This is a genomic window from Scytonema hofmannii PCC 7110 (assembly GCF_000346485.2).
Taxonomy (GTDB): domain Bacteria; phylum Cyanobacteriota; class Cyanobacteriia; order Cyanobacteriales; family Nostocaceae; genus Scytonema; species Scytonema hofmannii.
Genome location: NZ_KQ976354.1, coordinates 5,108,799 through 5,166,469 on the forward strand (window position 1 = coordinate 5,108,799; position 57,671 = coordinate 5,166,469).

The following is a 57,671-nucleotide window of genomic DNA, read 5'->3' on the forward strand; positions in this document are numbered from 1 at the left end:
TGCTAGCAACACCTCACCGTTATCTAATTCCATTTGACCGCTAATGACCGGGCTAAGAGCAGATCCTGCAATCTCTAACTTACCGCCCACTCCTCCTTGATACAGCCCTTTCAAATTGACTGCTAACTGTTGCAAACTAACTGTAAGGGGATTTTCCAGTTTTTCTGCGCTGGAAATGGGAATTTGTCCTTTGGCTTCGATGGCACCTTTATTATTGTACTGACCTTGAAGATTTTCCACAATAACACGGTCAAAATCAAAATTCACCTTTCCGATAACATCTGTAATCTTCCCTGGTAAAGATTGGGATGAAAAGATACCTTTACTGACAGTTGCAATTCCATTGAGAGTAGGCTTCTGTAACGTTCCCCGCACTTTGAGGTCAATTTCTCCCTCACCGCTTTCATATGAGATCTGGCTGTTTAATAGATTTAAGATTGCCAATCCTTCATTTTTTACTTTCACATCCAAACTAATTATATTGCTATCCGGTGCTTTGGTTGCAAAAGGTAATTTGTAAGGTATGCTACCACTAATATTCACTGGCTGCTCATGACTAGAAACTGCCACAATGCTGCCAAAATCTAAACGACCGTTGTTATAGCTAAAACTTGCATTTGCTGAATCAACTCCTTTTTGATTGAGAGTTCCTTCATTAATTTCCAATTCCCCTTTGGCTTGTGGATTGTTAATGCTACCTGCTAAAGCTGCTGTTGCGTTGAGATTACCTGTTAAACCAACTGGTAATTTCACAAAATTATTTAAAACTTGTATGGGGAAATTTGTAACCCGTAATTGACCGGATTGTTCTTTCCCGCCAATATTACCTGTGAAAGCAATGAGCCTATTTTGAGATTCTAGCCGCAAAGGAAGGAATGTCAAAACCCCATTTTCAAATTTACCTTGAGCGATGACCTGTTCGGCTTTATAATAACGCTCTGGTTCGTTTCCTCTTCCCCAAGCAAAGTTTTGACCGTTTAAATTAAAGTTTGCATATAACCCGTTTGCGGTTGCTGTATCAACGCTCACTTCACCGCTAAAAGTTCCATTTAAATCTGCTAAGTCTGGTATGGGAGAAGCATCGCGCCGTTTTTGTTGTTGCTGTGATAGCAAATAATCAATTTCCGCCAAGCGCTGCATTTGCGTTATTAATGGCTTGTTAGGTATACCAACTGGTTTAATGCTGCCTAAGTCTGCGGCTTTACCATAAGTTGGTTCTACCATACCACCTTGGACATCTTGTAATTCATATAACTGGAGTACAGCCAGAACATCCTGAATGTCACCTTTGGTAACATTTAGCTTACCTTGTATTTGAGGACCTTTGGCAGTTTGAGCAAAAGTACCTGCTAGGGCATAACGACTCGCACCTTTAGCAAATTCACTGTTTGTAATGTTTGCTTTGCCATCACTGTAGCGGAATTGTGTACTGAGACGATCGCCTACAATTCGTCCAAATTTAGGTTTCTCAATGGTAATATTCCCTAAAGTGGCAAATGTCTTTTGATTGAACTCAGCACTTCCAGTTAACAATCCTGCGATCGCACCCGTTCCCAAACGCGTACTAGGGGGAGGTGCTATATTTAGTATTTGTAATGGGAAATTTTCCACCTTCATTGCCAAAACATCCCCTCTCGATTGACCGAATGCCAAAGCGTCTTGCCAACGCACATCAAAGGTAGAGACGCGCCATGGTGCGTCTTGGGTTTTACCATTACCCACTGCTCCTGCATTCAAAGCTATGCGATCGCGTTTCCCTGCTATATTCAAATTAAAACCCTGTCCCTGTACCAACTGAATATTTCCAGTTAACACAGATTCAAAAGATATCTGATTGACCGCTAAATCTCGCAACCTCAATTGCCCTTGGATATCTGGAACTGGCAATTGACCTGTAATTCTTCCTCCAAAATCAGCTTTACCTGCTAAAGTTGCAGGATTGGGAAGAGATAAGGGTAACTTTTGCAGATTGACATTTTGGGCTTGGACATTAAGATTTAAACCCGTAATTTCCGGTACTCCAGCTCTATTTGTTGTGGCAAAAATGTAACCAGTGGCATTTAAATCGGGCGAAGTGGCTTTCTCAACGATCGCTTGTTTTCCATCCCAACCAACAGATGCTGTCAGGGGTTGCTCGATCGCAGAAATTCCTTGAGAAAACTGCACTTCACCTACAGCACGGACAGATGCTATGTCAAAAGCCCCCACCTTACCTGCCACTTGCATTTTTGCACCAAACTGACCGCGTAAATCCGGTGAAAATCGAGTTAATTCTACACCAGTTGCCTCCACCACAGCTTGGTAGTTACCATTACCTACGCGAATATTAGAAGCTGAGATCGCACCACCTGCAACATTCAGTTTTGCTTGACCCGTAGCTCGAATTGCTTGTAATTGCGTAGATTCCAAAGAACCAGCAACATTAAACTGACCTGTTAAATTTCCGTGAAACGGCGGAGGAAGCTGTGCCATTCGCTGCAAAGGTATATTTTGAGCTTGAAGTTGTGCTTGATAGCGACCGTTAGCCACTTGAATATTTGAAGCTGTGACTGTCCCTCTGCCAAAATTAACCTTTGCCTGACCGATAGCTTGAATAGCTTGCGGGCTAAATGACTCAATACCACCCGCCACATTAAACAAACCTGTCATCCTGCCTTGAAACTGCGGGGGTAACTGCGGTACTAATCGCTGCAACGCTACATCATTTGCTTGGAGTTGTGCTCTGTACCGACCGTTAGCGAGTTGAATATTGTTAGCAGTCACCGTACCATCTGCTATTTTAACCCGTGCTTGACCAACTGCTTGAAAGGCTTGTGGTTGGAATGATTCCACAGAACCTGCGACATTAAATTGACCAGTTAATCTTCCCCAATATTCTTTGGGGAGTTGTGCGACTTCCTGCAATGCTACGTCATTAGCTTGGAGTTGCATTTGATACACGCCGTTAGCCACCTGGATGTTGGAAGCTGTGACTGTACCATTCCCAATTCCTATGCGTCCTTCCCCACTGGCGCGGAAAGTTTTGAGGTTAAAATCATTTGTATTACCCGATACTTGTACTTTACCCGCCAAAGGCCCCGTTAAAGCTGGGGGTATCTGAGTTTTTAACAAACGTCCCAATCTTAGATCGTTGGCAACGAGTTGTGCAGAAAAGTTTTGCTCGTTAAATTGGAGGTGAGAAACTGCAACTGTACCGCCTGCAATATGAACTCTGGCATTCTCAGGACGAATTGAGGCAATTTGAAATGGGGCTGAGGTTCCCGACAGAATGAGACGACCATTAAATCGCGCATCATTAAGAGATATATTTTGGACTTGCTGGGGATTGACAAAATGTTGAATTTGAAGTTTAGATGCATCAGCGACTGCTTGCCATTGCTGTTCGTTCCAAGTTCCATACGCCCGTACTGTACCGCCCGCAACACGAAGCGCAACATTGCGGAATGAAACAGTTTTATTCGGTGCGACGGTGAGTTCACCCGTTGCGGGGTAGGTGGCTTGGGGTGCTTGCCATTGCGCTGACGTTTGAATTGTCTCAGGAGTGCCTGTTAATTTGCCGACAGCTGCAACTTTGCCGATGTGAATGGGAGGTTTTGTGCCGTAGAGAAATGCGATCGCATCGCCTGCAACATTTTTTGCCTTAAAATTAAAGTTAAGTTGAGTCAGTTGAGGATTTGCATTCAGTTGAATCTTGCCGTTCCCCGTAATGTCACCACCGACTATGGCTTTCCCTTGAATATTTTTAAAAGTCATAACCGAGGCAACAGGAGAAAACTCAAACTGTGCGCCAACGCTATCAAAATCTACTTTGTCAATTCTGGCAGGTTTGATGCTAGCAACTGTACCTATAAGAATAGGTTTCTCAGTTGTTCCAATAACTTGTAAATCAGCTTTCACTTCCCCAAGGGTAGGAAAGGGCAGTTGTATGTTAAGAGTTTCTTGGGCTTGGGCAATGTTAACTGCATCGACACGTGCTGCTAATTGAAAACCTGTTTCGGTATCAAGGAAACCGCTAGCAATGAGGGGGATTTTACCATAATTAGTTGCCACATTGTCTAAGTGAATTCGGCTACCATCAAATCGCAAGTTCCCTTGAGAATTGATAAATGGTTGTGGCATTTTGGGAACTTGAAGCGTTATACCTTGTGCGGTAGCCGTTCCATATACCCACGGGCTTTGCGGTTGTCCTGGCTGTTGTTTTAGTAGCAGCTTGGGAATCTTTAAGTCAGCCTGAACTCTACCATCCAGTAAAAAGATTGGCAGTTTAATCAAACGAGTGACTTCTGTGGCGCTCAAGTCTCCTTTCAAATGTAAGTTGGTTTCAAACGCCAAAGTCTTCGGACGAGTTTCTCCCTGAAGGGATATGTTACCGCCGGTCTTTGGAACTCCATTGACATCATATTTTATCAGCTCGTTCTTTTCTAAGAACTGAGCAGTGCCATTGAGTTCAGAAAATTCTACTGGGGATTTTGAATTTTGGATTTTGGATTTTGGATTTTGGATTGAGGGTTGGGGGGATGAAGGGGAGGAGGAGGAGAAGGTGGGGGTGTTGGGAATTGTTTCTGGTGTTGGGATTTGTGGAAGATTGGGTGATGCTGAGACGCTAGAGGATATACTTCCCCCCCGCTCCCTTTCTCCCTCTGCCTCTCTCCTCATGGGTGTTAGGACTAACCGAGCATTGCGAACCCGCAGTTTATCTAAATCGGTTTTAATTGGTCCTTCTTTACCTGGAGGTGCAATGGTGGTAGTAATCCAGTTCCCTTGTTCATCCTGTTCTATGTAAATATCAGGATTAACTAGGGTAACATCTAGCTTGAGGTGTCGGTTCAACAGTAACCCCAAGGGGTCAAAACTGACTTCGACTGCTTCAACAGTGGCTTTATCCCGATCTGTCGGTGTTGCTGGTAGTGCTGAAGCACCAAACTTAACTCCACTCAGAGAAAATTCTTTGACATCGCCCAATTCTACGGGACGGTTGAGTGTAGTAGTCAGGCTTGTTTCCGCTAGTGGTACTAACTCTGTACGAATAAAATTCCACAGTCGCCATGCGCCGCCTGCAAATCCAATCAGCAGAAATCCACCCAAGGCAATACCACCTCTACTAAAAAGGAGGAGCCAAGTAGCTTTTTTGATACGGTTTTTGGTACGGTTTGGTTTTGAGGGATGTTCTGGATTACAAGCGTTCGTCATGTCGTTTCACTATTGACTTACCGAATGTATCTGCTACAGTCAAAAATGACAATCAACTGGCAGAATCATGGCTATGCCTACTCAAGGATAACCGGCGATACCCAATACGGAACTAGCAATCGTACTTAACAATGAATAATTAAAGTATGCTTACCCTTGAAAATAGGGAGTGGGGAAGGTGGGGCCCCCTCTGGGGATAAGGGGTAATGGGGAGTAGGGAGTGGGGAAGAGAGATTTTCATAAAGAGCGTTGTGGGCGATTACTTCCGGTAGGCTATATAGGTTTGCACATAAGATGAAATTTTGAGAACGAAGGAATAGTACTTTCAGGCACAGTTTTTGCACAGAAGTTAACTAAAAAGTCCCAACTAATGATTAATTAGTTGGGACATTAATTAGCAGAGACGAAACATGAAATTATTCTAGTGATGCGGTAGATGCAATTAAGCCCGTTTATACTTGGCTAAAAATGGGTTCAAATGTTTGTAACGCTTGTGCTTTGTTAACCAATAAGAGCAAACTTCATTGACAAGTTCTATTTCTCCATGAGTTAATTCTTTATCCGATTTTCCCGAAGCTAAAATTTTAGCAACAATAGCTGCTTTATCGTATTCAACACCCCGTTTGAATAACTCAGAGTAGTATATTGCCTCCTTCTCTTCAACCGTCGTGTGAAATTTTCCTTGCATTAGTTAAAGCATCCAAGAGAAATAGAAACAGTTATTAATACTAAAATGTGTAAATTTTGAGTGTGATTGCAGCTACCTTAAGGAAGATAAACGTTTCACTCTTTAGGTAGATGTGTTATGCCAATTAGTCCTTTAAACGCGTGATTATCTCAAAAGTTTTTGTTTTTATCTATATGATAGTTGACAGTTAAAAAACTGGATTAATATCGGGTAAAGCCTCTTTAGTATTCGGGAACAAAAGTTAATGTTTTAAGGGTCAAAAGTCTCGAAAAAACCACAATTCTAGTGATTTTCAACGGGAAGATTACTTGATAATTCTCTAGGATCTAACTAAATGTTTTTTTTCCTTATAAATTGATAAAAGACTTGATATTTAAGAATCAGTAACAGATTATAGAAATGGGATCGGAAAAGATATTCATCAAATCCCAAAGACAAATAACCAACGCTTGGAGTCAATTTCAACATGGCTAAGATTACAATTTCTCAACTGCATACTGCCTCTGTTCAAGAGTTAACAAATGCTGAGCTTGATGCAACAAAAGGTGGACTAACATTAGGACTAACCCCTAACCTTAATCTGACAAACACTGCTGTCGCTGGTCAAGCTAGCACCAGTGGTTCTACCAATACTGTGGGAACTGACTTCCTACAAAGCTTAATCGCGTTGGTTGCGTAAGTGTTTTGAATTCAAGTTCATCCGTGAAGCTATAACCTGTTTCACGGGTTAAAATGTATTTCCAATAAGCTTTAGGGAACTATAGATTCAGCCTGGAATAACTTTCGGGCTGAATTTTATTATAGGGTTAGTCTATAAACAATTCTTAAAACAAAGCTTGCTCCCCTAGGCTCAATATCAATCCGCAAAGGTAGACTGATATTGAGTCGATAGTTTTCACTACAATTACGAACGGGGCTGAAGGGATGACATCAGTTGAATGTGTTTTTTACTTGGAGGATGAGAACATTTTTGAGACACAATTGTTTTCATTGTTTACCTAAAAAAACCGACTTTTTCAAGTTAATGCTTCTTGGCATCAATAGTTTATTTAGTTATACGTTAGATAGAGAGAAAAACCGCTTTTAATACTCAAAAAAAATTATTTTGAGTGAAATTACAACTACTAAAAGAAAGATAAACGTTTCACTCCTTAGATAGATGCTTTCTAAAAATAAGATCTAGACAGTAGTTGACCCCACATCAGTCGTAGACTGTAACATAGGGGTCTAACACGTTCAAACGCAGCCATTAACCTTGTGACTTCTGCCTCCCGTCCGTACAGCTTTTGCCCAATCAAAAATTGCCCAGATTTATCCCTTCTTCCCGGTATAAAGTTTTCAATCTTTCCAGTCGCCTGAAGTTGAAACAAACACTCCTCTAAATCTGCTTTCAGTCCCCAAGCGCTTTGATACCGATCCTCAGCTGTTTTCGCTAACAATTTCAAAACAATCGCAATCATCGCCTCTGGCACTTCTTCTAAGACGCGACATACAGTTTCTTGACAGGGGGAAGAATGTTTGACACAAAAGTATGCATATTTTTGCAAGATGTTACGAACACCAACGACTTAACAGTTCTTAATTGACATGACTTGACTATACGGAACTAAACTATGATGGGATTCAAGATACAAAATTAAAAGACTAGACCCATGCCTGTTTTTGTACTACTGTTTAACGCCAGAACGGAAAATGAGGGGATTCACACAATTCAAGTGGGCGGGCGCAATAAAGTTCTGATGTTTGAGTCGGAAGACGACGCCACACGCTTTGCCCTCATGTTGGAAGCTCAGGATTTTCTGACACCTACGGTAGAGGAAATTGATTCAGAGGAAGTAGAAGAATTTTGTGCCAGCGCAAACTATGATTGGGAAATCATCCCAAGTGACAGCAATAGTTTGATCGTTCCTCCAGAAGTGAATGTTGATGAAACCGATTGGAATCCAGAATCAAAACAGGATGCAAGTGAGGGAACTTTGGATCGCACTCAAGATTCCGAGGACAACTCAGAATTGCCTCAGTCGGAACTAGATAGTATTCGTCGCAAACTAGAAGGATTATTGTAGTTAGTTGGTGGTTAGTTGTTAGTGGTTAGTGGTTGATAGTTAACAACTAACAATTAACAACTAACAACTAACAACTAACAACTAACAATTAACAACTAACAATTAACAAAATGACAAATTTACAGGAACGTGGGCATCTTTTAACCGAGCAAATCAATCCTGATAGTCTTAACTTAGACCAGCTCAGTGCTTTGGAATTCGTAGAATTGTTTAATCGTGAAGATGCAAAGGCAGTAGCTGCGGTAGCTGCAGCTAAAAATCAGTTGGCTGAAGCGATTGAACTCTGTGCAGAACGAATGCGTCATGGAGGACGTCTGTTTTACATTGGTGCAGGAACAAGTGGTAGATTGGGGGTGTTGGATGCCGCAGAATGTCCGCCTACATTTTGTACCTCTCCGGAAATGGTACAGGGTATTATTGCTGGTGGTGCAGGCGCACTTGTCCGCAGTTCTGAAGATTTAGAAGATCGCGCCCAAGATGGAGAAACTGCGATCGCTCAACGTCAGATTACGCAACTTGATATTGTAGTTGGTATCACGGCAGGCGGAACAACGCCTTTTGTCTACGGTGCATTAAGTGCAGCCCGTCAAAGGGGTGCTAAAACTATATTTATAGCCTGTGTTCCTAAGGAGCAAGTGAGCGGTGATGCCGATATTGATATTCGCCTTTTGACAGGACCAGAGGTACTGGCGGGTTCAACTCGTCTAAAAGCGGGGACGGCGACAAAACTGGCTTTAAATATCCTTTCTACAGGGATTATGGTTAAGTTGGGCAAAGTTTATGGCAATCGCATGGTAGATGTGGCGGTGACGAATCAAAAGCTACGCGATCGCGCTTTGCGAATCTTACAAGACCTAACTGGCTTAAGTCGAGATGCAGCAGGTTTTTTGTTAGAACGCAGTGGTAAATGGGTCAAGTTAGCACTTTTGATGCATTGGACTGGGTTGGAACAAGAGGAAGGTTTAAAGCTTTTATCAGAACACCAAGGTAATCTCAGAGCAGCTGTTGCAAGCTACAAACAGTAACCAGTGACCAGTGACCAGTGACCAGTGACCACTAACAACTAACCACTAACCACTAACGGTATAAATCAGAATTTATACTGATTTAATTTAGTTTTTCAAGCTATATGATAGTTAATTAAGGATAAACATATTTTACGTTTGATTTATAGCAATCCTACCTGTCTCAGAAAAGATTAACAGAGTTGAGAGCCTGAATAAAGTTTTTTTCTACTGACTCACTTCTGTGCAGGTAAATTTCTGTTGTTCTCTTAATAGACTGATATTTCTACGTTCATTTAGGATTGCGATCGCGATGTAAAATCAGTAACGCCTATTCAAATAGGGTTGCCATTTTGCAGAAATTTATAAAAATGCATCTCTACAACTGACTTAACAACTAGTTAAAAGTTTAACAAGGCTGAATTTTAAATACAGGGAAAAAGCATGAACCATTCGGAAGTAATTGAGCAGAACAATCTGCTGAATGAATTTATTACATCTTCTCAGTTACAACACAGTGGTAAATTGGAAATAAAAAGTTCTCAAGGAAATATATGGAGCTTTTATTACCGACTGGGGCGGATAGTATGGGCAACCGGTGGAACTCATCCATGGCGGCGCTGGCGCAGACATATGGTTCAACACTGCCCAGAAATAGATTGTGATAAGATGCGGTTTCGCGTGGAAGACACATTAGTTGAGCACTGGGATTATAATCTTTTAGTAATCTTGTATCAAAGACAGCAATTAAAACGGGAACAAATTAAAGTGATTGTGGACAGCACAATCTCTGAACTTTTATTTGACGTAGTACAGCAGATAAATGTTTTTGCTACTGGAAATTCTAATACTTGCAACTCCGTACTTCGTAGAGAACGCAATCAAGAAGTTATCTTAGAAACACCTCTTAGCTTCACAAGTGCCGATTTATCTTTGAAGCAGGTAGAAGACTCTTGGAAAATGTGGTCGGATGCTGGCTTAGTAAATATTTTCCCAGATTTTGCACCAGTACTGCGTAAACCAGATCGACTTCAACAACAAGTCAGTCCATCTGTCTACAAAAACTTTGTGACTCTGCTGAACGGTAAATATTCCTTGCGCGATTTAGCCGTCAAAATGAATCACAATCCTTTGTCAGTTGCTCGTTCTTTGCTTCCTTACATTCAAAAAGAAATTGTTGAATTGGTGGAAGTCCCAGATCTACCTTTAATGACAGAAATTAAAAATAATTCTACCTCTAACAAATTTGTCGAATCGACGGCTCCACTTGTAGCTTGTGTAGATGATAGTCTCCAAGTTTGCCAAATGCTAGAGAAAATAATAACCTCTAACGGACTCAGATTTCTTAAGATTCAAGATTCAGTACAAGCATTACCAACTATTATTCAGCATAAGCCAGACCTAATCTTTTTAGATCTAGTTATGCCAGTTGTTAGTGGTTATGAGCTATGCGCCCAGTTGCGACGAATTTCTACCTTTGCTGACACACCAGTCATTATCATAACGGGGAGTGATGGTTTTATAGACAGAGTGCGGGCTAAGGTGGTTAACTCCACACACTTTATCACTAAACCCATAGCTGCTGATAAAGTCATGAGTGTGATACATAAGTATTTAAAAATTCCCAGAACCTCTAGTAAAAGCCAATCTAACTTACAGAAATTACCATTGACTGGTTCGTAACTCGTACTTCTTTTCAATTTCTCAAAGTAATAATAATTCTTGAAGATGTTATGAAGTTCAGAAGAGTAGTATTTATCACTTAGTCAAACCGTATTGGTTAGAAATCCAGGTTTTTTCAAAACGGTGTTTCTATGTATTCCGTTTTTGATAGTCATCTATTTAGTAAAATTAAAGATAATAATAAAAAGCTCTAAAAGAGCAGAAACTACTGAAATTTAGAGTTCAGAGCTTTTACGGATTTATTTCTTGCTAAGAAAAGTTTATGATCCTTCACAGACTCTAATAAAAACTTTTATTTTGAATTATGGTGACTTTTGGAAAAGGAACGTTTTAGCAGATATTTGTAGTTCGCTATATACAAAAATCTACAACAATAGGGGAGCAGCCCAATTTGGAAAAAACACGTTTGCGATTGAAATCGCGACTATACAGGCGCTCGTCCGCAAGACAAGGACTTCTGATTAAGTCCACGCAGGTGGACGAGCGTTTGTGTAGCCCCAGAATTCTATTCTTGCAGGCTTTTGGCAAATTCGGGAGCCTCCCCAACAATAGGGATAGTTACCCCGATGAATTTGGCAAAATGATATGTATTTATTAGATTTTTTCTTAAAAACAACTAGTCAATTCAATCTTGAAAATTTCAATGTACTAATCAAAGGAATCAACGATGAACAAGCCAGAGCTATTAGTATCTAACACGTTACTGTTACTGAGTGAATTTAAAGCTTGTACGCAGTTACAATTTAATGGCAAATTAGATATCAGAAATACTGAAGGACAGACTTGGACGTTCTTCTATCAATTAGGAAGAATTGTTTGGGCAACAGGAGGGCTTCATCCCTTACGGCGATGGTACAGGCAAATGGCTAGATACTGTCCTGACTTAAATATACAAAAAATACAATTACTCCTGGAGGATATATCAAAAGATGACTGGGATTATCGCCTCTTAGGAAACTTATATAAGACAGAAAAAATCCAGCGCGAACAAATCAAAACAATCGTTGAGAATACAATTGCAGAACTATTGTTTGACGCAATTCAACAAGCAAATTTTGCTTCTGTAAGTTGTGAACGCAACCCAGCAACTGTTCTGGAAGCGCTTTTTAGTTCCACGGGTGTAGACATATCTATGAAGCTTATGCAAGACTCGTGGCAAACTTGGTTAGAAACAGGTTTGGAGATGATATCTCCTAACTTAGCACCGATACTAAAAAAACCAGAGCAACTCCAGTATCAAGTGAGTGCATCTATCTACAAAAACTTTATCACTTTATTAAACGGAAAATCTACTTTGCGAGATTTAGCAGTAAAAATGAAGCAAAGTGTGCTACCTCTGACTCGTTCATTATTTCCTTACATTCAAAAAGGAATGATTGAACTGATACAAGTCCCCGATTTACCTTTACAAGTTAGTGGAAATAAAAACAAATTAACTGTCCCATCAATCAAATCAACTGCTCCCTTAATAGCCTGCGTTGATGATAGCCCTCAAGTTTGTCAAATGCTAGAGGGAATTCTGCTTTCTCATGGGCTAAGGTGTGTAAAAATTGAAGATTCTGTACAAGCTCTACCAATTCTTATTCAAAGCAAACCAGAACTTATCTTTTTAGATTTGGTTATGCCGGTGGCAAATGGTTATGAAATTTGCGGACAGTTGCGGCGAATTTCTATTTTTGCTGACACACCTGTCATTATTTTAACAAGTAGTGATGGTGTTTTTGATAGGGTTCGTGCTAAGGTAGCAGGCTGCACTGATTTTATTACCAAACCTATTGTTGCTAATAAGGTCATAGCCATAGCACAGAAATATTTACAGACACCATCATTTAATAATTAGTACATATTAATTTATGTAAGTCTACGTATTTTTGCTGAACCTACTTGAGAAAGGATCAACCAATATAGAATAACAGTGTAAACATTTCTATCTCATTTCATCGCTCAAGTTATGTTCAATTCCATTTTGTCTTTTAGAGAACTCTAGTAGTAATTGTTATGGCTACCGTTTTAGTTGTTGAAGATGCCTTAACTGATATGCAACTTCTCACTGTTTACTTACAATATGCAGGTTATTCTGTAGTAAGTGCTACAAATAGTGATGAAGTCCAGGAAAAGATAGAAAAGAATCAACCTGATGTCATTTTTCTTGACGTAATTTTACCTGGTAAAAGTGGTTTTGAAATTTGTCGAGAATTGAAAACCAATCCCAATACTAGTAAAATTCCAGTCGTCATGTGTTCGACTAAAAACACTGATGTTGATAAAATGTGGGGTTCTATGCTAGGAGCTGATGCTTATATCTGTAAACCTATTAATCAGGAAGATTTGTTAAAAACGCTGATGCAATTCAAATAAAAAAGGACTGTCATTGGTCATTTCTAATGATTATAAATTTTTTGCTCTTCGATTTTTATACTAAGTTATACTAAGAATGAGGCAAGTAGCTTTGGAAACACAGCAAAAGTTTTTAAGTTTTTATTTGGGTCTAAAGGATACAGCTGTTATTCCTTTACAACACATTATCGAAGTCTTTCAAATTTCATTAATGGAAATATGCGCGGTTCCTCAAATGCCTGGTTGTGTTTTAGGGACATATAACTGGCGAGGTGAGATGCTGTGGGTAGTCGATCTTGAGGAGATGCTGGGTTACACACCAGTTTCTAATGATATAAACTTATTTTCAAAACTTATGGCAATTGTTCTGCAATGTGAGGGAAAGTCTTTAGGGCTTTTGGTGCGCCAGCTTATGGATATTGAATTATTAGATCCAACCCAGATAAAATATCCAGAGTCTCAAATTTTTTCTTCAGATATTTCTCCTTTTATCAAAGGATATTTTATTAATTACTTAGAAGATATGATTATTTCTTTAGATGCATCAGCAATTCTGCACCATTCAATTTGGAAAAACTACAATTGAGTTTTCCTTGTAACAAGTTAATTCTACAAAGACTGAGGTTTAAAATATGACTACTTTATATCAATTTAATCAAGAATCAGAACAATTAGATCATCAATTAGAAGAGAATAAAAATAATCATTCACCTGGTGAAACAATAGTATTAAATATAGTTTCTGAGCAATTAAAACTGTGGCGAAAGCAAATACAGGAAATTAGAGTCCAAATGCGCCAAACATTGGATGTCGATGTCCTAGCTAAGGTGACTGTGAAAGAAGTTAGAGAGAAATTGAGTAGCGATCGCGTTCTGATTTATCGCTTTCATTCTCTGGAAACTGGTGTTGTTATAGAAGAAGCAATATTAACAGGTTGGACACCAATATTGGCAGAAAACCTACCATCCATACTTTTTGGTATAAATCCAAATCAAGATTCTTTAGAACCTGTTGTCATAGATGATATTAACCAGATTGACCTTACCCCATATCAGAAACAACTACTGGAGAAATTTCAAATCAAAGCGAGTTTGAGCGTACCAATTATTTTAGAGGGTAAAATTTGGGGTTTGTTAGTAGCTAACTCTTGTGCAACAGCCCATCAATGGCAAGAAGTAGAAATTGGGTTACTCTCTCAAATCTCAACAGAATTTAGTTACAGACTCCAGCAGATTGAATCGCAAAAACAACAACAACAACAAACACAAGCAAGAATTGCTGTAGCCAAAGTCATCGACAAGGTATTGCGGGTATCGGCTATTGAAAAGGTTTTCCAAACCACAACTCAAGAAGTCCGTCAATTGTTGCGATGCGATCGCGTCGGAGTTTACCGTTTCAATCCGGACTGGAGTGGTGAATTTGTAGCAGAATCTGTAGGAAGCGGCTGGGTGAGACTTGTCGGACCAGATATCAAAACAATCTGGGAAGATAGCCACTTGCAAGATACACAAGGTGGTCGCTATGCCAAAGGCGAAAGCTTTGCCGTGAATGACATACATAAAGCAGGGCATTTTCCCTGCCATATTGAGATTTTAGAGCAGTTTGAAGTTAAAGCGTACATGATAGTTCCAGTGTTCTCTGGGGCAAAATTGTGGGGATTGCTGGCGGCGTATCAAAATTCTGCACCTCGTGAATGGCAACCCTGGGAAGTCACTTTTTTAACTCAGATTGGGATGCAATTTGGTGTAGCAGTCACACAAGCAGAATATCTCGAACAAGTACGCGTGAAATCCGAACAGCTCTCTCAGATTGCTGAACAAGAAAAAGCGTTAACTAAGATTGTCAACCGTATCCGACAAGCCTCAAATGTAGATAATATCTTCAAAACCACCACCCAAGAAGTTCGCCAATTACTGCGATGCGATCGCGTCGCAGTTTATCGTTTTAATCCTGACTGGAGTGGCGAGTTTATTACAGAGTCTGTAGGGATCGGTTGGACAAGACTAGTAGCACCTGGTAATAACACTGTTTGGGAAGATACCCACTTACAACAAACCCAGGGAAGTGGTTTTGCCAAAGGGGAAACTTTTGCCATAAATGACGTTTATAAAGCAAAGCACTCTGCATGCTACCTTGAAATGTTGGAGCAGATAGAAACCAAAGCTTACATTGTTGCTCCCATCTTTTCTGGAGCCAAATTATGGGGTTTACTAGCAGCTTATCAAAACTCATCTCCTCGCGATTGGGAAGAATCAGAAGTGAGCTTGATAGCAAACATTGGCGATCAGTTAGGGATAGCCCTACAACAAGCGGAATATTTGCAACAACTACAGATACAGTCGGTGAAACTTGCAGAAGCAGCAGAACGGGAAAAAGCAGCCAAGGAGTTACTGCAACAAGAAGCCATCCAGCTTTTAACAGCAGTCAGACCCGCCCTGACAGGGGACTTGACAGTACGCGCACCGATGACAGAAGACACCCTCGGTACAATAGCCGATGCTTACAACAATACCCTGCAAGCCCTACGGCAAATTGTCATTCAGTTGCAAAACGCAGCCCAACAAGTCGTCGAAACTTCCGGTAGTAGCAACAATGCTTTGGGAGGATTAACAAATTTAGCACAGCAGCAATCAGAAGAAATTACGGTGGCGTTAAGCGAATTACAACAGATGCTAAACTCCACCCAAGCCGTCGCTGGAAGTGCTGAATTGGTCAATATTGCAGTGCAAAGAGCTAACCAGACAGTAGAGTCAGGCGATCGCGCAATGAACTTGACTGTAGAAGCCATTCAAGCAATTCGAGAAACTGTAGCTCAAACCAGTAAAAAGATTAAACGACTCAGTGAATCCTCGCAAAAAATCTCCAAAGTTGTAAATTTGATTAGTAATTTTGCGACCCAAACCAACGTCTTAGCATTAAATGCTGCGATCGAAGCCACCCGTGCGGGTGAATACGGTAAAGGCTTTGCAGTCGTAGCAGATGAAGTCCGTTCATTGTCACGCCAGTCAGCAGCAGCAACTATAGAAATTGAGAAATTAGTTCAAGAAATTCAAGCAGAAACTGGTGAAGTTGCAGTCGCGATGGAAACAGGTATTCAACAAGTCTTAGAAGGGACAAGTTTAGTCAACGAAACCCGACACAATCTCAATGCAATTGTTACAGCTACTACAGAAATTAGCCAGCTTCTACAAAGAATTACAGAAGCTACGCAAACACAAATAGCACAATCTGTTTCAGTTACAACATCCATGAAAGATGTTGCTGAAATTTCCAACAAAACTTTTGCTGAATCCAAAGAAATTGCAACCGTTTTCCAACAGTTATCAAAAATGGCCCAAGAGTTATTAACGACTGCAAGCAAATTTAAAGTCAATTAAATTTTGGATTTTGGATTTTGGATTTTGGATTGTTGGGATTAATCGATTTTGGATTTTGAATTTTGGATTGTTGGGATTAATCGATTTTGGATTTTGGATTTTGGATTTTGGATTTTGGATTGTTAGGATTTTAGGATATGAATGAGCATGAGTTTAAACGGAGAACTTTTCAGATAGCATTAAAAGCTATCCAATTGGTAGAAACGATCCCTCAAAACCGAACAGGGGAAGTTATTGGAAAACAACTCATTCGGTCAGCAACATCAGTGGGAGCAAACTATCGCTCAGCTTGTCGAGGTAAATCCACTGCTGATGTGATCGCTAAACTCAGCATAGTGGAAGAGGAGGCGGATGAAACTATTTATTGGTTAGATCTAATTGTTGAATCTGGCTTACTATCATTAGAAAAAGTGACAAAATTGAAGTCAGAAACTAATGAGATTTTAGCGATGACTGTTGCTTCCATTAAAACGTTACGTATAAAAAACCAGACTCAAAACTCTAAACCACCAATCTAAAATCTCAAATCCTAACAATCCCAAATCTAAAATCCTAAATCCCAAATCCTAAATCCAAAATCAATACTGCTCGGATAAGCCGGAACAGAAACCCGGTTTCTCTCTTGAAACCGGGTTTCTCACAGCGCGAACAACTCTTAACCGAGTAGTATTAAATCCCAAATCCTAAATCCCAAATCCTAAATCCCAAATCCTAAATCCCAAATCCCAACAATCCCAAATCCTAAATCTCAAATCCTAAATCCTAAATCCCAAATCCCAACAATCCCAAATCTAAAATCTCAAATCCTAAATCCTAAATCCCAAATCCCAACAATCCCAAATCTAAAATCTCAAATCCAAAATCCAAAATCCAAAATCCAAAATCCAAAATCCAAAATCCAAAATATGCTTACCGATTCTTTCATTCGCGAACAAAGCTACGCGTACTTCCTAAGTGAAGTTCCAGAACTCCTACAAACTATTGAGCAAGAGCTTTTCAGCTTACCGCAAGATTATAGCATTGCTAAAGTACACAACTTAATGCGGGCTGCCCATACAATTAAAGGAGGAGCCGCTATTGTTGAGTTAGAAACTATTAACAAAATTTCTCATTCTTTAGAAGATGTTGTTAGATGTCTTTATAACTCAGAGGTAGTCATTGATGCTGAATTACAAACACTGCTTCTACAAGCTTATGAATGCCTTCGTCTTCCTATAACTGCAGAAATATCAGGTAGCAGTATTAATGATGAGGAAGTTCTTCAACGAGCAACTTCAGTATTTGCACAGTTACATGACAAGTTGGGTGATGCTCTAGATGTTGACAATCATATTCCCACTTCTGTAGAATTGGGATTTGATATTGTACAATCTATATTTGAAACAGGAGTGCAACAACGCCTAGAAAGCATTGCTCAAGCTATTCAAGATTTACAAAATACGGATGAGCTAGCTGATTTTTTACGTTCTCAAGCTGAAGTTTTTCTGGGCTTGGCAGAATCTTTAAATTTATCTGGGTTTGGAGAAATCGCTCAAACAACTCTGGCTGCACTAGAAGCAAATCCAACTTATACGCTTGAAATTGCGGAACTTGCCCTGGCAGATTTTCAAAAGGGACAACAGGCAATTTTGGCAGGCGATCGCACTGATAGCGAGCCTCCTTCTGTAGCTTTACAGAAACTCTCGCAACCCTTAATTAAAGGTTTTGATGCCCTCTTATTACCCCAAGAAAAGGAACCACATACAGATATAGCACATGAGTTAACTGTAGATACAATAGAAGATTTATCTGTTGATTCACCTACCACCAGCATATCATTAAGAAGTGAAATTACTAAATTATATAAATTTTTAATTAAAGCTGGTAACACTAACAATAAATCTTTAACAACTACAGAAGCTAAGCGTTATTTAAAAGTTATCCGCTACATTTTGGGCTGGTTTAATCATCAATTCAAAGTGCCTTATCAAGAACTTAGTTTAGTTCTACTTGTTCCTAACCTACAGACAGAAAATTCTATAGAGGAACTGGAAAACTGGTTATCTCAATGGTTTGAATTTTTAACCGATACAGAGGATAGCTATAGCCTCTGTCTCTACCGCCAAGGCATTACCTTAAAAATTATTTTTGCAGTTGCTAAATTTCAATATAAAACATCCAATAGCGATCTTCCAGTTCTTCAAGCACTCAAAAATAAAATTCTTCAGGTAGCAAAAGAATATAAAAACTATCCTCCTATTACAGAACAAGAGAAAAATTGGTTAGATAGACCAAAATTGCAGAGGCTTTTAGAAATTCAAAAGATATATCCTACATTAGTTCAAGCCCATGACTCTCTAATAGAGACAATATGGGGAGAAGAGGTTGTGAGCACTTCAAGTAGAGAGGAGAGCAGTGATGAATCAGCAGAACTTCCTAACTCATTAGTAATTAGAGAATCAGCAACAATAGATAGCGCCGAGACAGTGGCTGAATTTGTTCCTTCTGATTCTAACTTAAAAACTGACAAGCAACTTGATGCAAAAATTCAACCGTCACAGAATTCTCGACCAAATTCATTTATTAGAGTTAATGTAGAGAGTTTAAATACACTTAATTATCAAGCAGGAGAATTACTAATTTGTCAAAAACGGCGGAATCTGTACGATGAACAGCTTGGAGAAATTCTTGAGCAACTATTTCATCAACTCCAAAGACATCAAAAGACTTTAACCCAGCTACGCGAATTACCACTTCAAGTACAAAATTTTGCATCAAAGCACAAGCAAAATTTTTCTACTGTAGACTTTGATGCTTTAGAGATGGATGAATATACAGAATTTAATGTGAATTTGTACTCAGCAATAGAAGAGACCTTACAACTACAAGAAACAACAGAATCACTTGATTTACTTATTAAACAATCTACACAAATTCAAGAAAAAACACAGCGATTAACACTTAATATTATTGACAATTTAATAGACGTGCGAATGATCCCTTTGGGAGATATTCTCAATCCCTTTCCCCAAATGGTACAAAATTTAGGAAACTTGTATGGCAAACTTGTAGATATAAACCTAAGCAATACAAAGATACTAATAGAGAAAGCAATAGCAGAAAAACTATATGCTCCTTTATTACAATTAGTCCGTAATGCTTTCGATCACGGAATTGAGCTACCAGAAATTCGTCGCAAGTTAGGAAAATTAGAACGAGGTTTAATTGAAATTTGCGCTTATCATCAAGGTAGCCAAACTATTATTGAGGTCCAAGATGATGGACAGGGATTAGATTTAGAGAAAATCTGTACGAAGGCTGTAGAGCTTGATTTTATATCCGATGAAGATGCCAGAGGCTATCTTTCTCAAGTGACTGAAGACCAACTTCTAGAGCTTTTATTTTTGCCTGGATTTTCCACTGCTGATAAAGTCAGTGAAATTTCTGGGCGTGGTATGGGATTAGATATTGTCCGTTCTCAATTACATTCTCTCAATGGTTCGATCGCTGTTCAATCCTTACCCAATCGAGGGACAACATTTATACTGAAAATTCCTTTCTCTATGACTACCGATAAACTTATGCTAGTGCAAGCCGGAGGTATTGTTTATGCTTTACTATTGCAAAGTATTGAAAAAATCCTCTTTCCTTCCGCTCATACAATTAAGGAATTTGAAGGGAAGAAAGTTTTGCACTGGAAAACAGGCAATGATGAACGCATGGTTAGCATCCGTCATTTTTCAGAATTAACTTACTATAACAGTCGTTATATTAGTCACAAAAACTTACAAAGTAAACAAATAAATAATAGCACAGAAAACATGAAGAATCCCGTGCTATTACTAAGACGAAATCAAGAACTTTTGGGTTTAGAAGTTGACCAAATCATCGGTGAACAAGAACTAGTTATTAGACCTTTAGGTCAAACCATCTCTCCGCCCAAATATGTCTATGGCTGTAGTAGTCTAGCCAATGGAAATATGGTTTTGGTAATCGATGCTGCACTGCTGTTAGAACCATCCAACGAGATGCAAGCAGTACTTGATACCAAAGTATTACCACCAGTTACTTTTCAAAATAAGGCTTTACCCATATCAGCTTCAACACAACAACCTATACCCCTACTTGCTTCATCATCAACAAAACAAGGATTTAGTCTCGATCGAGAACAAGCATATCAGACACCAAAAGTAGTTTTGGTGGTAGATGATGCTATTAGTCTGCGCCAAACTCTTTCTTTAACCCTACAAAAGTTTGGTTATCAAGTTTTGCAAGCCCAAAATGGCGTAGAAGCTTTAGAAGAGTTACAAGCACATCCGGAAATTCAAGTTATAATTTCCGACTTAGAAATGCCACGTATGAATGGGTTTGAGCTTTTGTCTCATATTCGACACCACCCAAACTTAGCAAATCTACCTGTAGTTGTTTTGACATCTCGCAGTACAGAAAAGCACCGTCGTCTTGCTCAGGAATTAGGAGCAAAAGCGTATATAGTTAAACCTTACTTAGAGCATGAATTTATTTCAACAATTGAGGGTTTGTTAACAGTGACCAGTGACCAGTGACCAGTGATCAGTGACCAGTAACCAGTGACCAGTGACCAGTGATCAGTGACCAGTAACCAGTGACCAGTGACCAGTGACCAGTTACTATAGCTCTAGAGCAAAAGAATTTCCTAGAGCACAATATAACTCATTCTTGTTTCTTGACAAAGAATAATTTGCATAATCTGTAAAATAATCAAAAGGATCTGAAAAAACCATAAAATTGTTAGAAATGTTGTTAGATTCAATATGTATTTTGGACATAAATAGGTTTCAAATACTCATAACTCTGCTTTTTCTTTAATTATGAGCAAAATATTACAATTTGTAAAGGAGTATAATTACGTAATTTCAACGAAGATGAATAATATGCTTACTTCTTACCAATAACCTTGGTTTTGAGCACATCAAGAACCCGGTTTTTTCAAAAAACCGGGTTGATTGAAAACGAAACACCCATCAAATCGAAATTGACAGACAACTACAAATATTTTGTATTTATTCTTCCAGCACTTGGCTTTGCACTTCGACTGCCGTCGCTGTAACATCAATTGTGCCATCTGGTGTAAAACGTCGAAAATGGCTGTTCTGAACCAACAACTGTTCCCCACAGTTGGGACACTGTAACTGAGTTGTATTTAAACCTGTAAATTCATATTGACAAACAGGACAGCGATCGCTAACTAAATTACGTTGCAACCACAGGCGAAACCCAAAAAATGCCAGAATGGGTGCCAGCAATAGTAGCCCAACAATAATTAGTAAGGAGTTCACCAACCAGCCCAAGCCCAACGAGCCAAGCAACCACATGATGACTAGCAAAGTTAGCCAAGGGCGGAGATTAGACAGATTTAGCGGAAAAGTTTTAAGGCTCATTTTAAAAAAACGTCTTGCTCTTCCTCTAGAATAGCGAGTTTATTCACTAGTTAAGTAAGTCAGCACAATTAGTCACTGGTCACTGGTCACTGGTCACTGGTCACTGGTCACTGGTCACTGGTCATTTGTCATTGGTCACTGGTCACTGGTTACTGGTCACTGTAACTGCTCTTTCAACCGTCTTTGGAAAGCGTTGATATCAAAGAGAGCAAGTACCTGTTGTCTCAACCATCGTCCATCACAACGTTGGTCAACTCCATTAAGTATTTCTACACAAGCTACTGCCACCGCCTTTGGATCTCGGTGCGGTACTCGCCATCCTAATTTACCATCTTGTAATGGGTCTGCCGACCCATCGTCATCTCCCGATAGTACGGGTATGCCACAAGCCATTGCTTCTAGATAGACAATACCAAAACCTTCTTGAGAAGGCATTACATAAGCATCAGCAAGGCGGTAGTGTTCTATTAATTCTTCTGTAGCAACAAATCCAGCAAAGATAACGCGATCGCTTACACCCACATCTTTAGCTAATTGTGCTAATCTTGGCTGGTCATCGCCGCGACCAATCACCAAATATTTGACTTCTGGGAAAACATGAGCTATTCGTGGCAATGCTTGAATAGTAATATCCACACCTTTATATATATCACCCGACCACAACCTTGCGACAGTCATCAATACTTTTGCCCCCCCCAAACCATAGCGTTCGATCAGTGCAGGTGATTTTGCTCCTGGAGTAAAGCGATCGCCGTTCACTGCACAAGGCATAATGTTAACTTTACTGAGGTCTAAGTCATTAGCTGCACAAGCGACTTTGCGTGTATAGCCGCTAACTGTCCAAATACGAGATGCTTTTTGCAGGCTAGATTTCATTGGAGGCGATAACGGTTGCCAAACCTCTTTCCCATGAGTCATAACCGTATAGGGAATTCCCAGAAGATTGCACAACATACCAACAAGAGGTGCAAGGTTAATATGACCGCAGAAAACATGTTGGGGACGCGATCGTAACAGACAAAAGAACAACGCTATCGAAATTTTCAGGCGTTCGAGTTGTGGCAATTGAGATTTGAAGTAGTGAAATTTTAACCGTTCCGATTCAAAGGAATTTGAGACGCTAGGACGATCTCTCAGGAGGAACACTTCCGCACAATAAGGTTCGGACAACGCCTGATATGCTCTAAAAATATCTTTTACATAAGATTGAATGCCACCCTCTCGTTCAAAAATTTCTATAAACACGAAGACATGATTGGTTTTTGGCATTTGTCATTTATGGGCAATGGGCATCGGACAATTAAGACAAGGGAGACAAAGGGGACAAGGGGGAGTATCTAAGTGTCTGAGCAGAGGCGATAACTAATACTTGATATCCAATGCCCAATGCCCAATGCCCAATGCCCCATTAAGTGAAAACCTTTGCGGTATTTTATGCTCATCAGATTTGTTATCTTTATTGTTGCCCCTGTAGACCGTATTTGACGATGAGCAAGCAATTTCTTCCGTCTGTACCCCGTTCGTAGAGAACTTTATCTGCCAAGCGCCTGAGAAGAAACCATCCATATCCCCCTACTTGAAGAGTTCCTGGTTCTGGTTCTGCGATCGCATCTGGATTAAAAGGATTCCCCTGGTCCCAGATTCTAATCTCCAAGCGATCGATCCATAGAGAAACATCAATCTCTATAGCTGTTTCCGGCGGTAAGGAATGATGAGCGTGACGAACGGCATTGGTAAAGCCTTCTGCTAATGCCAGGTTTAGGCGATACAGTTGGCTTTCTGACCAACCAAGCGATGGCAAGTTTCGCAGGCAAAATTGCTCAAACCACTGCTGCACTTGGTTAAGAAGCTTGAGTTCGCTCTTCACCGTCAGATGGTCTTGCTGCACTATGCTAAGCATTGACCTTGACTTAAATGTAAATGAGTTAAAAATGTGTGTACCTCTTGTATATCCCAGATTTGTGATTTTGTAATTACGTTTTGCGCTTCAAAAATAGAAATCTTATGATACACCCTAAATTTTTACAATTGACGCCTGTTAATTTTTCTCAAAAGTACATATCTTGCACTTGCTGAAAAATTCACAGGCGTCTGATTGATGTGCTATGTAGCGACTAATTTAGAACAGTCCGAAGGTGAAGGACTTGTCAATTGGGAAAGTCGCACCAATTCCCAACCATATAGTCACCAAAGTGCCAATCAAGAACACTGTTGTTGCCACTGGGCGGCGGAAGGGATTTTGGAACTTATTCACGTTCTCAATGAACGGAACGAGAATCATGCCTAGGGGGACAGAAGCCATTAACAACACCCCTAAGAGTTTGTTAGGAACTGAACGGAGAATCTGGAACACAGGATACAAGTACCACTCTGGCAAAATTTCCAGTGGAGTAGCGAAGGGATTTGCTGGTTCTCCAACCATTGCCGGGTCAAGTACAGATAAAGCCACTATAGCAGCAAACGATCCCATAATAACAACTGGGAACACGTAAAGTAAGTCATTAGGCCAAGCGGGTTCGCCGTAGTAATTGTGACCCATACCCAGTGCTAGCTTGGCTCTTAACTTTGGATCGCTGAGGTCTGGTTTTTTCAGTGTAGCCATTTTTTAATGTGCTCTCCTAACTTAAATACATTTTAGTTAGTTGTTGGTTGTTGGTTGTTAGTTGTTGGTTGTTGGTTGTTTTAACCACTAACCACTAACCACTAACCACTAACCACTAACCACTAACCCTTGAAGGATTACAACGGACCCGAAATTCCTTGCTTGCGAATCATCAAGAAGTGTAACAGCATGAAAACTGCAATCAACCAGGGCAGCACAAAAGTGTGTGCGCTGTAATAACGGGTCAATGTAGCCTGACCAACGCTTGAACCACCGCGCAAGAGGTCAGCTATGAGGGTACCAACTACAGGAATTGCTTCTGGTACACCGCTAACGATTTTCACAGCCCAGTAACCAACTTGGTCCCAAGGTAGAGAGTAACCAGTCACACCAAAGGAAACGGTAATCACAGCCAGGATGACACCAGTGACCCAGGTTAGTTCGCGGGGCTTTTTGAAACCGCCCGTTAGGTAAACCCTGAAGGTGTGCAAAATCATCATCAGCACCATCATGCTGGCAGACCAGCGATGAACGGAGCGAATCAGCCAGCCAAAGTTGACATCATTCATGATGCTCTGCACGGAAGAATAAGCTTCGGCAACGGTTGGCTTATAGTAGAATGTCATGGCAAATCCAGTGGCAAACTGGATGAGAAAGCACGTCAGTGTGATTCCACCCAGGCAGTAGAAGATGTTGACGTGGGGAGGGACGTACTTGCTGGTTACGTCTTCAGCTAGCGCCTGAATTTCCAGACGCTCCTCAAACCAGTCGTAAACGTTGGCCATACAATCTCAAATTCCTAAAATTGACTCGCGGTTGATAAATCTATCAAAGTTCTGAACTTGACTTCGCTTGTAAGCTATGCTTCGCTCAGACTTTTCCCCTAGTTCCGACTTTGGGATTTGAGCAAAGAGTACTTATCCTCGTTTGCTTTTTCAATTGTCAGAGTGTTAATAGTTTAAAAAAAACTTTACATTCTGACTAGAGGGAATGTATTGCGTTCTGTCTGGAGCCAAGCACCATCAGGTGATAGACACTTTTCAGAGTTTGGGGTTGGAGATCGTGACTGCGTGCTGAATCTAACGGTTAGAAAGGTTGATGACAGCGATGCATCACTTCTATAAAAAAAGTAACATAGTCGAGAGATAGATTTCACAAAAGCAAACTAGCTGAGCTAATTCTGGCAATTTGGGTTGAAGTGATAGTGAATATGGGGTTCATGCACAAACAAGTTTTTCGAGTAGGATTGTCATTCCTCGTCGCTTTTTGGTTGGGCTTTGTGCCGTTTTGTCAACCTGCGACAGCTTTAACAGAACAACAAAAGTTGATATCAGAAGCGTGGCGAATTGTTAGTCGTACATATTTGGATGAGACATTTAATCATCAGAACTGGGCAACAGTGCGGCAGAAAGCGTTGGAAAAGCCAATCAAAGACGACCAAACGGCTTACACGGTCATTCAAAAAATGCTTAAGAGCCTTGATGACCCTTTTACCCGGTTTCTTAACCCGGAACAGTACCGCAGTTTGCAGGTCAATACTTCTGGGGAACTGACGGGGGTGGGATTGCAAATTGCTCTCAATCCTGAAACGGGTAAGTTGGAAGTTGTAGCTCCTATATCTGGTTCGCCAGCAGAAAAAGCTGGGATTAGACCGCGCGATCGCATTCTAAAAATCGAAGGGTTTTCCACAGAGGATTTAACCCTTGACGAAGCAGCAACTAGAATGCGGGGACCAATTGGTAGTGCCGTCACACTGCTGATAGAACGAGATGCGGGGAAAGAGTTAGAAGTTCAGCTAGTGCGCGATCGCATTTCGCTCAACCCAGTGATTGCGGAATTACACACTTCCCCCCAAGGAATGTCTATAGGTTACATTCGCCTCACACAATTTAATGCCAATGCTCCAATGGAGTTGGCACACGCTATTTCTAGTCTAGAAAAAAAAGGCGCTAATGCCTACATTTTGGATTTAAGAAATAATCCCGGTGGACTGTTACAAGCAGGAATTGAGATAGCTCGTTTGTGGTTGAACTCCGGTACTGTTGTCTACACCGTGAATCGCCAAGGGGTTCAGGGTAGCTTTGACGCCTTTGGCCCGGCGCTAACCGATGACCCCCTAGTGGTTTTGGTGAATCAAGGAACTGCGAGTGCCAGCGAAATTCTAGCAGGAGCATTACAAGATAACAAACGTGCCCTGCTAGTGGGAGAAACCACCTTCGGGAAAGGTTTAATCCAGTCCTTATTTGAGCTATCAAATGGTGCTGGCTTAGCCGTGACCATTGCTAAATATGAAACTCCCAACCATCACGACATCAACAAACTGGGAATTCAACCCGATATGCGGATTCCCACAGAATCCATCACCCGCGAACAAGTTGGTACAGAAGCAGATACTCAGTATCAAGCAGGCGTTCAACTGTTGAAAAAAAATGCGGTAGTGGCTAGGGGGTAAGGAGTAGGGAGTGGGGAATGGAGAATCGGGAATGGGGAGTGGGGAGTGGGGAAGAGGGAGTGAGGGAGTGAGGGAGTGAGGTGATAATTCATACTCAATTCCCAATCCAAAATCCCCAATCCAAAATCCAAAATTCCTACTCCCCACTCCCTACTCCCCACTCCCTCAGACGTTCATAAGCATTGTCGATGAAGCGCTGTCCACGAAGAAAGCCAGTATTGGCACCAGGGCAAATGTAGTGGAGTGTTTCTGGGGTAAAGTTTTTTAGCAGCAATTTGATACTCTCAATCTGTCGCCACCAGTGAAAAGTTTTAGCTGTCCTTAATGGCTCAGGATCGCCCTGTAAATTGGGTAGGACATGGCGTCCGGAAAACAACACACCTCCTTTGCCTTTGTAGTAAAGACAGGAGGAACCGGGAGAGTGACCGGGTGTCCAAATCATCTGTACTGTTGAATCTAATGTGAATTCCTGACCAAAGGTAGTGACTGTTAAGCCTGGTAACAAATAAGCTTCCTGCTCTTGAATCAAAATCTTGCAGTTAAAAATTCGCTGAATTTCTTCTGTCTTACCAATTGCCCCTCGATGGGTGAGAAAGAAATAACTAACGCCCCTATGGGAATGTAAAAAATTCTGATTTATTGTATCAACTGCCGGACAATCGATCAGGATATTGCCTTCGTTTCTTACAATAAAATAAGCAGTCCCCCCCAATGTGTCTCTATTTGGTGGAAATGCAAAAATTGTTGTATCTGGCAAGAGGTCTGAACCGAGACTTTCGACCACTGGAACTTCATTGGAGAAAATTGCTCGTGGTGATTTGGCTGTATTGCTTGACTCTTGAGGCAAGGGACACATGAGGAAAACTGTTATTGTGGAGGAGTTGTAAAAAATTGAACTTACAGTATACGCTACTGGTCATTTTTTTGACCGCTAGCCAGAATTAACTTATTAAAATAACTGAAGATAACATGACTTTTTGGTTTCTTCTTCTACTGGGACTCATTACTTATTTAATGGTTCAGCATAGTGTGGCTAAAATTACCACAACACCAGTCTGGTTGTTATGGTTGGTCTTAATGACACCAGCTTTACTATGGACTGCTTGGACTGCAATATACGGAGGACAACAACCACCACCAAGAGTGCTGATGATTTGGCCACTGATTATATGTCCTGTATTATACTGGTTTTTGTTTCAGTGGGGTCGTCGTTCGCTTAAAGAATCACAGGCTGCAGCAGAAACCCAAAAAACTCCAGAGTACCGAGAGCTACAATTGGATGTAGATCCTATCGCAGAAACAGTGCCAGTGCGCCCCATCGAACCATCGGAAGAAACCCAGCTGCGAAATTGTTTTCCCTGGTCTATATACTACATTCAAAACATTGAGTATCGACCCCAAGCGATTGTTTGTCGCGGTCAGTTAAGAACTGCACCAACAAATGCCTACCAGAGAATTAAGGCAAATATTGAAGCAGAATTTGGCGATCGCTTCTTAATTATTTTTCAAGAAGGGATCAATGGTAAACCTTTCTTTGTACTTGTTCCCAATAATCAACCTTCTAAAAGCACACCAAATACAGGCGATCGCGAAAAACTGACAAGACCCGTATTAGCTTTCATGCTATTAGCTGTCACATTGCTATCTACAACTCTAGTAGGAACCAGAATCGCGGGTGTCGCTACTACACCATGGCAAGCTAACCCCTCTGAGTTATTGAAGGGTCTACCCTATGCTCTAGCACTGATAACCATTTTAGGCATCCACGAACTAGGTCACTATCTCACAGCACGGTATTACAAAATTCGTACAACTCTACCTTACTTTATCCCGATGCCTTTCTTCCTGGGAACCTTTGGTGCATTTATTCAAATGCGGAGTCCAATTCCCAATCGGAAAGCTTTATTTGATGTTAGTATCGCAGGACCCATAGCAGGTTTTTTAGCCACCTTACCTTTACTATTTTGGGGTTTGGCAAATTCTGAAGTTGTACCGATGTCAGAAAAAACAGGGCTTTTAAACCCCGATGCGGTGAATCCCAATTACTCCATACTACTAGCGATAATTTCAAAATTAGCCTTGGGTAGTCAGTTAACAGCTTCATCAGCGATTGATTTGCATCCAGTAGCGGTTGCAGGGTTTTTAGGATTGATAGTCACGGCATTGAATTTAATGCCCGTGGGACAACTTGATGGGGGTCACATTATCCATGCCATATTTGGGCAAAGAACAGCAGTCGTCATCGGTCAAATTTCTCGCCTATTACTGCTGTTACTTTCTTTAGTTCAGCAGGAGTTTTTCTTGTGGGCGGTTATCTTATTATTCCTACCACTGATTGATGAACCGGCTCTCAATGATGTTAGCGATTTGGATAACAAACGCGATATCGGGGGACTGTTTGCAATGGTTGTGTTAATTGCGATCGTGCTTCCACTACCACAGTCGCTTGCTCGTTTATTACAAATTTAATTTGAATCTTCTCCGCAATCTTCTAAACTTTTGCAGCCTTAAAGTATATTATGCCTTCACCATTTCCTGGAATGAATCCGTATTTAGAAGATTCAGAAATGTGGCCAGAAATTCACAGTCGGCTAATAGTCGCTATAGCTGATGCACTAGCTCCTAATTTACGTCCTAAGTACAGAGTGGCTATTGAAAAACGAGTTTACCAAACGGCGGCTGAAGACTCTGTATTAATTGGTATTCCAGATATTTCTGTAGGGCGAAGTTTAAGTGGTGGTAAAGAGGAAGCTAACATTGCAGTTGCTTCACCCCCTACAACACCCATAACAGTAGGGTTACCTATGCTAGAAGAAGTGGAAGAAGGATTTTTGTCTATACGAAAGGTGGGAACGGGTGAAGTTGTAACAACAATTGAACTTCTTTCACCTAAAAACAAGCGTTCGGGAGAAGGACGGCTAGCATATGAAAGTAAGCGCCAAAAGATTTTCAGCAGTTTAACTCATTTAGTAGAAATTGACTTGCTTAGAGGTGGAAAACCGATGGCTATTTTAAATAATGGCATTCAAGCAAGTTATAGAATATTGGTGAGTCGAAGCGATCGCCGTCCACTAGCAGATTTATACCCCTTTGAATTACAGCAGTCAATTCCTGTTTTTCCGCTACCCTTGCGAGAAGGGGATACAGAACCAATAGTAGACTTACAAGCATTGCTACACGGAGTGTATGATAGAGCAGGGTTAGACATGGCTATAGATTATACCTCTGAACCAGTACCAGCTTTGTCTGAAGCTGATGCTAAGTGGGCTAATGAGTTACTGAAACAACAAGGCTTAAGGTAAAGTTTGTAACTAAAAACTACGCATTGCGATCGTACTTCTATTACCACAGTCGCTTGCTCGTTTTTTACATATTTTGATTTGAATATTCTCCAAATTACGAATTACGAATTACAAATTAGTATTATGCCTTCACCATTTCCTGGAATGAATCCGTATTTAGAAGATTCAGAAATGTGGCCAGAAGTTCATCACTGGGTAATTACAGTTATTGCTGAGCTACTAGTTCCACAATTACGTCCTAAGTACAGAGTTGCTATCGAAAAACGAGTTTATCAAACGACATCTGAAGATTCTGTATTAATTGGTATTCCAGATATCTCTGTGGGACGAAATTTAAGTAGTGTTAAAGAGAGATCTAATCTTGCAGTTGCTTCACCTCCAGCAACACCTGTTACAGTAGGAATACCCATGCTAGAAGAAGTGGAAGAAGGATTTTTGGAGGTGCGAGAGGTAGGAACAGGTGAAGTTGTAACAGCAATTGAACTTCTTTCACCTAAAAACAAGCGTTCGGGAGAAGGACGGCGAGCATATGAAAGTAAGCGTCAAAAGATTTTCAGCAGTTTAACTCATTTAGTAGAAATTGACTTGCTCAGAGGGGGAAAACCCATGGCTATTTTAAATAGTGGAATTCAAGCAAGTTATAGAATATTGGTGAGTCGAAGCGATCGCCGTCCACTAGCAGATTTATACCCCTTTGAATTACAGCAGTCAATTCCTGTTTTTCCGCTACCCTTGCGAGAAGGGGATACAGAACCACTAGTAGATTTACAAGCTTTGCTACATGGGGTGTATGACAGAGCAGGGCTAGACATGGCTATAGATTATACCTCTGAAGCAGTACCACCTTTGTCTGAAGCTGATGCTAAGTGGGCTAATGAGTTACTGAAACAACAAGGTTTAAGGTAAAGTTTATAACTAAAAACTACGCGATCGGGTAAAACCTGTGTTACAACCGTTCTATCAGAACTTAATCTTATATAGTAATCCTAAATCATGTGCAAACAGTTAGATCCCCGACTTCTCAAAGAAGTCGGGGATCTGGACACTCAATTTCTTTATAGATAATTAGGGCTTGCTGAAAAAGAAAAAAAGGAGACAGTCTCTAAATTCTCAGACTATAGAAGTATATTCAGGTGCAAGAGAGGAGGGTAGAATAGCCAAAAATGCTTGCATCACTGCGATCGGCAGCATCAAGTATGCTGTTAGTAACCATGTACCGAAAACAGGGACAAACTTCAATCCCAACTGAAAACTTTGAACTCCCGTTCGAGGGCAAGTTATCAGAAGATAATCGTTGGGTAATGATGGCTGCTTTCATTCCTTGGACAGAATTTGAAGAAGAATATTCTTCATTTTTCTCAGTAGAGATGGGAGCACCTGCCAAATCTTTTCGGATGGCATTAGGGGCATTAATAATCAAAGAAAAGTTGGGGATAAGCGATAGAGAAACAGTAGAGCAAATTAAAGAAAATCCTTATCTACAGTACTTTATAGGAATGTCATATTATAGTAATGAAGCTCCATTTGATGCATCAATGTTGGTACATTTTCGGGAAAGAATTAGTGTGGAGCTTGTTAACAAAGTGAATCAAGAAATGGTGAAGAAGATGCTAGAAGCAACATCTTCTAAACTATCTGAAAAAAAAACAGAATCACCAGAAGAAGAAGGTGAGACACCCAAAAATCGGGGAAAATTAATAATAGATGCAACTTGTGCTCCGGGTGATATCAGCTATCCGACAGATTTAGAGCTACTCAATCAAGCAAGAAAACAGACAGAGAAAATTATAGACTTACTTTACGAACAGACTTTGGGTCAATTAGAGAAAAAACCAAGAACCTATAGAGAGAGGGCTAGAAAGGATTATCTAGCAGTCGCTAAAAAACGTCGCGTTTCCCAAAAAGACAGGAGAAAAGCAATTAGAAAACAACTTCAATATATCAAAAGAAACTTATCTCATATTGAACAGCTAATTATTTCAGGAGCCTCTCTGGAAGATTTAAGTCACAGACAATATAAGATGTTGCTTGTAGTTGCAGAAGTCTACCGTCAACAACTCTGGTTGTATGAAAATAAAAAACAGAGTATTGACGACCGCATTGTCAGTTTAACCCAACCACATATCCGTCCAATTGTCCGAGGGAAAGCTGGTAAATCGGTAGAATTTGGGGCAAAATTGTCTGCTAGTTGCTTTGAAGGATATATATTTTTAGACCATATAAGTTGGGATAATTTTAATGAATCAGGAGACTTAAAAGCTCAAGTAGAAGCCTTTAAAAATTACACAGGGTACTATCCAGAATCTGTTCATGTTGATAAAATTTATCGCACAAGAGAGAACCGAGCTTGGTGTAAAGAAAGAGGTATTATAATGAGCGGACCTCCTTTAGGAAGACCCCCAGCTAATGTTAGTAAAGAAAAAAAGAAACAAGATTTAGAATCTGAGAGAATTCGTAATTGTATTGAGGGAAAATTTGGACAGGGGAAAAGAAGATTTAGCCTCAATCGCGTGATGACGAAACTTGCTCATACTTCTGAAACTGCAATTGCTATTACTTTTTTAGTGATGAATCTTTCTACTCAGCTCTCGCGGCTATTTTATGCTTTTTTATGTCTATTTTTTAAAACTACACCTTTTTCCCCATTTACTATTATTGAAAATAATCAGTCCTTAAATCATAGATAGCATCTGCTTATATTAGACCCTTGTTGAGTAACTAATCAATTCTTATCTTGCTGTTTTCTGACTTTTTCAGCAAGCCCTAACTATACCGGGGTTGTTCCTCAATTATTTATTCGTGGCTCTCAAGCAGACAAACTCACAGAAATTGGTGCAGCCAGATTGCTCGGTTTGGGGTGTGGCGTGCAAGTACAAAGGCAAAACGTGCGTTTAATTGCTTACCTTCAAGATACAGATTCAGGAACGGTTGTTGCTGTGTGTCAGGATTTTGCCGAATCTTCACAGGAAGCCAATATAGAACCTCCTGAACTTTGGAAAATGGCTGAGAAACTTGCTTTCAAACAAGTGAGTTTTACGACATTAGGGGCGGGAGAGATGTTGGTAAAAGGAGGAAAGCGAACGCCTAATTATCAATTTTTGCCAAGTCGCACCCAGGTAATAGTTAATCCTCAATCCTTTGAGTGGGAATCATTGCGATCGCCCTTATTAGTGGAAGATTTTCACTCACTGCGATCGCGTGTTGAAATATAGCGGTTTTCAATTGGGTGCATTACATAAAAAAGTTATGAGACCGCAGATGGACGCAGACGAACGCGGATAAATCTGTACTTCAATAAGAGTGAAAACTGCTATAGCTAACTTAATGATGCCAATCGAATTATTCATGCTGCTGCCGTATCAAACTTAAATCATGAGACATCACGAGAAATAAGATTGATGAAAGATGGGTAGGTTGGCAATCCCACCCGATGCCATAGTTGATTTTTTGCAGTTCTTCAACAATAGAATTGGCTAATTGGCTACGCAAGCTTTCTGACTTATGAAACATTGTCTAACCAAGCCTGCAAATCAGCTAGACTAGTAAAATCCAGCAGCGCTTCGCTCAAATCTTCCAGAACAGGTAATGGCAAACCAGAAATTCGCTGAGTGAGTTCCTTTGAGAGTTTCTGCCCAAAGCGTTTAGTTAGGAGTCGAATAACGAGGTTCGCTGCTTCTTCAACGCGTCCTTCAACACGCCCTTCAACACGTCCTTCAACACGCCCTTCAACACGCCCTTCAACACGTCCTTCTTCTTTAATTTCCCGGTACACTCGTGTTTGTTGTAGTGTAATCCCTAACATCGCCTCTATCTCCTTTCGGCTCAACTGTTCAAACTTATAAACTATGATTGTCGTCACCATCTCTATTATGACCTGACTCAATGGTGGGGGGGCTTCTTGACGAGTTCTGGTTAACAAATACCTTGCTTCTTCTGGTGCTTGTTCTTCGCTGACGGTGGTGAGTACCATCAGCGCTACCCACAAAGGTAAGGAACGGATGTCCCCCAACTCATCCAAATACACCCGGTGTACTTGCTCGCCGTTGAGTAGGGTGCGATGAGGATAAACATCACTTTGTTCAATACTGCGTGTCGGATAAATTATTACTGCTTGCCAATCGTTAAATCTCCCTCGTTGGCGATAGAAATATAATGCAGATTCGGCAAATAATCTTTCGTAAAGTTGTTCGTCTTTCTGAAACTGCACCTCACAAAAATAGACGATTCCTGTGCCTTGATTTTCCGGTGGGAGAAATACTCCGTCAATTTCAAATTTGGGTTCTTTGACAGCTACCGAATCAAATCGGTATGCACTCGCATTGTTTGGCGCATTTGCCAATAGTTCAAAGAGCAGTGAGGGAGATTGTTGAAATAGTTTATAAAAGATTGAGTCGCGGCGCATGAATCATTCTAGTTAATTTATCAAAGGAAATTTGCCATAGATTTCATCTTACATCCCCCGGCTATTTATTGACCTAATAGTCTATGCAATTTTCCTTTTTGGTTACTTTTGGTAGAGAAAAATCAACACTCCTTTATGGAATATCTTATTGCCCAATAAATAATCACTCTTCCAACCGCAGAACATCAAATTCTAACAGATACATCAGCGTGCGAAATAATTCTATTGGGGTAATATGCGGATGTTTGTTGAGGATTGTCTCAAGAGATTGGGAGCCATCTCAATACTGCAAGGGATTACGATAATTGAGATATCAGAACCCCGGTTTCACAGAAGTTACCGGGGTTCTAATTTTGGATTTTGGATTTTGAATTGAAATGCTCTGCATTTGAATTGCTTCAAACCGGGCAAACAATACTCTTTATCCCAAATTTGTATTAGTAGTCACTGGTCACTGGTCACTGGTCACTGAACTAGTTGCTTCTGCCGCTTCCGCAGGTTGACCCCCACCCATGCGAATTTCAGTCGTCAAGGTAGCCATGCTAAAACCGCCAAACCGCTTCAAAACACCAACTCGCATCCGCAAATTGGGACTGGCAAACCAAAGGCGTTCCTCAGACCACATAGTTTCGTACTCTGTTGTCAGAGTTAAGGTGTCATCACTGCCCATCTTATAGCGTCCGGCAACTGGAGCTTTCTCAGCATAGCCCATTTCCCGCAATAACTTACCTTCATTGGGATTATCTTCATCTGGTACAACAGCTAACACTGTGGAACCAGTATGCTTTTCTTCATCCCATTCCATCGTGCCATTCCAAGTTACCCTGGCACCACAGGAAGCAAGGTTGGGATCGACTTCGTTGTGCTGGCAAAGTTTGATGACTTCAGGATGATCTTTTGCCAAAGATTCAATCACAATATCCGATTTACCATCTTCCGATTGCTTAAATGCCAAATGATGACTGGTACGATGAGAGAACCATTTCCCACCACTTAATTCAAAAAACTCTTTTATATCCATAGAAAGAATCTACCTTTCTTCAAAATCCTTCTCTTCTCCCACTTACTTAAAGGTAGCAGGAGGTGTGCAAGTTAATCGATTTTGGATCTTGAACCATAGATGGACGCAGATGCACCCAGTATAGAAGAGAAACTTATCTGCGTGCGTCTGCGTGCGTCTGCGGTTATAATCATTCTTTACTTAAGCTTGATAACCTGCTTCCTCAAGTCGCTTTAAAGAAATCGTTGATGATTCAGAAACGTGTGGATGGTTATCTTTTTCTAGGTATTTTAGGGCAGAGACGCTCTTTGGGGTGGGAAGATGACCTAAAGCTTCTGCAAGACGTTGCCGCACCAACCAATCTTCTGACTGGGCAAAGCGTAGAATTAAATCTACAGACTCGACATCTTTGATTTCTCCAATTGCAGCGATCGCAGCTTGTTGCAAAACAACTTCCTCGCTGTCCAGAGCTTTGATCAGGATATCACGGGCGCGTTTGTCTTTAAGATTACCAAGAGATACGGCAGCGCTAAAGCGTACCAGCCAGTCGGTATCTTCATAAAATGCCCGCATCAAAGGTTCAACAGCTCTTTTGTCTTCTAAGTAACCTAATGCACCAGCAGCATCAGCACGCATACCGTAATCCGGATCTGTTTCTAAAATTTTGATCAGAAGGGGATAGCATTCTGCTGTTTGCTTGATGCCTAAAGCAAAAATTGCCATCGATCGCAGTTGGATAGATTCGTCATCCAATACTTTCTTGATCAAAGGAACTGCGTCTTCTGCCGGAACTTCCCTTAGAGATGCAAGGGCGACCATGCGATCGCGTAAATTGTCACTTTCTAACTGAGTGGAAATTTCCTTTATGCTTGGAGTTGCCATTTAGTTTTAAGGTATTTTTCTTATCTCTGTTTCTATTAAGTATTATTACAAATTCAAGAGATAAATGCGATCTCCTTAGTGGTGTGTATATCCGTAATCAGTGACCAGTGACCAGTGACCAGTGACCAGTGACCAGTGACCAGTGACCAGTGACCAGTGACCAGTGACCAGTGACCGATGAGCAATCCAAAATCCAAAATCCAAAATCTAAAATTGTATTACCTGTTTTGCCGTTCTTTGAGCTGCAGCACGATTTGCGCGTGCATCTCACGGGTAATTGGGTAAAAATACGTTAAAATCAGCCCAAAAATTAAACAAATCGCAGGGATGGGACCAGTCGCAATGCGGATAGCAAAAAGTGCTGACTCTGGTTGCACGGGGAGTGCGCTTTGCCCCGCAACTGCTTCTTTAAAACCAGAAGTTTCTAGGGCTATCCCGACTAAAAACAGCCCCAATGCCAAACCAAACTTTTGCAGCAAAACCATAAAGCCGTAAAAAATCCCTTCTCTTCGCTGTCCGGTTTGAAGTTCATCCAATTCAATCACATCTGGCATCATCGACCAAGGTACGAGATAGGCGGTAGAAACACCAACCCCTGCCATAACTGCTAGGACATACATTAAACCTACTTGATTGGGTTGTAAAAAAAATAGCCCTGCTTGTGCTATCAGCCATAAACTCATGCCCATAAAATAAACAGCTTTTTTCCCAAATTTCTGACTTGCTGCACTCCATACAAAGAGCATCAAAAGAGCAGTTCCTTGAACTCCGATCAGTGCTGTTGGAACATCTGATTCTTTAAGTCGCATCCAGTTAACAACAAAGTAAGGAATGATACTTGCTGTCACCTGTACGGCTAACCAGGAAAAAAGGTATATTCCAATAACGAAGAGAAAAGGTCGATTGCTAAAAACGATTTTTAGCTGCTCTTTTATAGGTATGGAGACAGTTTCCTCTTGGGCAGCAGTACGCTTGGCTTCAAAAGCCATAACGCGATCGCGAAGACCCCAAACACAGCAGTACAGCCCTAATATTGAGATTACACTACAAATTGCAGCTAACACTAGATATTGCTGTTGGCGGTTAGCTATATTATCAAAAACAACTTTTGCCAGTAGTAGGGACAAAATGCTGCCACCAATGGAAAAAGCAAAACGAAAGCTGTTAAGGCTGGTACGTTCGTCGTAATCTTGAGTCAGTTCTGGAGTCATTGCCGTGTATGGCAAGTTGACCACAGTGTAGAATACCTGTGATACCAATCCAACGACAACGTAATACCAAAATAAACCCCAAACATTAACTTTGGGATCGTCACTAAATCGAGGTATAATCCATTGCAAAAAGAAGAACAAACTAAAAGGGATTGCCCCATAGAATAACCACGGTAAACGTCGTCCCCACCTGGATTTTGTGCGATCGGTAAGTACTCCAACAAAAGGATCGTTAACTGCATCCCAAATTTTCCCAATCAGTAGTATACTGCCAGCCAACCCTGCTGAGATACCAGCGACATTAGTAAAAAAAATCATCAGAAAAAAGATGCTGATGTTTGCAGTTATTGCTGGTCCCAAGTCACCCGCACCAAAAGCAAGTTTTGTTTTTAAGTCTAGTTTTTCTGGCTGATAGACTTGTTCGGAATGAGCATCTGCGTCAGAATTGTTCATAAATCTTTAAGTTTGTAATAAAATTAATTATTGTCATTTGTCATTTGTCATGAGTTCTACTAACCACTGTACGGGCGCAATGCCTTGCGCCCCTACTAACCACTAACCACTAACCAAAATGCCAGACCTTTACGTTTCTTGGTCAGATTATCACCAAAAAATTGAACAACTGGCTGCTAAAATCTACCAGTCTAGGTGGGAATTTAACCAGATTGTTTGTCTTGCACGAGGAGGACTGAGGGTTGGAGATATTCTTTCCCGTATTTATAAGCAGCCCTTGGCAATTTTAGCAACATCATCTTACAGTGGTCTGGGAAAGCAAGAGAGAGGAAATCTCATCTTTTCTCGCCATTTAACCATGACAACTGAACATTTAGGTTCGCGCATTCTTTTAGTGGATGATTTGGTGGATTCTGGAATTACGCTTCAAAAGTGCATTCCATGGTTACAAGAAAACAGCAATTCTCCTATAGAAGACATTCGGACGGGTGTCCTCTGGTACAAAGCTTGCTCTGTTATAGTACCGGATTACTACATCGATTACCTACCAGACAACCCCTGGATACACCAACCTTTTGAACCATACGAATTAATGAATCCGGCGGATTTGGTGGTAATGGTTAGTAGTTAGTGGTTAGTTGTTGGTTGTTAGTTGTTGGTTGTTAGCTGTCAACTACTATCCACTATCCACTATCCACTAACTACTAACCACAATGGCAAAGTAAACAACAGTAGCATGGTTCCCATTGCCAATGCAGTAACTGCAAGATCGCGATCGAGGTTAAAGGTTTCAGCAAGAACTAATGTGGCAAAGGCTGGCGGCATTGCCATTTGTAGTAAAATAACTTGTGCTGCTTCTCCGGTTAAACCAAAGAGCGGTATAATGCTGCTGACCAATAAGGGAACAACTAACATTTTGATCCCCACACTCATGGTCGCTCTTGGGAAACTGCGCCAAGAATTGAGTTTGCTCAGCCGCATCCCGATTAATACAAGGGATAAGGCAACGGAACACCAAGCTACTTTCTCTAGAAAAAAATCGATGGGTTGGGGTATTTTAGCTTGTCGGAGGAGGAAACCAAATCCAAAACTCCATAAGGCTGGATTGATGAGAATGGCATGAAGCACTTGCTTGTAACTTTGAGCAGTATTGCCAAAACGGGCGGCTATTGCAACACCTAATCCGTAAGCCCCTAATGTTGTCCCCAGCAAATCGTAAAACAATGCCCATGCAAAATACTGAGTGCCAACTATTGACAGTGTGACAGGATAGCCAATATAACCTGTGTTACCCACCATTGCCGCTAGGATAAAACTACCTTGAGTCGGGTTCTGAGGTGTAGTATTAGTCAAATAGGTTTGTCCTTTAATTCCTAGCCAAGCTAAAAACGCTCCTAGTAAAATAGCTAGGAAGGCGATCGCTGGTGCAATCCAAATCGGTCCCGACAGGTCAGCTTTTCGTAAAAAAATTACAATGCTTATCGGTACTCCTACCCAGAAAAGGAACCTACCTAGTTGGGTAGGAACTGTAGCGGGTAAGTTGCGTCCCAGGATATATCCAAGAAGGACTAGACCCACTAGCAAAAGGTACAGTTCTAAGAGTTTAAACAAAACTGGGACTTATATAAGTAGATGTGAAATATTACCTAATTTTGTGTCCTTGTATCTAGTTTACAATTTTTATGGTTATTTATCAAAAGCAGGAGTGGATTTGTGAGTAATGCTGGTTTTCCCGAACAACCACAGGACACACCACCTAGTAAAAGTGAAGATATCCCGGCAGCTTTACGCGATACTCCTGATGCAGAAACTAAGGTGCGCTTCCGAGGGTTCATTTGGTTGGGTGGAGGAGTCGCGGGATTTCTCCTCCTGGCTCTGTTGAGCGGTTTGTTTTTCCTTTTTATTGAATCCAAAAAACCAAGTAATTCCAAACTTTCTCCTGCAAGTTCAAATCCTACAACTTCGCAAGAATCTGGAAATTCTGCCAAAGTTAATGATGAAGATTTTGTGTTGGGGCATTTTTCCTACTCAGAAGCCTCTTTAGCTGAACTTCAACCGATTACTGGTGATGGACGTATTAAATTGAGAGCAACTGCTGCTCAAAAATATCAAGAGATGGTAGCAGCAGCAAGAAGCGCGGGAGTTATTTTAGTTCCAATTTCCGGTTTTCGCTCCATACAAGAACAAGAACAGTTATTTTTTGTAGTTGGTGCTCAGCGAAACCAGACACCCGCACAACGAGCGGCTGTCAGCGCACCTCCCGGTCATAGCGAACATCATACAGGTTACGCTGTAGACATTGGGGATGGAGCCGCACCATCTACTAATCTCAATACTAATTTTGAAAAAACAAAAGCTTTTCAGTGGTTGCAAGCGAATGCAGCCCGTTTTAGTTTTGAGTTGTCATTTCCCAAGGAGAATCCTCAAGGAGTAAGTTATGAACCATGGCACTGGCGTTTTGTAGGCGATCGCGGTAGCTTGGAAACTTTTTACAGAGCTAAGAATTATAAACCCACCCAAGCACAATAATAAAGGGAGTAGGGAGTAGGGTAGAGAGATTTTCATGTTTGGTAATGAAATTTTTCATCGCGATTGCCTTCTTTAATCAGAGTTCTTGCAAAAGTCAATTTTTGCTGACTTTCTTGGCTTTGCGGCTTTGCGTGAGGTCAAAAAATATTTACGCAAGAAGTCTATTACCTAAGAATGGTAACTAAAACCAGTCATGAATTTTCACTCAAGACATGGGTATCCTGAGTTATAGAAAAAACTAGCTTGGCAATATGAATGCAGATGCAAATGTAAGTCTGGGAATTCACGGATACCCTTCGTTAGAGCAGTCTCAAGAACGGCTAAAACTGATAGTTCAGCAAACACCACTTATAGTCGTTGAATGGAATACTCGATTTGAGGTGCAAACTTGGAATCCAGCAGCAGAGAAAGCGTTCGGCTATCGCAAAGAGGAAGTGTTAGGTCAGCATTTCAGTTTCATTGTTCCAGAAGAATATCGTGCTTATGTGGATGATGTCGCCAAACAAATATTAGCTCAGCATGGCGGATCTCATGCAATTAATGAGAACTTGACAAAAAACGGTCAGCGTATCACCTGTGAGTGGTTTAACGCTCCAATGATTGACTCCACAGGTGAGCTTTTAGGTGGTCTTTCTGTAGCCCTAGATATTAGCGATCGCAAACGTGCTGAAGCTGCTGTCATTCAAAAAACTCAAGAACTCGAACAAGCCTTGCAAGATCTGCAAAACGCCCAACTGCAAATTGTCCAGAGCGAAAAAATGGCATCCTTAGGCAACCTTGTAGCAGGCGTTGCCCACGAAATCAATAACCCTATCGGCTTCCTCAACGGTAGCATTAACAACGCCAAAGACTACGTTCAAGACCTGCTCAGACATTTGAGGCTCTATCAGCAACATTATCCTCAAGCAGCAACACCCATTCAAAACCATGCTGAAGATATCGACCTAGAATTCTTGAGCGAGGACTTACCTAAATTACTGGACTCAATGAAAGGAGCAACAGATCGCATCACATCCATCAGTACCAGTCTCCGCACCTTCTCCCGCGCTGACACTGACTATAAAGTCAGCGCTAACTTACACGAGGGACTTGATAGCACCCTGCTCATTCTGAAATACCGCCTTAAAGCCAACGAACACCGTCCTGCTATCAATATTATGAAAGAATATGGCAAGTTGCCCCAAATCAAGTGCTTCCCCAGTCAAATAAATCAAGTGTTTATGAACATTTTGGCAAATGCGATCGATGTGTTTGACGAGATGACACAAACACAGTCATTTGTCGAACTCCGAGCCAATCGGCAACAAATTACTATTTACACGCAGGCGTTGGAAAACTGGGTACAGATCCGGATTCGTGATAATGGTAAAGGCATGACAGAAGATGTGTCAGCCAAAATCTTTGACCATTTGTTTACTACCAAAGCTGTTGGCAAAGGAACGGGATTTGGATTAGCGATCGCCCGTCAAATTGTTGTGGAAAAGCATAATGGAGAGCTTAGCGTACACTCTACACCGGGTCAAGGAACAGAATTTACAATTTTGTTGCCCGTGAAATAATAAGGCTGCAAAAACGCATCACCTCTATATCTATCGATTAATTTCCCTTTTTATTCTTAGCAAAATATGATTTGCCATCCCAATTTTACCAGCTTTCTTAAGCCAATAGTTGACTTGCTCTTCATTGCCTAAAAAATAATCGGCTTTAGCAATATAACAACAACTAACCGCTATATCAACGCCATCATTACCTACTTCCGTTAAAGGTAAAAGTATTTCTTTTCCTTCATAGTATTTACCCATTTCTATAAGAATAGCACCCCTAGTTCCTTGAACGGTTTTAAGATTGCTAGCTATTTCTAATGCTTGTAAAGACCAGTTATCTGCTTTCTGGAGATATTTTATTTCTCCGTAATTTATCACAATGGAAGCTAAAACATCTATAATATAAACTTTATCTCTAGTTAAACAGTTAGGGTGATTTAAAATCTGTTCTAGAATTTCAATTGCATTATCATATTTTTTTTGCTGTAATAATGCTTCTACTTGAAAAGCTGCATATAAAAGTTCAATATCATTGTTAAAGTAAATAAGAGAAGTATTATTTTTATCTAATGTGTATCTACTTAAGCCTAATAGCTTTTGAATAATTTTCTGCTTACTTTTTATTAAAGTATCTAGGATTTGCTTGCCATCGCTTGAATATGTTCTACCATCTTGATATGTCTTCAAAGGTATAAGGTTAGTAATGAATATTAAAAACTCTATACTAGATAAATTGCTAATGATTTCTATAAATTCTAAATTATTAGAAATAAAATAGAGAAGTAAGCCTAAAAATAAATTACTCAATGGTCCGCTTATGTGTATGAGTATAAGCTTAGATTTTAACCCTTGTTGAGCTATATTAGATATATTAGTAAATCCACCTGTAGGAATAGCTTTTATCTCAATTAATGTATTCAAAATTTTGTAATTTAGTATTGTTCTACCTACTCCTATTCTTACAAGATAGGGATTAAATCTTAATATTTTAGCTGTCATAAAATGACCCATTTCATGACAAAAAATTGAAAAATATAGCCAAATTAAAATAGTAAAAATAAAGGCTAATTCTATAGCTAATCGGTGCATATATATGTAGGATTGCTCAAATCGTAGAAAATCAATACTTTCCTCTTGACTTAGTATCCCCGATTAAGCAATTATTTTTAGCAGTGATAGTACGAGAATTAGATAAAGACTTTGCTTTTAGTAAGGTATAAAAAATAAGTAGCCATTATGAAATGCGTACACTAGTTGTAGGTAGGGCAATACCAACCCTAAGCCTAAAGCGCCGATACAGAAATCACACTCAACCCGGTAACTTCATCGTTGAGCATACGAGATATCAAGCTTGACCACAGAGAGAAACCGGGTTTTTTGCCTTCTTTTTGAATACTGTATCGGTGCTCTAGTCCTCAGTTCCTATCTTTTTCAGTTCCCTGCTTTCTGAGACTTACTAGGAGATTTGTGCCGGAAATATTCTTCCATAACTTGCAGTACCATAGGAGCTGCAACGCTACCGCCACCACCGCCAGAGTGTTCGGCAAATGCTAAAACCACAATTTCCGGCTTATCATATGGACCATATGCACCAAACCAAGCATGATTTGCTTTCACTCGCCGCTTCCATGCTTCTGCAGTACCGCTTTTACCAGAGGAGGGAGGAATGGTTTGGACATTCAGTGCTTTCCCCGTACCCTCAGATACAACTTTCCTCAAGCCTTCGCGCAAAACTTTCACGGTACTTGGCTTCATGTTTAGCGATTCCCGCCAATTTTTTAATTCTTCGTTGTCTTTCAGTAAGTGCGGTTTTACTCGATAGCCACCGTTGGCTGGAACAGCAAACATGACAGCAACTTGTAGCGGTGTCGTTTGTAAAGCGCCTTGACCGATAGACATATTAATACTATCTCCCACAGTCCAGGGCATTTTCCACACTCTTTGCTTCCATGCTTCGTCTGGAACGTTCCCTTTGGTTTCTTCAGAGACAAACTCTACTCCTGTTTTCTTACCAAACCCGTATTTGCGAGTCCATTCAATTAAACCCGGTCCACCAACGCCTCGACCAATTTGGTAGAAAAATGTATCGCTACTCCATGCCATAGCCCCTGTAAATCCTAGCGGACCGAATCCTGCATGGTTCCATTCCCCAAAAGTCACCCCACCAACTGTCAGAGAACCATAGGTTTGCAGGACTGTGTTGGGAGAAAACTTGCCTGATTCTAACCCAGCTGTTGTAGTCACAATTTTAAAAGTACTGGCGGGTGGGTAAGCACTGCTGACAGCGCGATTGAGCAAAGGATGGTTTTCGCCCTGCACGGTTTGCCAATCTTTTTTAGAAACTTTTTGCTTGGAAAAAATATTTGGGTCAAAAGTGGGATGAGATACCATTGCTAAAACAGCACCTTTATTTGGATCGAGGGCAACAATAGAACCGTCACGACCATTTAAAGCTTTTTCAGCTGCCTTTTGCAGGTTTAAATCTAAAGTTAGGTGGATATCATTCCCTGCTTTTGCTTGTTTTTCTCCCAATACCCGAATGGGGCGACCTTTACCATCTACCTCCACTTGCTGACCGCCCCATTCACCACGCAATGTTTTTTCATACGCCTTTTCTACACCCATCTGACCGATGACATCACCAAGTCGATAACCGTCTTTTTTCTTTTCTCTCAACTGTTTTGATGTTAATTCTCGTGTATAACCTAATACATGAGCTAAGGCCTGTCCGTGAGGATAAAAGCGAACGGCTTCCGTATGAATTTCCACAGTTTGCAGTTCATTTGCATACTCTTTCAAGGCAGTAATTTCCGCTTCGTTAAGGTCGCGGGCAATCCGCACAAGAGTCATGTTTGGACCAGCTTCTTCTAATTTCTTGATAATTTCGTCTTCGGGCATATCAATAATTTTTGACAAACGCGGACCGACAACTGACCATGATGGTTTTGTATGTGACATAGGCCATAGGTACACAGAACGAGGATAGCGAGTTGTGGCTAGCAGTTTGCCATTGCGATCGAAGATATTGCCTCGTTCTGGTTGTTTAGAAATCATCCGAATCCGGTTTGACTCGGCTCTTTCTCGAAGTTTTGGTCCCTCAACAATTTGTAAGTATGCTAGACGAGCGCCAATGCCCGCAGTTAGTAGTAAAGTAAATATGATTAAAAATAAGGGCTGAGAACCACGTCCAACGGTACGTGTTTCTCTTTTTTTAGTTAGCGGTTGAGGAGATTGCAGTAGCGCCATATAACAACCAGGAATTGCGAGAACAGAAGTATTTGTATACGATTGCACAAAGATTTTACCTAGTTTTTAGGAAACTAACTAGAGTAGTGTGGCTTTATGTAATATGTTTTAGCTAAAGAATAAACCAAGGAGTCATCGGTAATCTGCTTAGCAGAATACAAGAAAGGGAGTGGGGAGTGGGGAACTCGGGGCCCCCTCTGGGGATAAGGGGCAATGGGGAGTGGGGAGTGGGGTAATTGTTATGGTGGAGATTTTTTGTATTTACTGGGATTCTTCTTGTGGAAGTACTCCTCTAACACCTGTAAAACCATAGGTCCACAATCGCTACCTCCATGTCCGCCAGAGTTTTCACCAAACGCTACCACCACAATTTCTGGTTTATCTGCTGGAGCATATGCCCCAAACCAAGTATGATTGGGACGACCAACTCCAGCCTCAGCAGTGCCACTTTTTCCAGACGATGGAGCAATGGATGGTAAGTTCAAACGCTTACCCGTCCCCTCAGTCACCACCTTCCGCAGTCCATCGCGAAGAATTCCGATAGTACTTGACTTCATGTTTAATGATTCCCGCCATTTTTTTGATTCTTCGTGGTCTTTGAGCAGATGAGGTTTGACTCGATAACCACCGTTAGCTGGAACAGAGAACATAATAGCTGATTGCAGTGGCGTGACTTGTAGCGCACCTTGTCCAATGGACATATTAATGGTGTCCCCTACAGTCCAAGGAATTTTCCATGCTTTCCGCTTCCATTTCTCATCGGGAACTAATCCTTTTGACTCCTCGTCTATCAGCTCAACTCCAGTTTTCTTGCCAAAGCCATACTTACGCGTCCATTCAATCAAGGTAGGACCGCCCACTCCCTTACCAATTTGGTAAAAGAAAGTGTCGCTACTCATTGCCATTGCCTTTGGAAATCCCACTGGTCCGAATCCAGCATGGTTCCACTCTCCAAAGGTTACGCCACCAATGGTTAAAGAACCGTAAGTTTGCAGCACTGTACCAGGAGAAAATTTTCCCGATTCCAATCCCGCAGTTGTGGTGATGATTTTAAAGGTACTGGCGGGAGGGAAAGCACTCAGGGCGCGATTGACGAGAGGATTGTTTTTCCCTTGTACGCTTTCCCAATCTTTTTGAGTCAGCTGTTGTTTGGAAAAAATATTGGGGTCAAAGGTGGGGTGAGATACCAGTGCTAGGACTTCCCCATTGTTTGGATTGATTGCGACAATGGCACCTTTGGGAAATGTTAAAGCTTTTTCAGCTGCCTTTTGTAAATTTAAATCTATGGTCAGGTGGATATCATTGCCAGCTTTTGCCTGTTTTTCTCCCAACACGCGAATTGGACGACCTTTGCTATCTACTTCTACCTGCTGACCGCCCCATTCTCCTCGCAACAACTTTTCATATGCTTTTTCTACCCCCATTTGACCGATGACATCTCCAAGTCGATAACCTTCTTTTTTCTTTTTTCTCAACTGTGCTTGGGTTAATTCACGAGTATAACCAATGACATGGGCTACGGCTTCACCATTAGGGTAATAGCGTACTGCTTCTGTATGAATTTCAACGTCTTGGAGTTCGTTTTCATACTCTTTTATAGCTGTGACTTCAGCTTCATTCAGGTCGCGTGCTATCCGTACAAGGGTTGTTGCATCCGGACCCGCTTCGTCTAATTTCTGTTCTATATCCTCTTGAGGGATTTTAAGAACCTGCTCGAGACGCGAACTGACAACTGACCAGGATGGTTTTTTATGCGCCATAGGCCACAGGTACACAGAACGGGGATAGCGTGTTGTTGCTAACAGTTTGCCATTGCGATCGAAAATGTTACCTCGTTCTGGTTGTTTGAGGATTGTCCGTATCCGGTTTGCTTCTGCTCTTTGTCGCAGTTTTGGACCTTCAACAATTTGTAAATATACTAAGCGAGTGTTAATACCGGCCATCATCACAATGGTAAATATGATAAAAAATATAGACTGGTAATTTTTACCAACAGTGCGTAAGCCTTTATCTCCGAGAAATCCACTAAATCCAGATGATTTTAAGGAAGCCATAAAACAATCCCATTATCAGCAATAATTCTTTTTGATATAAAATGATTGGGAAAAATATTAAGAATATTAAGTGTATTTACGGGCAAAATAAACTTAATAGTATATTTTTCTGTAAGTTCTTTTTGACCGATAGAATAAACCAAAGTGTAACTTGTCATTTGCCTAATCGACTACATTTATTAACTAAAACACTTATACTCTCACCGATTAAACTAAGAACTATGGCTCAGACTCTAATCCAGAATCAAGGGGGAACCGCAGGTTTTGAACCACTAGATGTGGAGTTACTTAACGTTTTTAAGTTTTTTAACCAGGAAAGAGCAGTCCACGGAGTAGACTTGGATATTCGACAAGGAGAATTTTTTAGTATCCTTGGTCCTTCTGGTTGTGGAAAGACGACTACACTTCGGCTTATTGCAGGGTTTGAAAGAGCAGATGCAGGTCAAGTGTTAATTCGCGGTGAGTCTATGACTAGTGTTCCCCCATATCGCCGACCTGTTAACACTGTGTTCCAAAGTTATGCTCTGTTTAACCACTTAAATGTTTGGGAGAACGTTGCTTTTGGATTGCGGCTCAAAAAATTCCGCAAGAAGGAAATAGAAAGCAGAGTCACACAAGCTCTAGAATTGGTGAAGTTGGATGGTTTGCGATCGCGTTTTCCCAATCAACTCTCAGGAGGACAACAGCAAAGGATAGCCTTGGCAAGAGCGATCGTCAACCGTCCTGCAGTGTTGCTGTTAGATGAACCCCTTGGGGCGCTTGATTTAAAATTAAGAAAAGAAATGAGGGTTGAACTTTCCAATTTACACAAAGAATTGGGATTGACCTTCATCATGGTGACTCACGATCAAGAAGAGGCGCTGTCTTTATCGGATCGGGTTGCTGTCATGAATCAAGGCAAAATTGAACAAGTAGGTACTCCCAGCGAAATTTACGAACAACCCCAAACAGTATTTGTTGCTGATTTTATTGGCGATACCAATTTATTAGCAGGTGAAATCACAGGTGTAGACGCTTTTAACATTCAACTGTTAACAAAAACAGGGCTTTCCATTGTTGTGGCTCGTGAGGAAAATACACCAACAGAATTATCACAAGCGGTAGTTGTGAGCGTGCGTCCTGAAAAAATACAGCTATCGCTTTATAAACCCAGCGTAGAAAATAACTGCTTTGAAGGACGGTTAGTTAATATTATGTATTTGGGAACGCACATCAATTATGTTGTGCAATTAATTAACGGTTTACAGATTAATGTTTTACAACCCAACACATTTGTTAATTGGCCAGATCGTGAAACTCCTATCTATGCTTGGTGGACAGAAAGTGATTGTTTGGCTTTAGTCAGTGACCAGTGACCAGTGACCAGTGACCAGTGACCAGTGACAAATGACTAGCAGAAGAGGATTTATTACAGGAATAGCAGCACTATCTGGCTTGTCCCTAGCAGGCTGTGGTTGGCGACTTGGGAACGTGCGAGCATCGGCTACAATAGGTTCCCGCGATCAAATGTATATCTACACGTGGGAACAATACACTAATAAGGATTTACTAAAAACTTTTAGCGCTCAAACGGGGATCAGAGTATTGGCAGATTTGTATGATTCCAATGAAGCCATGCTCAGTAAAATCCAAGCGGGAGGTGGTAGTGCCTATAGTGTGGTTTACCCAAGTGATTATATGGTACGGAAAATGGTAGACTTGGGATTACTGACAAGATTAGAGCGCGATCGCATCATCGGATTAGATAATTTATTTCCCAGGTTTCAAAATCCTATCTACGATCCCAATAACCGTCATAGCATTCCTTTTAGTTGGGGAACAACAGGTTTTATTTATAATACTGAAAAGCTAAAAACTCCACCTGATAACTGGGACTATCTTTGGGAAAACAAACAACTTCTGTCAAAGCGGATGACATTGATGAACGATTTCCGAGAAGTCATGGGTGCAGTTTTGAAGATGCTTGGCTACTCTTACAACTCAACAAATGAAAATGAAATTAAACAAGCTTTTGACACGCTAAAGGTTCTTAAACCAGATGTTGCAGCCTTTACAACCGATGCATGGCGCAACCAAATTGTTGCAGGAGACTTACTCCTAGCAATGTGTTATTCATCAGATGCTGTCAAAATTGTTAAAGAAAATCCTAAACTGAAGTATGTCATTCCCAAAAGTGGTTCTTCTTTATGGACTGACACCGTTGTTATTCCCAAGACAGCCCCCAATATTGAAGCAGCTTATGCTTGGATAAACTTAATTTTACGACCGGACGTTGCATCTGAAATGAGCCAAAGCTTAAATCTTTCCACTCCCAACCGTGCTGGATTTGAGCAATTGCCCAAAAACATACAAAATAATTCCAGTTTGTTTCCCTCAGAAGCAATTTTAGCAAAGTGCGAACGTGTAGCTCCTTTGGAGCAACAAATTGAAGCACTTTACGAGCGTTACTGGATTGAGTTAACTAGTAGTTAATGTCATTGGTCATTGGCTATAGAAAACTCATAAAAACCTTATAATAGACATCTCCAGAAAAGATGTAGGGGCGCAATGCCTTGCGCCCCTACTAAGACTTTGGGGTAATGCATATTTAATTTTTGGAGATGTCTAATGGAGAATACATCTAGATCCCCGACTTCTTAAAAGAGTCGGGGGTCTGGCTAGGGTTAAATTTCTAAATTTAGTTTGTAACCAAGTTAAGACTTAATTGTATTGAATTTGAAAGTTGCTGACTGGAATTTTTGGCAATGTAACTATCATACTCCTCTTCTCGATTCAAAACCCGTGCTAGCAAACGTAAATTTAATCGCTTGAGCAATTCAATAGTGATTGGTCGCTTATCACTCCAGAAAATCATTGACTCTAAAAACTCTCTAGCAGGTTTTGAATTCAATAAACTAACAAGAAAATCAGCTTCAGATTGTGACTGACATGGTAAAAAGTAAACTGTATCATCAAAGACAACAGGTTGATTATCAATTAAACCGACTTGCACGAAATTAAGAGTTTTATAAAACCCTGAGATAGCTACTTTCCAAGGTGCAAAAGTATATTCTCCTATCCCAAAAACAGAAAATTCTGGACGATTCCGATAAATAGAACTGCGGCGCTTTGATAAATCTTGTTTATAATTTTGAAGATAATTCCAAATATGAGGAGCATCAAACTTCAAGTGAGTTGTATCTTCTCCAATAGAACGCTGTGTAACGAGAACATATTTTCTACAATTAGACAGACGACCATTACCAATATCTGAACTTTTTAAAAGAGGATAAACCCATTCTTTGTCTAGATAAAAAATAGCACTATATCCGTTGCGGTATTTATCGACTTCACGTTCTAGTTCCATGACATTAGAACAGTCATGTTTCAAACCGGAACGCCAAATATAATCTAAATCCTTCCCTCTCAAATGTGACCAACGCTTATAGTTTATTACATTGGACACAAGTGTATTATCATGATACCCTATCACTGGTAATGGTTTTTGCTCTGACAAATCCTCAAAAATTTCACAAGTACTTGATAGCTCTCCATCTCCAATTTGTAAGATGAATAGACAGGCATCTACAGAAGCGTTAAAGTATTTCAGCGTATCTATTTTATAGATCTGGGCGCGGATAATCCTATGTTTATACTGCCAAACATAATTTAGAATTTTTCTAGCAACTGACGTTTTGCATAATATAGCAATTGTACCAGTACGTGCTCTCAACCATTCCAAATGCTGTAGCAACATCCATTCAGAAATATCAAAATTGCTTTTACCCGTTAAAGCATCGTATCCACTTTTTTCTTGAAAATTTGATTTTTTGGGTAAATTAGAACTTTCTAATACCCCTAAATCGGAATTAGTTACCCAAGGTGGATTACCAAGAATCAGTAGGGGATCGGGTAATGTTTTGAGAATTTCAGACCAATTTAAGCTAAAAAAATTCCCATGAATAATATCTATAGGTAAAGATTTTTCTTCAATCTTAGTCATGAGGTAATTCAAATGCTCCTGACTCATATCAACCCCTACCAATTTAGTAAGATTTAAAAATCCTTTGCAAGCTGCCAATAAAAAGGCTCCACGTCCACAGGTTGGTTCTAAAACAGATTGTGGTGCTATACCTAATCTCTGAACAAGCTGAGTAACCTCTAAGGCTAAATCTTGTGGTGTTTGAAAATCACCAGATTCCCATATGTTTTTAGCTTTATGTTGTACCATTTCACTTTATCTTATTTTAAGAATACCGCTAATCTCTCCTGCTTTCTGTATAACACGACTGTACTGAAGCCGCCATTGGAAAGCATTTGATATTGTTAAATAACCTTGTTCGGGAGGATTGTTAAGTAACTCCTCTGCAATATTGCGTGCTTCTATCTCATCGACTGGTAGATTACGATCCATTATAAAAGCAACTAAGTCGTCAGAATTACCATCATTGGCAAGAATATTTAGGATACCACGAGTCATTTGATAATCCGCAGTACGGCTTGGCTCAATAAAGATAGTATGGTGCATATCTAACCTACTAGTTCTATACTGATGGTCATCTGTCTTTTCGTAAACAAAAATTAGCAGCCCATATCCAAGACCAAAAATTTTTTGCCGAGCCGATTTAAACGGACATGAAGACTGCGGTTGTCGGATGCTTGTAACTTTTATATCTATATTTAAATCTGGAAAATCTATTCCAGAAGCGGAATTTCCCAGTCCAAACTCATATGACAAAGCCAAATATGTCCGAAATTTTTGTTCCAGATAAGTTCCAACAGCTTTTCCATCAGTAACACCAAACAATGATGGTTCGTCGTAGATACTTTCTACCTCAGAAAACTTAACAGCTTCCTCTATAAGTAAATCAAGTGTCAGCAATGGCTTTACCATATAACTCACCTTTCATAGCAAGATACAGGATTGTTTTACCTGCTTTATTGCCTCAAATCACCTTTGTGGTCTATAACCATATATAAAGTTTAATGTCAACCCCCTAACCGTTAAATTTTAATGCGTTTGCTCTAGGAACCTGGCAGTCCCTACTTCTAAAATACATATTAAAAAAATTAATTATATGCTTGCTCAACTCAGGCAGAAAAAACGGTATTATAATTTGTAATATATCTTCCGTGGTTGTGGTCGAGATTTATAGTATCGAGCAATAAGAGGGCGTTTGGACAAGATTTAATATAATCATTCTCGCTATTGTCCTAAAAGCGAGGCCGTGAAGTCAATTCACAGGTAGAAAAATAGTCCGAAATTCCCCATGACTCTTGATTCTCTACTTGCAATTGTAAATCACAAGCTATTGGAAACCCAAAATCGTCCTCTGAATGATACAGAGACACTCATTCTGCGGGGTATTTGGCAGAGTCAAACCTACAGTCAAATGGCTCAAGCAGGAGGATATAGTCCTGGCTACTTGACTAATGTCGTTGCTCCGGGGTTATGCCAAAAGCTCTCACTGATTATTGGCAGGCGCGTGACCAAAAAAAACTGTCGGGCGCTGTTAGAGTTTTATGCAACTGCACAAGCTTACCAAACGATAACGACATCGCCAAGACAACTTCCTACTCACATTTGGACAAATAAACAAAAACTCCCTCGCTTTCCGAGTGGTTCTGTTCCTCTTGATTCACCTTATTATATTCAAAACACTGCTATTCAGGAGCAAGCTTTTGCAGAAATCAGCAAACCAGGAGCTTTAATTCGGCTCGAAGCGCCAAGGGAGATGGGTAAAACTTCTCTGCTGTTAAGAATTTTGGAATACGCTCATCATCTTGGTTATCGCACTGTTAGCCTAAATTTAGAAGAGCATCTTGAGGGAGAAATTTTAACCGACCTCAATCGATTTTTGCGCTGGCTGTGCGCTAATATTTCTTTGCAATTGGGGCTTGAGCCAAAACTAGACGACTATTGGGATTGGGATCTCGGTAGTAAGGTGAGTTGCTCTTTGTTCTTGCGGAATCACGTGCTTGAGCAGACTGGCTCTCCAATAGTTCTAGCATTGGATGATGTCAATCATATTTTTGAATATCCACAAGTGGCAAAAGAATTTTTCCCTTTGTTGCGATCGTGGTATGAAGAAGCTAAAAGACAGCCCATTTGGCAAAAGCTGCGTCTGATTGTCATACATTCCGCAGAAGTCTATATGCCTTTACAACTTCATCAATCACCGTTTAATGTGGGATTGCCGATTCAGTTAAGAAACTTTAACTTGGCTCAAGTACAGCAGTTATCCCAGAATTACGGGATTGATTGGGCAGATGATAATGAGGTAAAATTTCTAACAGATATGGTCGGGGGGCATCCAGCACTAGTCCATCTGGCACTATATCACCTAAGTGGTGGTGAAATAAGTCTAACGCAACTTCTCGAAGATGCTCCTACACCAGTGGGCATTTACTATCATCACTTGCAGCGTCATTGGGCAGCTTTACAGGCACAACCAAAACTTGCATCTGCTTTTGAAAGGGTCATGCATACCACTAACCCTGTATCACTAGAATCCTTACTCGCTGACAAGCTTAGTAGTATGGGATTAATTAAGTTGGAGAACGATCGCGCAATTCCCAGTTGTCAGTTGTATCGGCAGTATTTTCTGCGAAAGTTTTCCTCTCCTAGCAGTCAACTTAGTACACCACTAAACATGAAAATTATCTAACCCCCAATCCGCTCATGAATTTGAAAAAGCTAGTATAATACTGAGTAAATACAACCATGAGAAAGTCCCCACTAAAAAGTTTTGTAATATTAAGACTATAATTTGATTTTTGAAATATGGGTTTGGTGGGCTTTAGCCCTAGAAAATAAAAATTTTGCGATACTTTGGAGAGCATTAGGAAAATTAGTTGAAAGGATAATAGGCTTTACTAGAACAATTTATACTGGCTCGATAATAACGAGAATAATTCTATAAAACCCCTTGAAATAAAGTGAAGTGCAGATAATGGAAAAATCATATTAATTTCATAGATCGTCTATCGTTAAAGAAACAGTTATCACAGTTAAAACAATTGCTAATAACAATCAAATTTTGCAAATTGTGAGTACGTTTTATAGATGAGTAGGTTAGTTGTTTTAAGCTTGGGTCAGGGAAACTTGCGTGATGGCTTTGCTGCTGTTACCGCACAAGTTGGTGAAGCTAGCAACCCCTACCACATGAAAATGATTGCTAGTTTACCAGCCGCACCAAAAATTCTAGAACTTTATCAAAACTGGCAAGCGCTTTATTATGCTTTCTATCAACGCCTGAGTTGTTGGCGTACTGGTGTTGAAACAGATGATTATCTTGAAATTTCAGAAGTGGGACTGACTCATGTTTCTGATGTTGATATCGTCAAGTTATCTCAAAAGCTGTCAAAAAGACTCAATGCATGGCTGGATTCAAGAGAATTTCGCAAAATTGATCGGCAATTACGTACACAATTAAAACCATGTGATGAAATTCGCTTGATTATAGAAACTAATGATGATTTATTGAGACATCTGCCTTGGCATTTGTGGGAGTTTTTTGAGGATTATCCCTATGGAGAAATTGCTTTAAGTGCAACAGAATATCAAAATTCTAATAGATTACCTGTTAATCACCGAAAATTTCAACTGAGAATTTTGGCAATTTTTGGAAACGCTCAAGGGATTGATATCAGTCACGATAGAATTTTTTTAGAAAAATTATCCCATCGAGCAGAAATTGAATTTTTAGTTGAGCCAAGTTTACGCAATTTGAATGACCATCTTTGGCAGCAAGGTTGGGATATTCTTTTTTTTGCAGGTCATAGTTCCAGTCAAGAAAAAGGGATTTTGCAAATCAATCCCACAGATACAATTTCCCTTGAGAATCTGAGGTACGCTCTCAAGGAAGCGATCGGTCGTGGGTTGAAGCTCGCAATTTTTAACTCCTGTGATGGTTTGGGGTTGGCGCAGCAACTCGAAGATTTGAACATACCTCAAGTCATTGTCATGCGGGAGGCTGTTCCAGATGTGGTTGCTCAAGAATTTTTAAGATATTTCATAGCTGAATTTTCCTCGGGTAAATCCTTATATACTGCGGTGCGTTCTGCACGAGAAAGATTGCAAGCATTAGAGAAAGAATATCCTTGTGCGACTTGGCTACCAGTTATTTTCCAAAACCCAGCCGAATCGTCAATAGTTTGGTTGCAGGATGGTGTTCGGATTGAGTGGGAGGACATGGTGAATTCGCCAAAGTTAACTCCTGGTTTTAATCTTAGGGGGATGCAACCAGAAATGCGATCGCCATTTGTCACTCCAGTTCGCCCCCAACCCATCAATCTCGATAGAGACGTATTACCTCCGTATCCCAGTGGTTCTGTTCCCTTAGACTCCCCTTACTATATTGAAAATACTGCAGTTGGCACACAGATTTACAGAGAAATTACTAAACCGGGCGCTTTAATTCGGATTAAGGCTCCAATGTCCATGGGGAAAACTTCTCTGTTGTCAAGAATTCTGGAATATGCCAACTGCATTGGCTACCGCACAATCAGCCTAAACTTTGAAGAACAAATTGACCAGGAAATTCTGAGTGATTTGAATCGATTCTTGCGTTGGCTGTGTGCGAATATTTCCCGTCAGCTTCATATAGAGCCAAGATTGGATGATTATTGGGATGAAGACATTGGGAGTAAAGTCAGTTGTTCGCTGTACTTGCGAAACTACGTGCTCGAACAAATTGATTCGCCTGTAGTTTTGGCTTTGGATGAGGTGAACCAAATTTTTGAACATCCCCAGGTAGCGAAAGAATTTTTGCCGTTGTTGCGATCGTGGTACGAAGAAGCGAAAAGACGACCGATTTGGCAAAAGCTGCGTCTGATTGTGGTTCATTCAACAGAAGTGTATGTTCCCTTGCAACTTCATCAGTCACCATTCAATGTCGGGCTTCCGATTCAGTTACAAAGCTTTAGTTTTGAACAAGTCAAGCAGTTAGCTCTACGCTATGGATTGGGTTGGAAAGATGGTTTAGAAGCAAAACTTTTGATGGATATGGTTGGAGGACATCCAGCGCTGGTACATTTAGCGTTCTATCACCTCAGTCAGCAAGAGATAACTTTGACACAGCTGCTGCAAAATTCTTCCACGCCCAAGGGCATATACTACCATCACTTGCAACGACATTGGGCAACCTTGGAAGCACAACCGGAATTAGCATCTGCTCTTTATACAGTGATAAATACTACAGAACCTGTGCAGTTAGAATCTGTTATTGCTTATAAGCTCAGTAGTATGGGGTTGATTAAATTGGATAATCATCAAGCAACTCCAAGCTGTCAGTTATATCGTGAGTATTTTAAATCTAAGTTTCCTCTTTTTAAGTAATTGATGAGTTGAAAACTTTGAGAAAAGGTAGTGTGTACATTTTGCAATTTTGATTTTGTAGTTATCGGAATTGCGGACGGTGCTTGTCCCAATACTGCTTGGTTAACGATAGTTAAAGTCCAGAAACCCGGTTTCTCAAAGAAACCGGGTTTCTTTATTTCACGATTCAATTAGAATTGCTATATTATATATAAATCTTGTTATATAAATCTCATACAAAACTCATATTTTCTATAAATATAAAAAAATGTAAATTTTACATCCACTTATGTTCCATAACACCCAGAATAAGTATATTCTTGACTTGGGTATTACATCATGAGTGTAAACACGAGAAGCCAAATACCTGAATATTATCGATCGAGACTGTAGTTCTACTAAACGATTAGCTAAATAGGGCAAGAATTTAACCCATTTTCTACAGAATCATAGCTATTAATGCACGGGTGTACTCTTTCCAGATATCCTTCGAGGTAGTTCTCAAAAACCAGAGTTATTTGTAGAGACGCGCTGTTTGAAGCGTCTGTACGCATACGAAATATCAAACTTTGCACTCCTAGAGAAACCGGGGTTTTTGGCCTCCGGCTTGACTACTGTACTGGCGCTCTAGCGCAGCATAAATCACATACAATTAGTGCAATACAATCGATGAGAAATATTCAACGTCTCATTTTCATTTCAATTATCTCTATTTCAATTGTGGTCTTAGGTTGTGTTTCTGCAGGGCTAGCAGAGACTCAAACTGACAAAGAACTTCACAGCCAGAGCCTGTTCCGACTCAAACCAGAAATCACTTCGGAAATTCCACACAATCCCGATTTAGCTAAACAACAGGCCCTTTATCCTAACACATCAAGAGTAGCTTTTATCGACAATTTTGCTTGGCAAGTTTTCCTGGCTTTAAATTGGCCGGCTGACTGTCAGCAAGGAG

Annotated in this window: 44 protein-coding genes and 1 pseudogene (2 of these 45 cut by a window edge); 24 read left to right on the forward strand and 21 right to left on the reverse strand. The window is 40.5% G+C overall.

Annotated elements, in window-relative coordinates; translation table 11 throughout:
- Together WA1_RS21170 and WA1_RS21175 are read right to left on the reverse strand one after the other, a co-directional pair.
- On the reverse strand, window positions 1-5,190 hold the 5' portion of the coding sequence (locus WA1_RS21170) for a translocation/assembly module TamB domain-containing protein (protein WP_017747633.1). 936 nt of this gene lie to the left of the window's left edge; 5,190 of the gene's 6,126 nt are visible here — the first part of the coding sequence; it begins with the start codon at window positions 5,188-5,190; its stop codon lies off the left edge, out of view.
- Window positions 5,191-5,632: 442 nt separating this feature from the next.
- Window positions 5,633-5,878 (reverse strand): hypothetical protein, encoded by a 246-nt coding sequence (locus tag WA1_RS21175; RefSeq protein WP_017747634.1) that lies wholly within the window; start codon window positions 5,876-5,878, stop codon window positions 5,633-5,635.
- Window positions 5,879-6,344: 466 nt separating this feature from the next.
- On the opposite strand from WA1_RS21175, the gene WA1_RS21180 reads away from it, so the two are divergent.
- A complete protein-coding gene (locus WA1_RS21180) occupies window positions 6,345-6,557 on the forward strand; it encodes a hypothetical protein (protein WP_017747635.1) in 213 nt (70 codons plus the stop codon).
- A 550-nt stretch (window positions 6,558-7,107) separates the two neighbouring features.
- Here WA1_RS21180 and WA1_RS61760 read toward each other — a convergent pair.
- Window positions 7,108-7,353, reverse strand: a pseudogene (locus WA1_RS61760) (hypothetical protein); the annotation flags it as partial.
- A 177-nt stretch (window positions 7,354-7,530) separates the two neighbouring features.
- On the opposite strand from WA1_RS61760, the gene WA1_RS21190 reads away from it, so the two are divergent.
- The 9 genes from WA1_RS21190 (at window position 7,531) to WA1_RS21230 (ending at window position 20,889) form a co-directional block, all read left to right on the forward strand.
- On the forward strand, window positions 7,531-7,944 hold the full coding sequence (locus WA1_RS21190; protein ID WP_017747637.1) for a DUF3110 domain-containing protein: 414 nt from the start codon (window positions 7,531-7,533) through the stop codon (window positions 7,942-7,944).
- A gap of 110 nt (window positions 7,945-8,054) precedes the next feature.
- A complete protein-coding gene (gene murQ / locus WA1_RS21195; RefSeq protein WP_017747638.1) occupies window positions 8,055-8,969 on the forward strand; it encodes an N-acetylmuramic acid 6-phosphate etherase in 915 nt (304 codons plus the stop codon).
- Between the two features lie 423 nt (window positions 8,970-9,392).
- Complete coding sequence (locus WA1_RS21200) at window positions 9,393-10,631, forward strand: response regulator (RefSeq protein WP_017747639.1); 1,239 nt, start codon at window positions 9,393-9,395, stop codon at window positions 10,629-10,631.
- Window positions 10,632-11,298: 667 nt separating this feature from the next.
- Complete coding sequence (locus WA1_RS21205) at window positions 11,299-12,471, forward strand: response regulator (protein WP_017747640.1); 1,173 nt, start codon at window positions 11,299-11,301, stop codon at window positions 12,469-12,471.
- Window positions 12,472-12,629: 158 nt separating this feature from the next.
- The gene (locus WA1_RS21210) at window positions 12,630-12,989 is read left to right on the forward strand and encodes a response regulator transcription factor (protein WP_017747641.1); all 360 of its coding nucleotides are present in this window, start codon (window positions 12,630-12,632) and stop codon (window positions 12,987-12,989) included.
- Between the two features lie 91 nt (window positions 12,990-13,080).
- Entirely contained in the window at window positions 13,081-13,554 is a 474-nt protein-coding gene (locus WA1_RS21215) for a chemotaxis protein CheW (RefSeq protein WP_026135130.1), read from the forward strand.
- Window positions 13,555-13,600: 46 nt separating this feature from the next.
- Entirely contained in the window at window positions 13,601-16,345 is a 2,745-nt protein-coding gene (locus WA1_RS21220; protein ID WP_017747643.1) for a GAF domain-containing protein, read from the forward strand.
- Between the two features lie 137 nt (window positions 16,346-16,482).
- Complete coding sequence (locus tag WA1_RS21225) at window positions 16,483-16,863, forward strand: four helix bundle protein (RefSeq protein WP_017747645.1); 381 nt, start codon at window positions 16,483-16,485, stop codon at window positions 16,861-16,863.
- A 387-nt stretch (window positions 16,864-17,250) separates the two neighbouring features.
- The gene (locus tag WA1_RS21230; RefSeq protein ID WP_017747646.1) at window positions 17,251-20,889 is read left to right on the forward strand and encodes a hybrid sensor histidine kinase/response regulator; all 3,639 of its coding nucleotides are present in this window, start codon (window positions 17,251-17,253) and stop codon (window positions 20,887-20,889) included.
- A gap of 477 nt (window positions 20,890-21,366) precedes the next feature.
- On the opposite strand, the gene WA1_RS21235 is transcribed toward WA1_RS21230, so the two are convergent.
- The 5 genes from WA1_RS21235 to petB form a co-directional block, all read right to left on the reverse strand.
- Window positions 21,367-21,744 (reverse strand): hypothetical protein, encoded by a 378-nt coding sequence (locus WA1_RS21235; protein ID WP_017747648.1) that lies wholly within the window; start codon window positions 21,742-21,744, stop codon window positions 21,367-21,369.
- Between the two features lie 156 nt (window positions 21,745-21,900).
- Window positions 21,901-23,013 carry a glycosyltransferase gene (locus tag WA1_RS21240; protein ID WP_051077116.1) on the reverse strand — a complete coding sequence of 371 codons (1,113 nt, stop codon included), beginning with the start codon at window positions 23,011-23,013 and terminating at the stop codon, window positions 21,901-21,903.
- Between the two features lie 187 nt (window positions 23,014-23,200).
- Entirely contained in the window at window positions 23,201-23,644 is a 444-nt protein-coding gene (locus tag WA1_RS21245; RefSeq protein ID WP_026135131.1) for an ATP-binding protein, read from the reverse strand.
- A 219-nt stretch (window positions 23,645-23,863) separates the two neighbouring features.
- Window positions 23,864-24,346 carry a cytochrome b6-f complex subunit IV gene (petD, locus tag WA1_RS21250; RefSeq protein WP_017747651.1) on the reverse strand — a complete coding sequence of 161 codons (483 nt, stop codon included), beginning with the start codon at window positions 24,344-24,346 and terminating at the stop codon, window positions 23,864-23,866.
- A 137-nt stretch (window positions 24,347-24,483) separates the two neighbouring features.
- A complete protein-coding gene (petB, locus tag WA1_RS21255; protein ID WP_017747652.1) occupies window positions 24,484-25,131 on the reverse strand; it encodes a cytochrome b6 in 648 nt (215 codons plus the stop codon).
- Between the two features lie 425 nt (window positions 25,132-25,556).
- Between petB and ctpA the strand changes: the two genes are divergently transcribed.
- Complete coding sequence (ctpA, locus tag WA1_RS21260) at window positions 25,557-26,798, forward strand: carboxyl-terminal processing protease CtpA (RefSeq protein ID WP_017747653.1); 1,242 nt, start codon at window positions 25,557-25,559, stop codon at window positions 26,796-26,798.
- A 136-nt stretch (window positions 26,799-26,934) separates the two neighbouring features.
- On the opposite strand, the gene WA1_RS21265 is transcribed toward ctpA, so the two are convergent.
- Window positions 26,935-27,654 (reverse strand): MBL fold metallo-hydrolase, encoded by a 720-nt coding sequence (locus WA1_RS21265; protein WP_017747654.1) that lies wholly within the window; start codon window positions 27,652-27,654, stop codon window positions 26,935-26,937.
- Between the two features lie 113 nt (window positions 27,655-27,767).
- Here WA1_RS21265 and WA1_RS21270 point away from each other — a divergent pair, with 113 nt between their 5' ends.
- The 5 genes from WA1_RS21270 (at window position 27,768) to WA1_RS21290 (ending at window position 33,312) form a co-directional block, all read left to right on the forward strand.
- Window positions 27,768-29,267, forward strand: a complete 1,500-nt coding sequence (locus WA1_RS21270; protein WP_017747655.1) for a site-2 protease family protein — start codon at window positions 27,768-27,770, stop codon at window positions 29,265-29,267.
- Window positions 29,268-29,317: 50 nt separating this feature from the next.
- Window positions 29,318-30,100: a DUF4058 family protein gene (locus tag WA1_RS21275; RefSeq protein WP_017747656.1), complete on the forward strand. Its 783-nt coding sequence runs from the start codon at window positions 29,318-29,320 to the stop codon at window positions 30,098-30,100.
- 123 nt (window positions 30,101-30,223) lie between these two features.
- Window positions 30,224-31,006, forward strand: a complete 783-nt coding sequence (locus tag WA1_RS21280; protein ID WP_017747657.1) for a DUF4058 family protein — start codon at window positions 30,224-30,226, stop codon at window positions 31,004-31,006.
- 305 nt (window positions 31,007-31,311) lie between these two features.
- Window positions 31,312-32,787 (forward strand): IS5 family transposase, encoded by a 1,476-nt coding sequence (locus WA1_RS21285; RefSeq protein WP_026135401.1) that lies wholly within the window; start codon window positions 31,312-31,314, stop codon window positions 32,785-32,787.
- A 177-nt stretch (window positions 32,788-32,964) separates the two neighbouring features.
- Complete coding sequence (locus WA1_RS21290) at window positions 32,965-33,312, forward strand: hypothetical protein (RefSeq protein WP_148662737.1); 348 nt, start codon at window positions 32,965-32,967, stop codon at window positions 33,310-33,312.
- 127 nt (window positions 33,313-33,439) lie between these two features.
- On the opposite strand, the gene WA1_RS57135 is transcribed toward WA1_RS21290, so the two are convergent.
- From WA1_RS57135 to WA1_RS21310, 6 genes are all read right to left on the reverse strand, one after another.
- Window positions 33,440-33,610 carry a hypothetical protein gene (locus tag WA1_RS57135; protein ID WP_017748928.1) on the reverse strand — a complete coding sequence of 57 codons (171 nt, stop codon included), beginning with the start codon at window positions 33,608-33,610 and terminating at the stop codon, window positions 33,440-33,442.
- Complete coding sequence (locus WA1_RS21295; protein ID WP_017748927.1) at window positions 33,600-34,502, reverse strand: Rpn family recombination-promoting nuclease/putative transposase; 903 nt, start codon at window positions 34,500-34,502, stop codon at window positions 33,600-33,602. The genes WA1_RS57135 and WA1_RS21295 overlap by 11 nt, the downstream gene beginning before the upstream one ends.
- A 451-nt stretch (window positions 34,503-34,953) precedes the next feature.
- Window positions 34,954-35,523 carry a phycobiliprotein lyase gene (locus WA1_RS21300; RefSeq protein ID WP_017748926.1) on the reverse strand — a complete coding sequence of 190 codons (570 nt, stop codon included), beginning with the start codon at window positions 35,521-35,523 and terminating at the stop codon, window positions 34,954-34,956.
- Between the two features lie 180 nt (window positions 35,524-35,703).
- Complete coding sequence (locus tag WA1_RS21305; RefSeq protein ID WP_017748925.1) at window positions 35,704-36,384, reverse strand: HEAT repeat domain-containing protein; 681 nt, start codon at window positions 36,382-36,384, stop codon at window positions 35,704-35,706.
- 53 nt (window positions 36,385-36,437) lie between these two features.
- Window positions 36,438-36,581 carry a hypothetical protein gene (locus WA1_RS60080; RefSeq protein ID WP_158516673.1) on the reverse strand — a complete coding sequence of 48 codons (144 nt, stop codon included), beginning with the start codon at window positions 36,579-36,581 and terminating at the stop codon, window positions 36,438-36,440.
- Window positions 36,582-36,602: 21 nt separating this feature from the next.
- Window positions 36,603-38,048 carry an MFS transporter gene (locus WA1_RS21310; protein WP_017748924.1) on the reverse strand — a complete coding sequence of 482 codons (1,446 nt, stop codon included), beginning with the start codon at window positions 38,046-38,048 and terminating at the stop codon, window positions 36,603-36,605.
- 118 nt (window positions 38,049-38,166) lie between these two features.
- Between WA1_RS21310 and WA1_RS21315 the strand changes: the two genes are divergently transcribed.
- The gene (locus WA1_RS21315; RefSeq protein ID WP_017748923.1) at window positions 38,167-38,679 is read left to right on the forward strand and encodes a phosphoribosyltransferase; all 513 of its coding nucleotides are present in this window, start codon (window positions 38,167-38,169) and stop codon (window positions 38,677-38,679) included.
- 59 nt (window positions 38,680-38,738) lie between these two features.
- Here the strand turns inward: WA1_RS21315 and WA1_RS21320 are convergent, their stop codons facing one another.
- On the reverse strand, window positions 38,739-39,659 hold the full coding sequence (locus tag WA1_RS21320) for an AEC family transporter (protein ID WP_017748922.1): 921 nt from the start codon (window positions 39,657-39,659) through the stop codon (window positions 38,739-38,741).
- A 102-nt stretch (window positions 39,660-39,761) separates the two neighbouring features.
- Between WA1_RS21320 and WA1_RS21325 the strand changes: the two genes are divergently transcribed.
- Both WA1_RS21325 and WA1_RS21330 read left to right on the forward strand, forming a co-directional pair.
- Window positions 39,762-40,577 carry a M15 family metallopeptidase gene (locus WA1_RS21325; RefSeq protein ID WP_017748921.1) on the forward strand — a complete coding sequence of 272 codons (816 nt, stop codon included), beginning with the start codon at window positions 39,762-39,764 and terminating at the stop codon, window positions 40,575-40,577.
- A 251-nt stretch (window positions 40,578-40,828) separates the two neighbouring features.
- Window positions 40,829-42,136, forward strand: coding sequence for a sensor histidine kinase (locus tag WA1_RS21330; protein ID WP_017748920.1), 1,308 nt, complete (start codon window positions 40,829-40,831; stop codon window positions 42,134-42,136).
- 30 nt (window positions 42,137-42,166) lie between these two features.
- On the opposite strand, the gene WA1_RS21335 is transcribed toward WA1_RS21330, so the two are convergent.
- From WA1_RS21335 to mrdA (WA1_RS21345), 3 genes are all read right to left on the reverse strand, one after another.
- On the reverse strand, window positions 42,167-43,210 hold the full coding sequence (locus WA1_RS21335) for a tetratricopeptide repeat protein (RefSeq protein ID WP_017748919.1): 1,044 nt from the start codon (window positions 43,208-43,210) through the stop codon (window positions 42,167-42,169).
- Window positions 43,211-43,552: 342 nt separating this feature from the next.
- Window positions 43,553-45,367, reverse strand: coding sequence for a penicillin-binding protein 2 (gene mrdA / locus WA1_RS21340; protein WP_017748918.1), 1,815 nt, complete (start codon window positions 45,365-45,367; stop codon window positions 43,553-43,555).
- A gap of 239 nt (window positions 45,368-45,606) precedes the next feature.
- Window positions 45,607-47,421 carry a penicillin-binding protein 2 gene (gene mrdA, locus WA1_RS21345; RefSeq protein ID WP_017748917.1) on the reverse strand — a complete coding sequence of 605 codons (1,815 nt, stop codon included), beginning with the start codon at window positions 47,419-47,421 and terminating at the stop codon, window positions 45,607-45,609.
- 221 nt (window positions 47,422-47,642) lie between these two features.
- On the opposite strand from mrdA (WA1_RS21345), the gene WA1_RS21350 reads away from it, so the two are divergent.
- Both WA1_RS21350 and WA1_RS21355 read left to right on the forward strand, forming a co-directional pair.
- On the forward strand, window positions 47,643-48,776 hold the full coding sequence (locus tag WA1_RS21350) for an ABC transporter ATP-binding protein (protein WP_017748915.1): 1,134 nt from the start codon (window positions 47,643-47,645) through the stop codon (window positions 48,774-48,776).
- Between the two features lie 31 nt (window positions 48,777-48,807).
- Entirely contained in the window at window positions 48,808-49,893 is a 1,086-nt protein-coding gene (locus WA1_RS21355) for an ABC transporter substrate-binding protein (RefSeq protein ID WP_017748914.1), read from the forward strand.
- 205 nt (window positions 49,894-50,098) lie between these two features.
- On the opposite strand, the gene WA1_RS21360 is transcribed toward WA1_RS21355, so the two are convergent.
- Together WA1_RS21360 and WA1_RS21365 are read right to left on the reverse strand one after the other, a co-directional pair.
- Window positions 50,099-51,631, reverse strand: a complete 1,533-nt coding sequence (locus tag WA1_RS21360; protein WP_017748913.1) for an N-6 DNA methylase — start codon at window positions 51,629-51,631, stop codon at window positions 50,099-50,101.
- A gap of 6 nt (window positions 51,632-51,637) precedes the next feature.
- Window positions 51,638-52,294, reverse strand: coding sequence for a type II restriction-modification system restriction endonuclease (locus WA1_RS21365; protein WP_017748912.1), 657 nt, complete (start codon window positions 52,292-52,294; stop codon window positions 51,638-51,640).
- Window positions 52,295-52,670: 376 nt separating this feature from the next.
- On the opposite strand from WA1_RS21365, the gene WA1_RS21370 reads away from it, so the two are divergent.
- The 3 genes from WA1_RS21370 to WA1_RS21385 all read left to right on the forward strand — a co-directional run.
- Window positions 52,671-54,068 (forward strand): AAA-like domain-containing protein, encoded by a 1,398-nt coding sequence (locus WA1_RS21370; protein ID WP_017748911.1) that lies wholly within the window; start codon window positions 52,671-52,673, stop codon window positions 54,066-54,068.
- A gap of 398 nt (window positions 54,069-54,466) precedes the next feature.
- Window positions 54,467-56,740: an AAA-like domain-containing protein gene (locus WA1_RS21380; protein ID WP_017748910.1), complete on the forward strand. Its 2,274-nt coding sequence runs from the start codon at window positions 54,467-54,469 to the stop codon at window positions 56,738-56,740.
- A gap of 648 nt (window positions 56,741-57,388) precedes the next feature.
- Window positions 57,389-57,671, forward strand: the beginning of a protein-coding gene (locus WA1_RS21385) for a hypothetical protein (RefSeq protein ID WP_017748909.1). 1,220 nt of this gene lie beyond the right edge of the window; 283 of the gene's 1,503 nt are visible here — the first part of the coding sequence; the start codon lies at window positions 57,389-57,391; the stop codon falls past the right edge of the window.

Bases quoted from the DNA above. Each gene is read 5' to 3' on its own strand.
- petB (WP_017747652.1), bottom strand. From the start codon at position 25,131: ATGGCCAACGTTTACGACTGGTTTGAGGAGCGTCTGGAAATTCAGGCG.
- ctpA (WP_017747653.1), top strand. From the start codon at position 25,557: ATGGGGTTCATGCACAAACAAGTTTTTCGAGTAGGATTGTCATTCCTC.
- WA1_RS21225 (WP_017747645.1), top strand. From the start codon at position 16,483: ATGAATGAGCATGAGTTTAAACGGAGAACTTTTCAGATAGCATTAAAA.
- WA1_RS21280 (WP_017747657.1), top strand. From the start codon at position 30,224: ATGCCTTCACCATTTCCTGGAATGAATCCGTATTTAGAAGATTCAGAA.
- WA1_RS21265 (WP_017747654.1), bottom strand. From the start codon at position 27,654: ATGTGTCCCTTGCCTCAAGAGTCAAGCAATACAGCCAAATCACCACGA.
- WA1_RS21330 (WP_017748920.1), top strand. From the start codon at position 40,829: ATGAATGCAGATGCAAATGTAAGTCTGGGAATTCACGGATACCCTTCG.
- mrdA (WP_017748918.1), bottom strand. From the start codon at position 45,367: ATGGCGCTACTGCAATCTCCTCAACCGCTAACTAAAAAAAGAGAAACA.
- WA1_RS21355 (WP_017748914.1), top strand. From the start codon at position 48,808: ATGACTAGCAGAAGAGGATTTATTACAGGAATAGCAGCACTATCTGGC.
- WA1_RS21380 (WP_017748910.1), top strand. From the start codon at position 54,467: ATGAGTAGGTTAGTTGTTTTAAGCTTGGGTCAGGGAAACTTGCGTGAT.
- WA1_RS21335 (WP_017748919.1), bottom strand. From the start codon at position 43,210: ATGCACCGATTAGCTATAGAATTAGCCTTTATTTTTACTATTTTAATT.
- WA1_RS21190 (WP_017747637.1), top strand. From the start codon at position 7,531: ATGCCTGTTTTTGTACTACTGTTTAACGCCAGAACGGAAAATGAGGGG.
- WA1_RS21285 (WP_026135401.1), top strand. From the start codon at position 31,312: ATGTACCGAAAACAGGGACAAACTTCAATCCCAACTGAAAACTTTGAA.
- WA1_RS21235 (WP_017747648.1), bottom strand. From the start codon at position 21,744: ATGAGCCTTAAAACTTTTCCGCTAAATCTGTCTAATCTCCGCCCTTGG.
- WA1_RS21270 (WP_017747655.1), top strand. From the start codon at position 27,768: ATGACTTTTTGGTTTCTTCTTCTACTGGGACTCATTACTTATTTAATG.
- WA1_RS57135 (WP_017748928.1), bottom strand. From the start codon at position 33,610: ATGTTTCATAAGTCAGAAAGCTTGCGTAGCCAATTAGCCAATTCTATT.
- WA1_RS21205 (WP_017747640.1), top strand. From the start codon at position 11,299: ATGAACAAGCCAGAGCTATTAGTATCTAACACGTTACTGTTACTGAGT.
- WA1_RS21275 (WP_017747656.1), top strand. From the start codon at position 29,318: ATGCCTTCACCATTTCCTGGAATGAATCCGTATTTAGAAGATTCAGAA.
- WA1_RS21350 (WP_017748915.1), top strand. From the start codon at position 47,643: ATGGCTCAGACTCTAATCCAGAATCAAGGGGGAACCGCAGGTTTTGAA.
- WA1_RS21230 (WP_017747646.1), top strand. From the start codon at position 17,251: ATGCTTACCGATTCTTTCATTCGCGAACAAAGCTACGCGTACTTCCTA.
- WA1_RS21300 (WP_017748926.1), bottom strand. From the start codon at position 35,523: ATGGATATAAAAGAGTTTTTTGAATTAAGTGGTGGGAAATGGTTCTCT.
- WA1_RS21210 (WP_017747641.1), top strand. From the start codon at position 12,630: ATGGCTACCGTTTTAGTTGTTGAAGATGCCTTAACTGATATGCAACTT.
- murQ (WP_017747638.1), top strand. From the start codon at position 8,055: ATGACAAATTTACAGGAACGTGGGCATCTTTTAACCGAGCAAATCAAT.
- petD (WP_017747651.1), bottom strand. From the start codon at position 24,346: ATGGCTACACTGAAAAAACCAGACCTCAGCGATCCAAAGTTAAGAGCC.
- mrdA (WP_017748917.1), bottom strand. From the start codon at position 47,421: ATGGCTTCCTTAAAATCATCTGGATTTAGTGGATTTCTCGGAGATAAA.
- WA1_RS21370 (WP_017748911.1), top strand. From the start codon at position 52,671: ATGACTCTTGATTCTCTACTTGCAATTGTAAATCACAAGCTATTGGAA.
- WA1_RS21295 (WP_017748927.1), bottom strand. From the start codon at position 34,502: ATGCGCCGCGACTCAATCTTTTATAAACTATTTCAACAATCTCCCTCA.
- WA1_RS21305 (WP_017748925.1), bottom strand. From the start codon at position 36,384: ATGGCAACTCCAAGCATAAAGGAAATTTCCACTCAGTTAGAAAGTGAC.
- WA1_RS21180 (WP_017747635.1), top strand. From the start codon at position 6,345: ATGGCTAAGATTACAATTTCTCAACTGCATACTGCCTCTGTTCAAGAG.
- WA1_RS21240 (WP_051077116.1), bottom strand. From the start codon at position 23,013: ATGCCAAAAACCAATCATGTCTTCGTGTTTATAGAAATTTTTGAACGA.
- WA1_RS21245 (WP_026135131.1), bottom strand. From the start codon at position 23,644: ATGCTTAGCATAGTGCAGCAAGACCATCTGACGGTGAAGAGCGAACTC.
- WA1_RS21175 (WP_017747634.1), bottom strand. From the start codon at position 5,878: ATGCAAGGAAAATTTCACACGACGGTTGAAGAGAAGGAGGCAATATAC.
- WA1_RS21365 (WP_017748912.1), bottom strand. From the start codon at position 52,294: ATGGTAAAGCCATTGCTGACACTTGATTTACTTATAGAGGAAGCTGTT.
- WA1_RS21220 (WP_017747643.1), top strand. From the start codon at position 13,601: ATGACTACTTTATATCAATTTAATCAAGAATCAGAACAATTAGATCAT.
- WA1_RS21310 (WP_017748924.1), bottom strand. From the start codon at position 38,048: ATGAACAATTCTGACGCAGATGCTCATTCCGAACAAGTCTATCAGCCA.
- WA1_RS21315 (WP_017748923.1), top strand. From the start codon at position 38,167: ATGCCAGACCTTTACGTTTCTTGGTCAGATTATCACCAAAAAATTGAA.
- WA1_RS21200 (WP_017747639.1), top strand. From the start codon at position 9,393: ATGAACCATTCGGAAGTAATTGAGCAGAACAATCTGCTGAATGAATTT.
- WA1_RS21360 (WP_017748913.1), bottom strand. From the start codon at position 51,631: ATGGTACAACATAAAGCTAAAAACATATGGGAATCTGGTGATTTTCAA.